Source organism: Pseudomonas sp. WS 5412 (assembly GCF_012985615.1).
GTDB lineage: Bacteria > Pseudomonadota > Gammaproteobacteria > Pseudomonadales > Pseudomonadaceae > Aquipseudomonas > Aquipseudomonas shahriarae.
In genome coordinates this window covers 165,243-222,059 of the sequence record NZ_JAARMB010000009.1, presented here as the reverse complement: position 1 = coordinate 222,059, position 56,817 = coordinate 165,243, and the positions used below count along the sequence as shown (strand labels likewise).

General features: G+C 60.9%; 52 protein-coding genes and 1 pseudogene (2 of these 53 running past the window's edge). 16 read left to right on the top strand and 37 right to left on the bottom strand.

Annotated features, from left to right (window positions below; all coding sequences use genetic code 11):
- Together HBR94_RS14735 and HBR94_RS14730 are read left to right on the top strand one after the other, a co-directional pair.
- Positions 1-368 (top strand): annotated as a pseudogene (locus HBR94_RS14735) (IS3 family transposase) (it extends 1,161 nt beyond the left edge of the window).
- 461 nt (positions 369-829) lie between these two features.
- Positions 830-1,756 carry a GGDEF domain-containing protein gene (locus HBR94_RS14730; protein WP_170045061.1) on the top strand — a complete coding sequence of 309 codons (927 nt, stop codon included), beginning with the start codon at positions 830-832 and terminating at the stop codon, positions 1,754-1,756.
- Positions 1,757-1,778: 22 nt separating this feature from the next.
- Here HBR94_RS14730 and HBR94_RS14725 read toward each other — a convergent pair whose 3' ends face one another.
- The 7 genes from HBR94_RS14725 to HBR94_RS14695 all read right to left on the bottom strand — a co-directional run bounded on the left by HBR94_RS14725 (position 1,779) and on the right by HBR94_RS14695 (position 9,487).
- Positions 1,779-2,570: an iron-containing redox enzyme family protein gene (locus HBR94_RS14725; protein WP_170045060.1), complete on the bottom strand. Its 792-nt coding sequence runs from the start codon at positions 2,568-2,570 to the stop codon at positions 1,779-1,781.
- 46 nt (positions 2,571-2,616) lie between these two features.
- The gene (locus HBR94_RS14720) at positions 2,617-5,076 is read right to left on the bottom strand and encodes an EAL domain-containing protein (protein ID WP_057440784.1); all 2,460 of its coding nucleotides are present in this window, start codon (positions 5,074-5,076) and stop codon (positions 2,617-2,619) included.
- 95 nt (positions 5,077-5,171) lie between these two features.
- On the bottom strand, positions 5,172-6,977 hold the full coding sequence (locus HBR94_RS14715) for an ABC transporter ATP-binding protein (protein ID WP_169961214.1): 1,806 nt from the start codon (positions 6,975-6,977) through the stop codon (positions 5,172-5,174).
- A complete protein-coding gene (locus HBR94_RS14710) occupies positions 6,970-7,572 on the bottom strand; it encodes a DsbA family protein (protein ID WP_169961215.1) in 603 nt (200 codons plus the stop codon). The genes HBR94_RS14715 and HBR94_RS14710 overlap by 8 nt, the downstream gene beginning before the upstream one ends.
- Before the next feature lie 36 nt (positions 7,573-7,608).
- Entirely contained in the window at positions 7,609-8,550 is a 942-nt protein-coding gene (locus tag HBR94_RS14705; RefSeq protein ID WP_170045059.1) for a rhodanese-related sulfurtransferase, read from the bottom strand.
- 118 nt (positions 8,551-8,668) lie between these two features.
- Positions 8,669-8,968, bottom strand: coding sequence for a BolA family protein (locus tag HBR94_RS14700; RefSeq protein WP_115127821.1), 300 nt, complete (start codon positions 8,966-8,968; stop codon positions 8,669-8,671).
- A gap of 3 nt (positions 8,969-8,971) precedes the next feature.
- Positions 8,972-9,487, bottom strand: a complete 516-nt coding sequence (locus HBR94_RS14695; RefSeq protein WP_115127820.1) for a DUF2059 domain-containing protein — start codon at positions 9,485-9,487, stop codon at positions 8,972-8,974.
- 193 nt (positions 9,488-9,680) lie between these two features.
- Here HBR94_RS14695 and HBR94_RS14690 point away from each other — a divergent pair, with 193 nt between their 5' ends.
- Positions 9,681-11,069 (top strand): class II fumarate hydratase, encoded by a 1,389-nt coding sequence (locus HBR94_RS14690; RefSeq protein ID WP_057440775.1) that lies wholly within the window; start codon positions 9,681-9,683, stop codon positions 11,067-11,069.
- A 1-nt stretch (position 11,070) separates the two neighbouring features.
- Here the strand turns inward: HBR94_RS14690 and HBR94_RS14685 are convergent, their stop codons facing one another.
- The 4 genes from HBR94_RS14685 to HBR94_RS14670 form a co-directional block, all read right to left on the bottom strand.
- Entirely contained in the window at positions 11,071-12,030 is a 960-nt protein-coding gene (locus HBR94_RS14685) for a DMT family transporter (RefSeq protein ID WP_057958888.1), read from the bottom strand.
- Positions 12,031-12,589: 559 nt separating this feature from the next.
- Positions 12,590-13,774, bottom strand: coding sequence for a thiolase family protein (locus tag HBR94_RS14680; RefSeq protein WP_170045058.1), 1,185 nt, complete (start codon positions 13,772-13,774; stop codon positions 12,590-12,592).
- A gap of 101 nt (positions 13,775-13,875) precedes the next feature.
- Complete coding sequence (pap, locus tag HBR94_RS14675; RefSeq protein ID WP_057958886.1) at positions 13,876-15,393, bottom strand: polyphosphate:AMP phosphotransferase; 1,518 nt, start codon at positions 15,391-15,393, stop codon at positions 13,876-13,878.
- 29 nt (positions 15,394-15,422) lie between these two features.
- Positions 15,423-16,094, bottom strand: a complete 672-nt coding sequence (locus HBR94_RS14670; protein WP_170045057.1) for a DUF6543 domain-containing protein — start codon at positions 16,092-16,094, stop codon at positions 15,423-15,425.
- Positions 16,095-16,291: 197 nt separating this feature from the next.
- Between HBR94_RS14670 and mnmC the strand changes: the two genes are divergently transcribed.
- Positions 16,292-18,289: a bifunctional tRNA (5-methylaminomethyl-2-thiouridine)(34)-methyltransferase MnmD/FAD-dependent 5-carboxymethylaminomethyl-2-thiouridine(34) oxidoreductase MnmC gene (gene mnmC, locus HBR94_RS14665; RefSeq protein WP_170045056.1), complete on the top strand. Its 1,998-nt coding sequence runs from the start codon at positions 16,292-16,294 to the stop codon at positions 18,287-18,289.
- 8 nt (positions 18,290-18,297) lie between these two features.
- Here the strand turns inward: mnmC and HBR94_RS14660 are convergent, their stop codons facing one another.
- Positions 18,298-23,118, bottom strand: a complete 4,821-nt coding sequence (locus HBR94_RS14660; RefSeq protein ID WP_170045055.1) for an NEL-type E3 ubiquitin ligase domain-containing protein — start codon at positions 23,116-23,118, stop codon at positions 18,298-18,300.
- 309 nt (positions 23,119-23,427) lie between these two features.
- On the opposite strand from HBR94_RS14660, the gene HBR94_RS14655 reads away from it, so the two are divergent.
- The 4 genes from HBR94_RS14655 to HBR94_RS14640 all read left to right on the top strand — a co-directional run bounded on the left by HBR94_RS14655 (position 23,428) and on the right by HBR94_RS14640 (position 28,574).
- Positions 23,428-25,200, top strand: coding sequence for an N-acetylglutaminylglutamine amidotransferase (locus tag HBR94_RS14655; protein WP_115127813.1), 1,773 nt, complete (start codon positions 23,428-23,430; stop codon positions 25,198-25,200).
- 3 nt (positions 25,201-25,203) lie between these two features.
- Positions 25,204-26,949: an N-acetylglutaminylglutamine synthetase gene (gene ngg, locus HBR94_RS14650; RefSeq protein ID WP_169961207.1), complete on the top strand. Its 1,746-nt coding sequence runs from the start codon at positions 25,204-25,206 to the stop codon at positions 26,947-26,949.
- A gap of 153 nt (positions 26,950-27,102) precedes the next feature.
- Positions 27,103-28,287: an osmoprotectant NAGGN system M42 family peptidase gene (locus HBR94_RS14645; RefSeq protein WP_115127811.1), complete on the top strand. Its 1,185-nt coding sequence runs from the start codon at positions 27,103-27,105 to the stop codon at positions 28,285-28,287.
- Between the two features lie 59 nt (positions 28,288-28,346).
- Positions 28,347-28,574, top strand: coding sequence for a YheU family protein (locus HBR94_RS14640; RefSeq protein ID WP_003192759.1), 228 nt, complete (start codon positions 28,347-28,349; stop codon positions 28,572-28,574).
- Here HBR94_RS14640 and csrA read toward each other — a convergent pair.
- Entirely contained in the window at positions 28,571-28,765 is a 195-nt protein-coding gene (gene csrA, locus HBR94_RS14635; RefSeq protein WP_057440758.1) for a carbon storage regulator CsrA, read from the bottom strand. The two genes, HBR94_RS14640 and csrA, sit on opposite strands and share 4 nt — an antisense overlap.
- Positions 28,766-28,939: 174 nt before the next feature.
- Positions 28,940-29,755, bottom strand: coding sequence for an SDR family oxidoreductase (locus tag HBR94_RS14630; RefSeq protein ID WP_057440755.1), 816 nt, complete (start codon positions 29,753-29,755; stop codon positions 28,940-28,942).
- Between the two features lie 330 nt (positions 29,756-30,085).
- On the opposite strand from HBR94_RS14630, the gene HBR94_RS14625 reads away from it, so the two are divergent.
- Positions 30,086-30,238 carry a DUF3309 family protein gene (locus HBR94_RS14625; RefSeq protein ID WP_032863216.1) on the top strand — a complete coding sequence of 51 codons (153 nt, stop codon included), beginning with the start codon at positions 30,086-30,088 and terminating at the stop codon, positions 30,236-30,238.
- Positions 30,239-30,307: 69 nt separating this feature from the next.
- Here the strand turns inward: HBR94_RS14625 and HBR94_RS14620 are convergent, their stop codons facing one another.
- The 5 genes from HBR94_RS14620 to HBR94_RS14600 all read right to left on the bottom strand — a co-directional run bounded on the left by HBR94_RS14620 (position 30,308) and on the right by HBR94_RS14600 (position 36,071).
- Positions 30,308-32,395 (bottom strand): LTA synthase family protein, encoded by a 2,088-nt coding sequence (locus HBR94_RS14620; protein WP_115127810.1) that lies wholly within the window; start codon positions 32,393-32,395, stop codon positions 30,308-30,310.
- A gap of 392 nt (positions 32,396-32,787) precedes the next feature.
- Entirely contained in the window at positions 32,788-32,979 is a 192-nt protein-coding gene (locus HBR94_RS14615) for a PLDc N-terminal domain-containing protein (RefSeq protein ID WP_015885097.1), read from the bottom strand.
- Positions 32,980-33,046: 67 nt separating this feature from the next.
- On the bottom strand, positions 33,047-33,577 hold the full coding sequence (locus tag HBR94_RS14610) for a hypothetical protein (protein WP_057440752.1): 531 nt from the start codon (positions 33,575-33,577) through the stop codon (positions 33,047-33,049).
- 41 nt (positions 33,578-33,618) lie between these two features.
- Complete coding sequence (locus tag HBR94_RS14605; RefSeq protein ID WP_057440749.1) at positions 33,619-34,134, bottom strand: ankyrin repeat domain-containing protein; 516 nt, start codon at positions 34,132-34,134, stop codon at positions 33,619-33,621.
- 110 nt (positions 34,135-34,244) lie between these two features.
- Positions 34,245-36,071 carry a long-chain-acyl-CoA synthetase gene (locus HBR94_RS14600; RefSeq protein WP_057440747.1) on the bottom strand — a complete coding sequence of 609 codons (1,827 nt, stop codon included), beginning with the start codon at positions 36,069-36,071 and terminating at the stop codon, positions 34,245-34,247.
- A gap of 350 nt (positions 36,072-36,421) precedes the next feature.
- On the opposite strand from HBR94_RS14600, the gene HBR94_RS14595 reads away from it, so the two are divergent.
- The gene (locus tag HBR94_RS14595; protein WP_057440744.1) at positions 36,422-36,700 is read left to right on the top strand and encodes a DUF3509 domain-containing protein; all 279 of its coding nucleotides are present in this window, start codon (positions 36,422-36,424) and stop codon (positions 36,698-36,700) included.
- Between the two features lie 52 nt (positions 36,701-36,752).
- Here HBR94_RS14595 and HBR94_RS14590 read toward each other — a convergent pair whose 3' ends face one another.
- The 4 genes from HBR94_RS14590 to aroC all read right to left on the bottom strand — a co-directional run bounded on the left by HBR94_RS14590 (position 36,753) and on the right by aroC (position 40,119).
- The gene (locus HBR94_RS14590; RefSeq protein ID WP_081044200.1) at positions 36,753-37,064 is read right to left on the bottom strand and encodes a helix-turn-helix transcriptional regulator; all 312 of its coding nucleotides are present in this window, start codon (positions 37,062-37,064) and stop codon (positions 36,753-36,755) included.
- Between the two features lie 212 nt (positions 37,065-37,276).
- Positions 37,277-37,822, bottom strand: coding sequence for an acireductone dioxygenase (locus tag HBR94_RS14585; protein ID WP_057440742.1), 546 nt, complete (start codon positions 37,820-37,822; stop codon positions 37,277-37,279).
- A gap of 46 nt (positions 37,823-37,868) precedes the next feature.
- The gene (locus tag HBR94_RS14580) at positions 37,869-39,017 is read right to left on the bottom strand and encodes an MFS transporter (RefSeq protein ID WP_057440740.1); all 1,149 of its coding nucleotides are present in this window, start codon (positions 39,015-39,017) and stop codon (positions 37,869-37,871) included.
- 10 nt (positions 39,018-39,027) lie between these two features.
- A complete protein-coding gene (gene aroC, locus HBR94_RS14575; RefSeq protein WP_057440738.1) occupies positions 39,028-40,119 on the bottom strand; it encodes a chorismate synthase in 1,092 nt (363 codons plus the stop codon).
- Between the two features lie 142 nt (positions 40,120-40,261).
- Here aroC and HBR94_RS14570 point away from each other — a divergent pair, with 142 nt between their 5' ends.
- Together HBR94_RS14570 and HBR94_RS14565 are read left to right on the top strand one after the other, a co-directional pair.
- Positions 40,262-41,224: an alpha/beta fold hydrolase gene (locus tag HBR94_RS14570; protein WP_057440735.1), complete on the top strand. Its 963-nt coding sequence runs from the start codon at positions 40,262-40,264 to the stop codon at positions 41,222-41,224.
- A gap of 100 nt (positions 41,225-41,324) precedes the next feature.
- Positions 41,325-42,128: a hypothetical protein gene (locus HBR94_RS14565; protein ID WP_115127806.1), complete on the top strand. Its 804-nt coding sequence runs from the start codon at positions 41,325-41,327 to the stop codon at positions 42,126-42,128.
- A 137-nt stretch (positions 42,129-42,265) separates the two neighbouring features.
- Here HBR94_RS14565 and prmB read toward each other — a convergent pair whose 3' ends face one another.
- Complete coding sequence (gene prmB, locus HBR94_RS14560) at positions 42,266-43,174, bottom strand: 50S ribosomal protein L3 N(5)-glutamine methyltransferase (protein WP_170045054.1); 909 nt, start codon at positions 43,172-43,174, stop codon at positions 42,266-42,268.
- Between the two features lie 239 nt (positions 43,175-43,413).
- Between prmB and HBR94_RS14555 the strand changes: the two genes are divergently transcribed.
- From HBR94_RS14555 to HBR94_RS14540, 4 genes are all read left to right on the top strand, one after another.
- On the top strand, positions 43,414-44,004 hold the full coding sequence (locus HBR94_RS14555) for a cysteine hydrolase family protein (RefSeq protein WP_057959045.1): 591 nt from the start codon (positions 43,414-43,416) through the stop codon (positions 44,002-44,004).
- A 140-nt stretch (positions 44,005-44,144) separates the two neighbouring features.
- Entirely contained in the window at positions 44,145-44,465 is a 321-nt protein-coding gene (locus HBR94_RS14550) for a hypothetical protein (protein WP_057440727.1), read from the top strand.
- Between the two features lie 76 nt (positions 44,466-44,541).
- Entirely contained in the window at positions 44,542-45,099 is a 558-nt protein-coding gene (locus tag HBR94_RS14545) for a Smr/MutS family protein (RefSeq protein ID WP_057440725.1), read from the top strand.
- 339 nt (positions 45,100-45,438) lie between these two features.
- A complete protein-coding gene (locus tag HBR94_RS14540) occupies positions 45,439-45,795 on the top strand; it encodes a hypothetical protein (protein ID WP_065943780.1) in 357 nt (118 codons plus the stop codon).
- Here the strand turns inward: HBR94_RS14540 and HBR94_RS14535 are convergent.
- The 13 genes in view from HBR94_RS14535 to HBR94_RS14480 are tightly spaced (at most 59 nt apart) and all read right to left on the bottom strand, a layout consistent with a single transcriptional unit that may run on beyond the window.
- Positions 45,737-46,294: a lysis system i-spanin subunit Rz gene (locus tag HBR94_RS14535; protein WP_170045053.1), complete on the bottom strand. Its 558-nt coding sequence runs from the start codon at positions 46,292-46,294 to the stop codon at positions 45,737-45,739. The two genes, HBR94_RS14540 and HBR94_RS14535, sit on opposite strands and share 59 nt — an antisense overlap.
- On the bottom strand, positions 46,294-46,719 hold the full coding sequence (locus tag HBR94_RS14530) for a cell wall hydrolase (protein WP_170045052.1): 426 nt from the start codon (positions 46,717-46,719) through the stop codon (positions 46,294-46,296). Before HBR94_RS14530 ends, HBR94_RS14535 begins: the two co-directional genes overlap by 1 nt.
- A 59-nt stretch (positions 46,720-46,778) precedes the next feature.
- Complete coding sequence (locus HBR94_RS14525; RefSeq protein WP_170045051.1) at positions 46,779-47,033, bottom strand: hypothetical protein; 255 nt, start codon at positions 47,031-47,033, stop codon at positions 46,779-46,781.
- Complete coding sequence (locus HBR94_RS14520) at positions 47,030-47,329, bottom strand: hypothetical protein (RefSeq protein WP_170045050.1); 300 nt, start codon at positions 47,327-47,329, stop codon at positions 47,030-47,032. Before HBR94_RS14520 ends, HBR94_RS14525 begins: the two co-directional genes overlap by 4 nt.
- Positions 47,329-47,868: a hypothetical protein gene (locus HBR94_RS14515; protein WP_170045049.1), complete on the bottom strand. Its 540-nt coding sequence runs from the start codon at positions 47,866-47,868 to the stop codon at positions 47,329-47,331. The genes HBR94_RS14520 and HBR94_RS14515 overlap by 1 nt, the downstream gene beginning before the upstream one ends.
- Before the next feature lie 22 nt (positions 47,869-47,890).
- Positions 47,891-48,544 (bottom strand): hypothetical protein, encoded by a 654-nt coding sequence (locus tag HBR94_RS14510; RefSeq protein ID WP_170045048.1) that lies wholly within the window; start codon positions 48,542-48,544, stop codon positions 47,891-47,893.
- Positions 48,544-48,861, bottom strand: a complete 318-nt coding sequence (locus tag HBR94_RS28960) for a hypothetical protein (RefSeq protein WP_346342844.1) — start codon at positions 48,859-48,861, stop codon at positions 48,544-48,546. The genes HBR94_RS14510 and HBR94_RS28960 overlap by 1 nt, the downstream gene beginning before the upstream one ends.
- Before the next feature lie 8 nt (positions 48,862-48,869).
- A complete protein-coding gene (locus HBR94_RS14505; protein WP_170045047.1) occupies positions 48,870-52,544 on the bottom strand; it encodes a phage tail protein in 3,675 nt (1,224 codons plus the stop codon).
- Positions 52,545-52,601: 57 nt separating this feature from the next.
- Positions 52,602-53,183 (bottom strand): tail assembly protein, encoded by a 582-nt coding sequence (locus HBR94_RS14500; protein ID WP_170045046.1) that lies wholly within the window; start codon positions 53,181-53,183, stop codon positions 52,602-52,604.
- Positions 53,180-53,935 (bottom strand): C40 family peptidase, encoded by a 756-nt coding sequence (locus tag HBR94_RS14495; RefSeq protein WP_170045045.1) that lies wholly within the window; start codon positions 53,933-53,935, stop codon positions 53,180-53,182. The genes HBR94_RS14500 and HBR94_RS14495 overlap by 4 nt, the downstream gene beginning before the upstream one ends.
- Positions 53,936-53,938: 3 nt before the next feature.
- Complete coding sequence (locus HBR94_RS14490; RefSeq protein WP_170045044.1) at positions 53,939-54,688, bottom strand: phage minor tail protein L; 750 nt, start codon at positions 54,686-54,688, stop codon at positions 53,939-53,941.
- A 10-nt stretch (positions 54,689-54,698) separates the two neighbouring features.
- Positions 54,699-55,037 carry a phage tail protein gene (locus HBR94_RS14485; protein ID WP_170045043.1) on the bottom strand — a complete coding sequence of 113 codons (339 nt, stop codon included), beginning with the start codon at positions 55,035-55,037 and terminating at the stop codon, positions 54,699-54,701.
- 2 nt (positions 55,038-55,039) lie between these two features.
- On the bottom strand, positions 55,040-56,817 hold the 3' portion of the coding sequence (locus HBR94_RS14480) for a phage tail tape measure protein (protein ID WP_170045042.1). It continues 1,165 nt past the right edge of the window; the window shows 1,778 of its 2,943 coding nt (coding positions 1,166-2,943); its start codon lies beyond the right edge, outside the window; it ends in the stop codon at positions 55,040-55,042.

Genomic DNA, 56,817 nt, shown 5'->3' with positions numbered 1-56,817 from the left:
AGCCGTCATTTAGCCGACCGCGCGTGAGCAACGACAATGCATACGCCGAAGCACTTTTTCGTACCGCAAAGTACTGCCCACTCTGGCCGGACCAGCCGTTTGATACCCTCACAGAAGCAAGACTTTGGGTACAAAAATTTATCGAGTGGTACAACGAAGATCATCGTCACAGCGCCTTGAAATACGTGACGCCGAACGAGCGCCACGAAGGCAAGGCGACAGCTCTATTACAAGCCCGAGTGGCGCTATATGAAGATGCCAGAGAAGCTAATCCGAGCCGCTGGAGTACCAGGACACGCAACTGGAAGTTGGCAGATGCGGTGTATTTGAACCCAGAACGCCCTGAAGTTAAGGGCGCAATGGGTTAGCCGCAGCAGTACTAAGGCGACAGGTACCTTGACACGTACCGCTCTTTTCCAAAAGTGACCCGCCGTAAGGGCGGAACCAATAGCCGCCATAACCGCAGCAACGGATATGTACACATACCCAAAAAAGAATTGTGTGATACCTATCGCCATCGCAAGCAAGCCCGCCACAATAGGCCTGCGCCAAATTTCCACCACGCCTTTTCCTCAATAAACCCCATCCCCTTGTTTTATAAGCACAAAAAACTAATTGCACTAAATGGCACGCTTTTCGCTCCAATTTGCTTAAGCAGGCAGCGCGACATCAAGACGTGCGGCATGGGATCAGGGGTTATAACCCCCGGCAAAGCGGACTAGACTGTTACCCAAGTTTTACGGAACTGAAGGAACAGTAAGGCGCCCGCCAGTAACCGCTCCCATCGAGCCTGTAAGACAGTATTCTGTGCTTAGAGGCCTGCCCGTTTATGAAAACACCGACCCAGACCAACGCAATTGACTTCGACAGTGCCAAATTGCAACGCCTGGGCTTTGGCCAGCCTTCCATCGTCGCCCGCCGACCCATCAGCCTTGCGCAACTGCGCCAGCAACTGAATCTGCAATTGCAGACCAGCCTGGAAGCGGAGCGGATCCTCAGCCTGTTTTTTCGCGAAGTGCAGCGCCTGGTCCCCCTGGACGCCCTGCAATACCGCCATGAAACCAGCGACCTGCGTCTGGAATATGGCCAGCGCGGTCATCACTCCGTGAGTTACAGCCTCAGCCATCAGGGCGAGCACCTGGGGGAGTTGGTGTTTCGCCGCAACCAGCGCTTCAGCGAAGAGGAACAGGGCAACCTGGAATCACTGCTGGCCAGCCTGCTGTACCCCATGCGCAATGCCTTGCTGTATCGCGCCGCGACCCGCAGCGCCCTGCGCGATCCATTGACCGAGACCGGCAACCGCGTCGCCATGGACCAGACCCTGGGCCGGGAGATCGAGATGGCCAAGCGGCATCTGCATCCGCTGTCCTTGCTGATGCTCGACATCGATCACTTCAAGCGCATCAACGACAGCCACGGCCACGCCACCGGCGACAAAGTGCTCAAGGCCGTCGCAGCCTCGATCAAAAGCCAGTTGCGCAATGTGGATATGGTGTTTCGGTTTGGCGGGGACGAGTTCCTGATCCTGCTTTCCAACACCAGCCGCGATGCCGCCACCATGGTCGGCGAACGCTTGCGCCAGGCAGCACAGGCCCAGGACTACTGGGCGGACACCACGCGTATCGAATTGACGGTGAGCCTGGGTTGCGCGACCTTGCTGGTAGGCGAGTCGGCCGAAAGCTTGCTGCGCCGGGCCGACAGCGCCTTGTACGTGGCCAAGCGCGAAGGCCGCAACCGCCTGGCAATGGCGGGGTAACCCCTACCCCGCCCTGCCGGGGTCAGGCTTCGCTGGCCGCCAGTACCTGGCGTTCGCGGATCACCGGGGTTTTCTCCAACTGCATGCAACGCTCCAGGAACAGGTACATGTAGTCGTAGCTCTTGCACACGGCCTGGCGCAACTCCACTTGCAACGCCTTGCTCGGGTTCATCCCCGCCAGGGTGCAGATGATTTCCAGCGCTTCCCACGGGTGGGCGTCGTCGTACTGGGCATGCATCTTCAGCCACTTCATGGCGCGCTTGCGATCTTCTTCGGGGAACGCTGCGGCATACACGCCCGTCGAACACACCAGCGCAGACCACTCCCCAGTGGCCCCCTCGATGGCGTAGTTGGTAGCGGCAATCGCAACAATCAACGAATCGGCCGAACTGGTGTGCCAGCACCAATGACTCAGTGCGTGCAACTCGGGCGGCACGTTCTGCGCTTGCAGTTCTTCCAGGCCCACGCCATGGGCGCGTGCCCAATGCATCCAATAGTCGGCATGGTTCAGTTCCACGCGAATATTGCGCATCAACCAACGTCGCGCCATATCCTCGCCAGGATGACGGGCAAACTTGGTCTTGGTCAGGTTTTGTGCCATGTACAACGCGAACTGTTCCACCACTGGCCAGCCACCAATCAGGTATTGGCGCATGGTCTTGGCACTGAGCTTGTTATCGCGCATGCGCTGGTACAGTTCGTGTTCGACAACTCGGCGCTTGCTCTCGCTACAGTCCTGGATCAATTGCTGAGCCCAGGCGGGGTAACTTGAGGCTTCCATAAGCGGGCCGGTTCTGCTGAATGTGTCGATCACTGTCGGGCTCCTTTTGATGTGTGATGTGTACAGACCAGCAGATGTTTCAGCGGAACGTGCCGGGCGCCCGGAATAACAGAGGCTGCGGGCGCGCAGGTCGACACTGCAAACTATCGAAGGTAAACAATTGCGGGCGCTCAATCAGGTAGCCCTGAGCGTAGTCCACGCCGATCTCAAGCAATGCCTGCTCGATGTGCGGCGTTTCGACAAACTCGGCAATAGTGCGTTTACCCATGACATGGCCGATGTGGTTGATCACTTCGACCATGGCGCGGTTAATCGGGTCGTCCAGCATATCCTTTACGAAACTTCCATCGATCTTCAGGAAGTCTACAGGTAAATGTTTGAGGTAGGCGAATGAGGACATTCCGGCGCAAAAGTCGTCCAGGGAGAAGAAACAGCCTAAGGCCTTGAGCTCATTGATAAAACGAATCGCACTGCCAAGGTTGGAAATGGCGCTGGTTTCGGTGATTTCAAAACAGATCATGCTCGGCGGAATGCCATAGGCGTTGAATTTCTCCCGCAGGAAGCTCAGGAAGTCGTCATCGCCGATGGTGATGCCCGACAGGTTGATCGCACACATCGCCATGGGCCTGCCCGGTCGCTCGATCATGCAACGGGCAATCAGCTTGAATACGTTCTCCACCACCCAGCGGTCCAGCGAAGTCATCAACCCATAACGCTCGGCAGCCGGGATAAAGCTGTCGGGCAAAATGATCCGCCCCGCTTCGTCGTGCAGGCGCAACAGGATCTCGATATGCCCGGCACCCGCCTCGGTATGGCCCAAGGCCGCGATTTCCTGGGCATACAGGCAGAAGCGGTTCTCCTCCAAAGCCATGTGCAGGCGCTGGATCCAGGCCATCTCGCCAAAGCGCAAGGACAACTCGGAGTCATCGGCGTGATAGACCTGCACCCGGTTACGCCCCTTTTCCTTGGCCATGTAGCAGGCCATATCCGCGGCGCGCAAAGAAGTTTCCAGGGTGGTCGGGATGTGCGAGATATGGACCAGGCCGATACTGACCGTGGTGACAAACGGCCGGCCTTTCCAGACAAAGTGCAGGTTTTGCACGGTGCGACGCAGACTTTCGGCGATTTTCTCGGCCACCAGTGGCGGGCAGTTCTCGAGCAGAATGCCAAACTCATCGCCCCCGAGGCGAGCCAGCGTATCGCCTTCGCGCAGGTCCGATTGCAGCAGCGCGCAGATATGCCGCAACAACTCATCGCCCGCCGCGTGACCACAGGTGTCGTTGACCAGCTTGAACTGGTCCAGGTCGAGGAACATCAAGGCATGCCCCGACTGCTGGCGCCCGATGCCATGCAACACCTGCTCCAGGCGGAATTCAAATTCACGGCGGTTGGCCAGCCCGGTCAAGGCATCATGGGTCGCCTGCCAAGACAGGTTGGCAATGTATTGGCGCTCCTGGGTCATGTCGTGCAACACCAACACTGCCCCGCTGACCTTTCCGGCACTGCGGATCGGGGCACCTACCAGGGTCACGGAGACCGTGCTGCCATCCAGACGCTGGATCAGCTTGGAGTGTTCGCTGCCGCCGGTGAGTTGACCGCCAAGAATATGCTCGATCAGGGCAAACCCTTCGGCCTGGGCGTTTTCATCCAGCAGATTGAACAACGCCGCCAGGGGCAGGCCCTGGGCCTGGGCAGCCTTCCAGTGGGTCAGGGACTCCGCCGCCGGGTTCATATAGGCGATAGCCCCGTCGACATCGGTGGTAATCACTCCGTCGCCGATGGACTCCAGGGTGATCTGCGCCCGCTCCTTCTCCACTTGCAAGGCATCGGCAAACGCATGGCGCTGGGCCAATAGCTTGCGGGTGCGCAACAAGGCCAGGGCAATCAGGCCGAGGGCGGTGGCCAGGTTAGTGATCAGCAGCAGGCGCAGAATCATCCTTGAGCCTTCACCCAGGGCATCGCTGAAAGCCTTGGCCGCCGGCGTCACGCTATCGTTGATGGCGATGATGCGCTCTTTCCAGGCATGGATGTCGGCGCTGGTGGCTTGGTTGGCAAGGATGTCCCGGTGCATTTCCTGCGCCAGGTCGTCGAGTTGCACCAGGTAGCCATCGCCCACGGTCCACAGCTCGATGGCTTTTTCCAGGTAACTGAAATGGCGGAAATTAAGGTACAGCCAGATCACGCTCGACACGTCATCCGGATGGTTGCCACCCTTGAGGATCCCCTGGCGCGCGGCCGCCAGGTCAGGGTTGGGGCGGTCCAGGGCGATGCGCAGCTCGTGCCCGCCCTGGGGCACGGCAATCGCGCTCTGGTATTTGAGAAAGGTCTTCTGGTCGCGGTTATCGGCATACAGGGTCAGGTAATAGATGGCATCTTTCTGGCCCTTGGACCACAGGCTTTCGCCCGCCACATAACCGCGCACGGCCGAGAGCATATAGAGGCTGACGCAGCCCAGTAATGCCTGGAACAGTACAACCGCAATAAAAGGCCAGACAATGCCCAGCAAACGGGGTGTTCCGAGAGTTCGCTTCTGCTTCATGAGATCCCTTGCATCAGCACAGGCGAGTAAAAACTGCTCCTGACAGCACAGCCGAGGCCAAACACGATCCCTCCAGGATCGGTACCGGGATCGTTTCAGCGAACTTGTTGCAAGTGTCCGTAAAGCTTGGCGTACAAACCGCCGTCGGCTATCAGCTGCTGGTGGTCGCCGTCTTCGGCTATATGCCCACCGTCAAACACCAATACCCTATCAGCCTGCTTCACCGCCGACAAACGGTGAGCAACGATCAGTGTAGTACGCCCACTGAGAAACCGCGCCAGTGCCTGGTGCAGGTTGTATTCGGTGGCCGCATCCAGGGCCGAGGTGGCTTCGTCGAGGATCACCACTTTCGGCTCGGCCAGCACCATCCGGGCAATCGCCAGGCGTTGGCGCTGGCCGCCGGACAAACGTACGCCCGAGCGCCCGACAATACTGTCCAGGCCCTGGGGTAACCCCTTGACCGTAGCATCCAACTGGGCAATTTCAAGGGCCTGCCAGCAGGCTTGATCACTGCGCTCGCGGCCCATGGTCAGGTTGGCGCGCACCGTGTCGTTGAACAGTGCCGGATGCTGCAGCACCACCGCGACATGCTCGCGGATGGTTTCCAGGCCAATCGCCTGCTGGGTTGCGCCGCCGAAGCGGATCGTGCCCGCCTGCGGGGTGTAGAGCCCCAGCAGTAATTGCACCAGGGTACTTTTACCGCCGCCACTGGCGCCGACAATCGCCACCTTCTCGCCGGGGGCGATGACCAGGTTCAACTGGTTGAGCACCAGGTCTTCGCCATAGCCAAAGTCCAGGCCCTGCACCTCGATACCCACGGTTTCGCGCCCGGTAAACGGATCTTCGCCCCCTGCGTATTGCGGTTCGTCGGCGCGGGCCAACAGTTCGTTGATCCGCGTCAGCGCGCCACCGGCTGCGTAGTAGGCGTATTGCAGGTTCAGCAGTTGCTCCACCGGGCCGATCATGAACCACAGGTAGCTGAACACCGCGAGCATCTGGCCGATGGACAGGTCGGAAAACAGCACCGTGAGCATCGCCGCCGCGCGGAAGATATCAATGCCGAACTGGAACAGCAGGCCACTGGCGCGGCTGGAGGCGTCGCTTTTCCACTGGGAGTTGATGGCAAAGTCGCGCACTTCCTGGGCACGCTGCCCCAGGCGCCCGAGGAAAAACCCTTGGCGATTGCCGGCGCGCACTTCCTGGATGGCATCCAGGGTTTCCGTCAGGGCCTGGGTAAACCGCGAGGTACTGTCGTTTTCGAGCTTTTTCAGGTGCTTGACCCGCTTGCCCAACTGCACCGTGGCGTAGATCACCAGGGGGTTGAACAGCAGGATCAACAGGGCCAGCTTCCAGTGCATCCACATCAGGATCCCGGAGGTGCCGACCAGGGTCAGGGTGGCCACCAGGAACCGGCTCAAGGTTTCCCCGACAAACTTGTCCACCGTGTCCAGGTCGGTGACCAGGTGTGTGGTCACGGTGCCACCGCCCAGGCTTTCGTATTCACTCAGGGAAATACGCTTGAGCCGCTCGATCAGACGCACGCGGATGCGGTAGACAATGTCCTTGGCCAGCCCCGCAAACAGGCGGGCCTGGACCACGTTGAACACCAACGCCGCGCAGCGCAATACCAGGGTGATCAGCAGCATCAGGCCGATATACCCGGCAGCCTGCTGCCAGGCCGCCGGCAACGCGTGGTTCATCACCTGCAACGCGGCATCGCCATTGCCCAGCAGCACTTCGTCCACCAGCAACGGCAGGAGCAAGGGAATCGGTACGCTGCACAGGGTCGCCAGTACGGCGACACCGTTGGCAATCCACAGGGATTTTTTATGGCGCAGGGCCAGGCGACGGATTTCTGCCCAGGTCAGCCGATCAACCCGTGGTGTTGGCTGATCATGCACAGGCAGCTCGCTCCAGCCAGCGACCGAGCAGCGGCGACAGCTCGGACAGCGGCTGGTAGCCATTGGTCAACAACGCCAACTGGCCATTGCGTTCGGCCAGCAAGGTCGGGAAACCGGCGATGCCCAGGTCCTGGACCCAAGTGAAGTCGGCGGCCGTGGCGGCATGTTGTTCGGCGCGGTCAAAGGCTTCGGCAAACTCGATACGCGGCACCCCGGCGGTCTCGGCCAGCTCCACCAGCACACTGGCGCGGGTCACATCGCGACCCTCGACATAAAAGGCCTGCTGGATCAGCCCGAGCAAGGTCCAGGCGCAATCCGGCGCCAGGCCACGCGCAGTGACCAGGGCCCGGCAGGCCGGCTCGGTGTCATACACAAACCCTTCAGGCAAGGCGCCCTCCAGGCGGAACGGCTGGCCCGTGGCCTCGGTCACCGCCTGCCAGTGCTCCAGGATATAGCGCCGAGTAGTCGGTTCCAGCGCCGCACCACTGCCGGTACGCAAGCCGCCCACCACCAGGTGCAATTCCACGCCAGCCGCCTGGGCCTGCTCAACCAGGGCCTTGGCCACCGGGGCAAAACCCCAGCACCAGGAACACATCGGGTCCATTACATAGAGCAGGCGCGCAGACATGGTTCAAGCCTCGGTGGATGATTGCTTGTAGTTGTAACCAATCGGGTGCGGCATATTGCGGGCCTTGGCCAGCTCGATCTGCTTCTGGCGGTCGATCGCACTGCGACGGGTCTTCTCGGACAGCTTATCCCAGCAGTGCGGGCAACTGATGCCGGCCACGTAGTGCTCGGATGCGCGGTCCTCTACGCTAACCGGTGTACGGCAGGCATGACATTGATCGTAGTCACCTTCGCTCAAGTCGTGGCGCACGGTCACGCGGTTATCGAAGACAAAGCAGTCGCCCTGCCATTTGGTCTCTGCCTGGGGCACCTCTTCGAGGTATTTGAGGATGCCGCCCTTGAGGTGATACACCTCGTCAAAGCCTTCGCTGAGCATGTAGCTCGAGGCCTTTTCACAACGAATCCCGCCGGTGCAGAACATCGCGACTTTCTTGTGCTTGGTCGGATCGAAGTTGGCTTTGATATAGTCGGGAAATTCGCGAAAACTCGTGGTTTTCGGGTCGATTGCGCCCTCAAAGGTGCCGATCGACACTTCATAGTCGTTACGGGTGTCGATCAACAGCACTTCTGGATCGCTGATCAACGCGTTCCAGTCTTGCGGATCAACGTAGGTACCGACTTTCTTGTTCGGGTCGACGCCTTCGACGCCCAGGGTCACGATCTCTTTTTTCAGCTTGACCTTGGTGCGGTAGAACGGCTGCTCATCGCAGTACGACTCTTTGTGGTCGATATCGACCATGCGTGGGTCGTTCTTCAACCAGGCCATCAGGCCATCAATGCCTTCGCGGCTACCGGAAACGGTGCCGTTGATGCCTTCTTCGGCGATCAGCAAGGTGCCCTTGATGCCGTTGTCGACCATGGCCTGCAACAGGGGCTCACGCAGGGCGACGTAATCTTCGAGGGTGACGAACTTATACAGTGCCGCCACGACGATGGGGTGTGTCATGGGTGTTCTCTCCAGGTGGCTACCCTCGTAAAGGGTGAACCGGATGCAAAAAAAACGCGCCGACTGAGCGGCGCGTTGCGGATTCTAGCAAAACATAGGCCCTTGTAGCAGCCGGATATCAGTGTTTGCTACCGCCAGCGCAGGTCGGCGAGGCCGGGGCTGCGTCGGTTTTTGCCCATTCTTCAGGCGTGTAGGTATGCAGCGCCAGCGCATGGAACTCGCTCATCAGGTCGCCCAACGTGGCGTAGACCTTCTGGTGGCGCTTGACGCGGTTGAGCCCCTCGAACTGCTGGCTGACCAGCACGGCCTTGAAATGCGTCTGCAATCCACGGCTGTGCATATGGCTTTCGTCCAGCACACTCAGGTGTTCCGGGCTCAGGGCGGCAAGTGCCGATTCGATACGCTGCTGCATGGTCATTGCTTACTTCTTCTTGGCGGGTGCGGCTTTGGGGGTCAGTTCGTTGGTCATGTCTTCCAACAGCTTGTTCACGACAGGTACCGCGCTTTCCAGCTTGGCCTGGGTCAACTGGGCCGATTGCTGGGTCAGTTGCGGCATTTTCTCCAGGACTTTCTTGCCCAGTGGCGACTTGTAGAAGGCAACCAGGTCTTTGAGTTCGGACTCGCTGAAGTTGCTGGTGTAGAGCTTGACCATGTCCGGCTTGAGCTTGTTCCAGCCAATGGCCTGGTCCAGGGCGGCGTTGGCCTTGGCCTGGTAGGTGTCGAGCACGGTTTGCTTGGCGGCAGGCGCCTTGGTCTGCTCGAAACGCTGGGCGAACATTTGCTGCACTTGCATGTACACCGGGGTGCCCAGCTTGTCCGCGTGAGCCAGGGTCAGGAAGGCTTCGGCACTGGCGTTGTGGCTGGCGGTATCGGCAAGAACCTGGCCGCTGGCACAGACCAGAGCAACCGCGGTACAGATGGCACGAAGACGAGTCATCGAGTTTCCTTTCTAGCAGGCGAGGTAATACCCCAAGGGCGACCATTCTGCGCCTAAAAAACGCTGGCACTCAACCCCACGCCTTACAGCGCCTGGTTTTGCGGGGGTTTGGCCGATGAAATGGCTTTTATGGAACCCAAACGCCCCCCCAGGGCCTAAACTGCGCAAACCGACTACAAGGAGAGTCCCTGCGATGAGCCGTATCGAAACCGACAGCCTGGGCGAAGTACAAGTCCCGGATGACGCTTACTGGGGCGCACAGACCCAGCGTTCACTGGTCAATTTCGCCATCGGCGAACAACGCATGCCACTGGCGGTCCTGCACGCCCTGGTCCTGATCAAGAAAGCGGCGGCGCGGGTCAACGACCGCAATGGCGACCTGCCCGCCGATATTGCCCGGCTGATCGAACAGGCCGCCGACGAAGTGCTCGACGGCCAGCACGACGACCAGTTCCCCTTGGTGGTCTGGCAGACCGGCAGTGGCACCCAGAGCAATATGAACGCCAACGAAGTGCTCGCCGGCCGCGCCAACGAGCTGTCGGGCGGGCCCCGTGGCGGCAAGAGCCCGGTACACCCCAACGATCACGTCAACCGCTCCCAGAGTTCCAACGACTGCTTCCCCACCGCCATGAGCATCGCCACCGTACAGGCGGTGCACGAGCAGTTGCTGCCGGCGTTGCGCGAGCTGTCTGGCGGGCTGGCGGAGTTGTCGGCGCGCCATATGAAGCTGGTCAAGACCGGCCGCACCCATATGATGGACGCCACGCCGATCACTTTCGGCCAGGAAGTCTCCGCGTTCATCGCCCAACTGGACTATGCCGAGCGCGCCATTCGCAGTGCCCTGCCCGCAGTGTGCGAGCTGGCCCAGGGCGGCACGGCGGTAGGCACCGGCCTGAACTCGCCCCACGGCTTTGGCGAGGCGATTGCCGCAGAAATCGCTGCGTTGTCCGGGCTGCCGTTTGTCACCGCGCCCAACAAGTTCGCCGCATTGTCGGGCCATGAGCCGCTGACCACCCTGTCCGGCGCCCTGAAAACCCTGGCTGTGGCCTTGATGAAAATCGCCAACGACCTACGCCTGCTGGGCTCGGGGCCACGCGCTGGGCTGGCCGAAGTGCGCCTGCCGGCCAATGAGCCGGGCAGTTCGATCATGCCCGGCAAGGTCAACCCGACCCAGTGCGAGGCGCTGTCGATGCTGGCGTGCCAGGTGCTGGGCAACGACGTGACCATCGGCATTGCCGCCAGCCAAGGGCATTTGCAGTTGAACGTGTACAAGCCGGTGATTATCCACAACCTGCTGGAGTCGATCCGCTTGCTGGCCGATGGCTGCCGCAACTTCCAGGAACATTGCATCGCGGGCCTTGAGCCCGACGCCGAGCAAATGGCCGCGCACCTGGAACGGGGTTTGATGCTGGTAACCGCGCTGAACCCGCATATCGGCTATGACAAGTCGGCGCAGATTGCCAAGAAAGCCTATGCCGAAGGGCTGACGCTACGTGAAGCAGCGCTGGAGCTGGGCTACCTCACCGATGCCGAATTCGACCAGTGGGTACGCCCGGAGAATATGCTCGAAGCCGGGCATTGACCTAAAGGTGGGCCAACCTTGCGCGCCGGGCCTTGAGCCCGGCGATCAAGGACGGCGCCAACGCCACCGACGCCGACCCCAACACCACCAGCACCGCACCGCCGTAACCCAGGCCATTGATCTGCTCGGCATGCACATAGTCAGGCCACAACCAGGCCGCAATCGCCACCGCCACAAAGGTCACCAGCGGTGTAATCGCCAACGTCGCACTGACCCGCGACGCTTCCCAGTGGGCCAAGGCTTCGGCAAAGGCGCCATAGGCAATCAGCGTATTGAAACAGCACGCCAGCAACAGCCAGCCTTGCAATGGGCTCAGTTGCAGCGCCTCCATGGGATGTACCCAGGGCAACAGGAGAAATGCGCAAGACAGGTAAATCACCATCATCACCTGCAGTGAATTCCACACCGTCAGCAATTGCTTCTGGCCCAGGGCGTAGAACACCCAGATGGTGGTCGCCAGGAGAATCGTCAGCACCCCGGCGGTGTAAGTGCCCAGGGATGTCAGCAGCTCCGCCAGGCGCTGGTTGAAGAACAGTGCAAAGCCGATGATCAGCACCAACAGGCCTACCCCCTGCCCCAGGCTGAAACGCTCCTTGAACAGAAACACACTGGCGATCATCAAAAAGATCGGCCCCATCTGCACCACCAGTTGCGCCGTGCCGGGGCTCAACATCTTCAGCCCCACCAGATAGAGCACGTAGTTGCCCAGCAGCCCACACACCGCCATCGCCACCAGCCAGCCACCGCGCTTGCCCAAGACTTTCGGGCTGGGCAGACGCTTGACGGCGGCCAGATAAACGAACAGGCAACTGCCGGACACCATCAGGCGAAACCAGGTCACGGTGATCGGGTCCATCACCTGCAGCACCTGTTTGAGCTTGATCGGCAGAATGCCCCAGAGCAGCGCGGTCAGCAGGGTCAGGGATAAACCGTAGACCCAGCGGCCGGAAGAGATGTGCATGAGTGCCCCAAGAGCCAGAGGTAGAGGAAGCCGCATTCTAGGGGGATGTGGGTGGACCTTGGCGAAGTTTTTTATCAGGCACGCCGCAAATCAATTGTGGGATCAGGCAAACCAGCTCCCACAGGAGCACGCGCACGCCTCGACGATCAGGTCGGCTGTCAGGCCGCCTCGCTTTGCTTTTGATTTTGATCTGAGGCGCCCCGTTAAACCACGCTGGCCGTCATCCGATATTGATTTGGGGGGTAACCCGGCAGGACGCCGGGTTAGCCGCGCTGGGCCATGGATGGCCCATCGCGGCGGCCCCCCAAATCAATGTCGGATGACGGGCATGCCGAGCCTAGGCGAGGCACCGAGTGGTGGGGCAAGAGCCCTTTTGGTTACTTTTGGGGCTCTTTTCCAAAAGTGACCCGCCGTAAGGGCGGAACCAATAGCCGCCGTGACCGCAGCAATGGATATGTACACAACCCCAGAAAAGAGTTGTGTAGATACCTATACCTATGGCCATCGCGGGCAAGCCCAACAAGCCAGCACCCACAATAATTGGGCCCCCAGGGCCAGATCAGCGCACAGCTTCAAACAGCCCGGTTGCCCCCATCCCGCCGCCCACGCACATGGTGACGATGCCATAACGCAAATTGCGCCGTTGCAGCTCCCGCACCAGGTGCCCGACCTGCCGTGACCCGGTCATGCCGAACGGATGGCCAATGGAGATCGAACCGCCGTTGACGTTGTACCTGGCATTGTCGATCTCCAGACAATTGCGCGCATACAGGCACTGGGACGCAAACGCCTCGTTGAGCTCCCACAGGTCGATGTCCGCCACTTGCAGGCCACGGGCCTTGAGCAATTTGGGCACCGAGAACACCGGGCCGATGCCCATCTCGTCCGGCTCGCAGCCGGCCACGGTAAAGCCACGGAAAAACGCCTTGGGCTTGAGCCCCAGTTCCAGGGCTTTTTCCAGGCTCATCACCAGGGTCATCGACGCGCCGTCGGACAGTTGCGATGAGTTACCTGCCGTCACCGAACCATCCTCGGCAAACACCGGCTTGAGCCCACTCAGGCTGGCCAGGGTGGTGTCCGGGCGGTTGCAGTCGTCGCGATCGACCACGCCGTCGAGGATCTGCACCTCGCCGGAGTGCTTGTCCTCGACCTTGTACTTGACCGCCATGGCCACGATTTCATCGTCGAACAGCCCCTCGGCCTGGGCCTGGGCGGTGCGCTGCTGGCTTTGCAGGGCGTACAGGTCCTGCTCTTCGCGGCTGACGTTATAGCGGCGGGCAACTATTTCGGCGGTCTGGCCCATGGGGAAGTAGATGCCCGGCACCTGCTCCTTGAGCAATGGGTTGATCAGGTTGTCGGTATTCACGCTCTTCATGGTCAGGCTGATGGACTCGACACCACCGGCGACAATGATGTCGCTGCACCCCGAGGCGATCTGGTTGGCCGCGATGGCAATCGCCTGCAGCCCCGATGAACAGAAACGGTTGAGGGTCATGCCGGCGGTGCCGGTGCCCAGGCGCGACAGCACTGCCACGTTGCGGCCGATGTTGTAGCCCTGGGCGCCTTCGTTGGAGCCGGCGCCGACAATGCAATCCTCGACACTGGCCGGGTCGATGCCACTGCGTGCCAGCAAGGCGTTGACGCAATGCGCGGCCATGTCATCAGGACGGGTCTGGTTGAACTTGCCGCGAAAGGACTTGGCCAGGCCGGTTCGCACGCTGTCGACAATCACTACTTCACGCATGGGCTACCTCGATCTTGTCGTTATTGGGAGACAGATCGAGGATAGATCCAGGGTCTGGCGATCGCGACGATCATTCACCTGGCGTATGCAAAAGCATGGCGCTATTTGTGCTTCTTCTTTTTGTCGTGCTTGTCGGACTTGGCGAACGCCTCTTCCAGCGCCAGGTTGATGGTGCGCAATACCTTGACCCGTGCCCAGCGCTTGTCGTTGGCCTCCACCAGGGTCCAGGGCGCGATCTCGGTGCTGGTGCGGTCCACCATGTCGCCCACCGCGGCCCGGTAGACATCCCACTTGTCGCGGTTGCGCCAGTCGTCTTCGGTGATTTTGAAGCGTTTGAACGGGATCTCTTCCCGGGCCTGAAAACGCTCCAGCTGGGTCTGTTTATCAATCGCCAGCCAGAACTTGACCACGATCACCCCGGCGTCGCGCAATTGCTCCTCGAAATCATTGATCTCGGCGTAGGCGCGCATCCAGTCGGCCGTGGTGCAAAAGCCTTCGACCCGCTCCACCAGCACCCGGCCATACCAGGAGCGGTCAAACACGGTAAACATGCCCCGCGCCGGGATCTGCCGCCAGAACCGCCACAAGTACGGCTGGGCGCGCTCGTCTTCGGTGGGCGCGGCAATCGGCACGATGCGGTACTGGCGCGGGTCCAGTGCCGCCGCCACGCGGCGGATCGCCCCGCCCTTGCCCGCCGCGTCGTTACCTTCAAAAACCGTGACCAGCGCGTGTTTGCGCATGCGTTTGTCGCGCATCAGGCCCGAGAGCCGCGCCTGTTCGGTAATCAGTTGCTCTTCGTAGTCGTCCTTTTCCAGGCGCTGGGTCATGTCCAGGCTGTCCAGCAGGCTCATCTGGTCCACCGAGGATGGCAAGGGCGCCGGATGGATGCCGCTGGCCCTGGCCTTGGACAGCTTCAGGGCATTTTGCAGGCCCTCCAGAAGGATCCTGGCCACGGTCAGCCCGCGGTAGTTGGCATCCACGCCTTCGATCACATGCCAGGGTGCATAGTCACGGCTGGTGCGGCGCAGCACGCGCTCGCCGAAATGCACGAACTTGTCGTAGGTCTCGGACTGCTGCCAGTCCAGCGGGCTGATACGCCAGCTGTGCAGCGGGTCGTCCTGCAGGGCCTTGAGCCGCGCCTTCATTTGTTTCTTGGAGAGGTGGAACCAGAACTTGAAGATCAGCGCCCCTTCATCGCACAGCATCTGCTCCAGGCGCTCGGCCCCGGCAATGGCCTGGTCCAGGCGTGCGTCCTTGATCTGGCCATGGACCCGCGCCTGCAGCATCTGGCTGTACCAGTTGCCGAAGAACACGCCCATGCGCCCCTTGGCCGGCAGTTGTCGCCAGTAGCGCCAGGCCGGCGGGCGGGCCAGTTCTTCGTCGGTCTGCTGGTCGAAGGTGCGCACCTCGATCAGGCGCGGATCCATCCATTCATTGAGCAGCTTGACGGTTTCGCCCTTGCCGGCGCCTTCGATGCCATTGATCAGCACGATCACCGGGAAGCGTCCCTGCTGGTGCAACTCGAACTGCGCTTCCAGCAAGGCCTCACGCAAGGCCGGGACTTCTGCGTCGTAAGTGTCCTTATCGACGGCGTGACCAATTTCGGCGGATTCAAACATGGGCGACTCCCTTCCAAGATGGATCAAGACTAGCGGATTGGGCAGCACGGCGGGCAAGCAATTCCACGCCACTTGCCGTGGATCAATTGACCGGCCTGCTCGTCGGTGTCGAGCTGGAACACCTCGCTGATGTGCCGCTGGTACAAGCGGCCAAGGTCCAGGGCCCTGCAGCCTTGGGCGAAGTCATGGGGAGCAACGGCGATCATTCCCCGCGCAGCGCCCGCCGACTGCAGCCGTGATTCGCCGGGATAGTGTTGCGCACGCGCTTCATCCGCAGAAAAGTTCTGCAGCGCCATGTGCAACAAGCTCTGTTGTTCCAGCGTGACCGACCTCACGTACTCCAACGGCAACACATCTGTCTCATAGGCATAGACTGCGCGCACAAACAGATCCTTTTTCGGCTCCACCGTAACCTGCCACTGTGCCTGGCAGTAAGCCTTCAACTGCTCATTGCAGAACTCATCCAGCGGGCGCAACGACCGCAAGCGATCCGCGACCGCCGCGCGCGCCTCTTCAGCCCTCGCGCCATCAGCTTCCAATGCCTCCAGCACACCTTGCGGGGCATTGATCATCCAGCCCGGCAGGCGCTTTTGCAGGACCTCGGCCTTGGCCAGATCGCCGGTCATTTCGAGCAAGGCGGCTTGCAACTGGTGCTGCGTCAACTGCGTGAACGTGTGGGTTAAATCGTCCTGTACCGACATCAGCAATGTCCCTTATTGCCTAGGGTTGAACGCCTAACGATACCCTGTGCCAACCCGCCGGATTAACGCTGATTGTTGATCGAATCGGGGGCTATCGCCGGGAGTTTTTCCATGTATGAAGTAGCCGGCTAACACCCGTTTCAACCCTGCCCCCCGTGATCGACTAGAATGGCCGCCTTGTCTTTGCCGAGTTGCCCATGAACCCCGTACAGCCCAATGCCCAGCTCGACTGGGACGACCAGGGACGCCCACGCTCGCGGGTGTTCGACGACGTGTATTTCTCCGACAAGTCGGGCCTGGATGAAACCCGCTACGTGTTCCTCGAGCAGAACCGCCTGCAGGAGCGGTTTGCCGCGCTGCCCGTGGGCGGGCGCCTGGTAATCGGGGAAACGGGGTTTGGCACCGGGCTGAACTTCCTGTGTGCCTGGCAGCTGTTTGAGCAGCACGCGGTACCGGGCGCGCGCCTGCATTTTGTCAGCGTGGAAAAGTACCCGCTGCGCCACGCCGACCTGCAACGCGCCCTCGCCCTCTGGCCCGCGCTCAAGCCATTGGCTGACCAATTGCTGGCGCAGTACGTCGCCATTCATCAGGGCTTCCAGCGCCTGATCCTGGCGAACGGGCGCGTGACGCTGACCCTGCTGATCGGCGATGCCCTGGAGCAACTGCCGCAACTGGATGCGCAGATCGACGCCTGGTTTCTCGACGGTTTTGCCCCGGCGAAAAACCCCGACATGTGGACCGCCGAACTGTTCGCCGAGCTGGCACGGCTGGCGGCCCCGGGCTCGACCATCAGCACCTTTACCAGCACCGGCTGGGTACGGCGCCTGCTCAACAGTGCCGGGTTCAAGATGAAGCGCACACCGGGCATCGGTCACAAGTGGGAAATCCTGCGCGGCGAGTTTCTCGGTTGGCCGGCCGACGCGCCACTACCGGCCCCGATCAAGCCCTGGTTCGCCAGGCCGACGGCCCTCAAGGGTGAGCGCCGAGCCCTGGTGATCGGCGGCGGCATGGCCGGCTGTACCAGTGCTGCGAGCCTGGCCGCACGGGGCTGGCAGGTGAGCCTGCTGGAGCGCCATGAAGGCCTGGCCCAGGAGGCCTCGGGTAATCCGCAAGGGGTGCTCTACCTCAAGCTGTCAGCCCACGGCACCGCCTTGTCGCAGATGATTGTCAGCGGCTTCGGGCATACCCGGCGCCTGCTGGAACACCTGCAACGAGGGGTGGATTGGGACGCTTGTGGCGTGCTGCAACTGGCGTTCAACGCCAAGGAGGCCGAACGCCAGGCCCAATTGGCCCAGGCATTTGCTCCGGACTTGCTGCACCTGCTGGACAGGGATCAGGCCCAGGCCCGGGCCGGGGTCGGCCTGGCGTATGGCGGGCTGTTTTTCCCCGAGGGTGGCTGGGTGCATCCGCCCGCCCTCTGCCAGTGGCAGGCACGCCAGCCGGGCATCACCGTGCACGTGCTGCATGAAGCCCTGGAACTGCGCAAGGTAGACGAGCAATGGCAGGCCTGGGACGGTGACAGGTTGCTGGCCAGCGCTCCCGTGGTGGTGCTGGCCGGGGCGGCCGAGGTCAAGCGTTTTGCCGCCAGTGCCGAGCTGCCCCTTAAACGTATTCGCGGGCAAATCACCCGGTTGCCGCAGACCACCGACAGCCAGGCGCTGGCCACGGTGGTCTGTGCCGAAGGGTATGTCGCGCCGGTCCGCCTGGGCGAACACACCCTGGGCGCCAGCTTTGATTTCAAGAGTGATGACCTGGCGCCGACCGCTGCCGAGCATGCCGGTAACCTGGCGCTGCTGCAGGAGATTTCCCCGGACCTGGCCCAGCGCCTGCGCGCCGACAGCCTGTCCCCACATACCCTGGAGGGGCGCGCCGCGTTTCGTTGCACCAGCCCGGACTATCTGCCGATTGTCGGGCCGCTGGTCGATCCCCAGGCGTTTGCCCAGGCCTATGACACCCTGCGCAAGGACGCCCGGCATACGCCGGACATCGCCTGCCCATGGCTGGACGGCCTGTACGTCAACAGCGGCCACGGCTCACGGGGCCTGATCACCGCTCCCCTGTGCGCCGAACTGTTGGCCGCGTGGCTGGACAACGAACCGCTGCCCCTGCCCCGCAGTGTCGCCGAGGCCTGTCATCCGAGTCGCTTCGCCCTACGCGCGTTAATTCGCAGCAACGTGACGAAAAAACCTCAGTGAGCACTCCCTCAAACGGCCGGCGTTAACTCGCAGGAGCCCAGGTCGTCGAGTTTCAACGCCTCATGGGTCAGGCGTTCAAGCTCGGCGAGCTCCGCCTTTTCCTGCTCATCCTGTATCTGGCTCATCTGACTCCGGTAGTCGGCGTCAGCCAGCGTCTCTCGCTGCGCCCACACCGCCTCGACGCGCTCACCGAAGGGCCGGTTCAGGGTGTCGAATGAACCGCTATGGATGCGCCGCAGATAACTGCTCCAAAACGGCAGCTTTACCACATACTTCAACAACTGCGGAGAAAGCTCAGCCATCTTCAACTGCATTTCAGCGAGCGTCAGCATATGCTCGGTCACCCCACCGAGACTGGCATAGCGCATATGGCGGGGTTGCCCGGGCAGATGAAAGCGCCCGGCCAACCCGGTGCGATAAGCCAGGCTGACCTCCAGCGGATCCAGCATCGGGTGCTCGGCGCTATGGCTGCGGGCCATATGCTCCAGTCGGTCGAGGCGAAACAACCCCTTGGCCAGCCTCAAGAGCGGCTTGGCCGTGACCTGACCGCCCGCCACCTGCTGCGAAGCCTGGTGGATTTCAACCAGCACTTCCAGATTACTGAAACTCACTGCAGCAGCATCATCACAGTTCAGGGGCGTGGCCGCCCGTTCAAAGATCTCTTCGCGCAGCCGGGTATCCATCGCCGCGGCGTCCAGCACGCGCCAGACCCGGCGGCCCATGTCCTCCTGCACGTGGGAGGTATCTGCGACACTGCCCAGGCCGGCCAGCAGCTTGAACAGAGCGTCGGAGCCCAGCTCATCCTTGAGTCCCGTCCAGGTCTCGACCCGCTCGGCGTAGCGCGCCATGCGCTCATCCCCCAACCATAAGTCCCGGGCGGTCTGCTCATTGAGCCGGGCGATATCGTCCTCCATGAAGCCCATGCCCACGCCAAGGGTGTCCCGGTAGTTCTGCAACAGCAGGCGGCTGGGGGAGTCCAGCGGGTTATGGCGCAGGTTGATGATTTCAGCATGCTGGCGTGGCACCTCGAACAACCACTGCGGCAAGGTGGCGAGATCATTTTCCCGCAGGTCCAGGTGCTCCAGATAAGGCAGACGCATAAAGCCGGAGGGCAAGCGCTGAAGCCGGCAATTGCGCAAGACCAGGTGACGCAACTCAAACATGTTGCTGACCAGCGGCGGGTCTACCAGGGGGTTGTTGCTCAGGTCCAATACCGTCAACCCTCGCAGGTCACCGAGTTTGGTACGCGTATATTCCGTCAGTTGCAGTTGGTTATTGGCCAGGTACAGCCGACGAAGGTGCTTCATCTGCTGCAGCACTTCCGGCAGTCGTGTCACCTGGTTGTCCGTCAACTCCAGAGTGTTCAAGCCTTTGAAATGTTTGAGGAAGTAACCAACATCATCGTTGAGCCCCATGTTCCTTAACGACAACTGGCGAACATGCTCGAACTGGACTTCGGGCGGCAGGGTGGGCAATGCCCCGATCACCATGCCATCGAGGGAAAGATTCGGGACTTGCCGATGGGACTCATCCGGGATCAGCGAGGCATATTGCCAACTGCGCTCGATGAGCTGGACGGCCTGGTGACGGGCCAGGCGGTAGTCCCGCAGGGCAACGTCTGAGCGCCCCTGCCCGCCCCCCTCCCTGGCCCACACCTTGAGCGTTCGATGCAGTGCTTCATATTGTTGCTCAAGAGCACGCACGGCTTTGGCCCGGGACAGCGGATCGTGACCCAAGTCCTGCAAAAAGGTCGCTATGCGCCGCTCATCGAACAAGGGGTAGAGCTTGCGGACTTTGCGCACCAGGCCGGCGGGCTGTCGCGGCGGCTCCACGGGCATTGCTTGCACGCACGACACAGGAGGATCTTCGGGCACCGGCCGTTCCGGCCATAGATAACGGCTAATCCGGCGCCGCTCATCCTGGGCCTTGCCAATCAGGCTATTGCGCAAATGGCTGGCCCTGCCGCTCGCGGGCAACTGCAGCTGGTCGAGCTCAGCGGGGGGCAAACTGTTAAGCAACGCCTCATAGAACCCCTCCGGGCCCTCGGCCATCGGCCCCAGCGGCGCACCTTGTCCGTTGTAGGCGCGCCACCCCAGGTTCGACTGGACCAGCGTGCGAGTGGTGGCGACAGATGCGTTGCCCACCTGCCCCATGACACTACCGTCCAAGCTCTCCTGGCGTATTTGCAGCAACACATCTTCGGGCCAGCCCGGAACCCGCGGCAGTAACCCCAGCGCTATACGCCGAGTGGCGTCGGTGGCCAGTTCCGGCAGGTACAGACCGCTCAGGGCATCGTCTTCGTTAAGTATTTCCAGGGTCTCCCGCACCCATTGGGCGATCCGCAAAGGCACCCGCCCGGTATCGCGCAGCCGCCAACGCTCGGCCGTGGAGGCCTGGGTCATGATTTCCCAGGCAAGCCGAATGGGCAGTTGCGGATAGCGATGCTTGAGCACGCCGTGATCGGTCTGGTCGGGGAAGTCGACATCGGCACGCAACCTTTCGTAAACCGCCTGGTGATTGTTCTTGAGTGAAGCGGTCAGCCGCCGTGCCAGCACCTCTTGCGCCTCTTCTGGAGGGAAGGTGCCGCCGAGCAGGCGCGCGGTCTCCTGGGGGTCGAGGGCCTCCAGTAGGCTGGACAGGACTTGCCCGTGTTTCAGATGCCCCGTGGTGATGTGGATGCTCAGGTCTTCGTAGTCGAAAGGCGCGGTGTCGGGGTGACGCTCCAGCAGGTACCCCTGCTCGTCCAGCAGTTCGAAAAACCGCCCCTGGGGCCAGCCTTCCATCAGCGGCAGGGCCAGCATCTGCACACGCGTGGTCGCCGCGTCGAGCGGTGCCTGATGCTCCATCTGCCAGATCAGGTCGCGAACCTCCTGATTCTGCCTGAAGCGCAGCGCACGTTCGCGCAAGCGCTCCGGCAATGGCAGGTTTTGCCTGGCTATTTGCTGCAGGCGGGGCAAGGTCGCGTCAGTGATGGCGGCGATATCCCGTAGATGCCCGGCTGGAAGGGTACCGAGGCTGGGGTCCAGTCGGCCCAGGACATAGTCCGGGTTCTGCCATTCTTGCGGTTGTTCGAACGAGAACTGCCAACCGCCCTGGTAGTTGTGGACCAGGGGCGGTCGATACGCTGAATCACGCAGCGGATGTCGGGCCCGCCAGCGGCCGGTACCGGAGTCAAAGACAACCGAGTAGGTCGAACCGTCGACATTGACGTAGGACTGGCCGTGAGCCTGGTAGACCCCACGGGGACTGGCAACCGTCCCTTCGAGCGAAACGGTGTGGCGGTACGGCTCAGTGCGGCTGCGCCACAAGCGCGTGGTTCTATCCGGCATGCGCACCGCCTCGAACCGTTCGTAAAACCCCGAAGCCGGCGGCGTGGTTCTCCAGAGCCGGCCGGCCACTTTTGCACCCGCCGCAAACAACGCCATGGCCGCGAGGTTCTCAGCAATGTTCGTCAGGTGCCGAAGGGCACCGAGTTTGTCCTGGTGTACCCAGTCATCCACCCCTTCGAACACTTCCCCAAGCAGTTGCCCGACCGCCACGCCCGTCATCAACTGGCCCAGTACCGGCACCACAAACGCGGCGACGTTGAGTACCGTCAAGCCCGCATCCAGGTAATCCTGGGTGCGCTGGCGGCGTGCGTCGTCATCGGCCTGGGCATTGGGAACGGCGAGCACACGGGCATCAAGCTGGATTTTGCCGACACCGGCATTAAAAAAGAACGTCGAAAAATTATCCGTTACAGGTAACGGCTCCACGCGCACCAGGAGGTTGTACTGCTCAAACCGCTGAAAAAAACCGAAACGCTCGGACTCGTCCAGGTAGCCCATGAAGAAGTGTCGATAACGACTCACGTGGAGCTTGAGGCTGAGGTAAAGCTTGAACTGCTCCAGGGACACGTAGCGGTACCACGGCCGCACGGGCTCATTGGGCATGTACACCACGATCGGGCCGTTGGAAAACCCATCGGGGGAGGCGCCGGAAAACACCAGCACGCCCCACAGGCACGCCCCGTCGATGTTCAAGCCTTGCCAGGTCAGCGGTTGGTTGTTGAACCACAGTTGCCGGGTGCTGCTGGCGGGCATGTCCGCCTTGACCAGGCCCAGCAACAGCTCACGGGTCGGTTGATCAATATCGCCTTTGGCATAGGCGATCTGCAGGTCGATCAGCATATCCATGCACCGGGACTGACCCATCGTCCTCACCGCCGGGCTATAGCCGCCGTCCGGGTCCGTCAGGTTGAACACCTCGCGCACATGGGTTTGATAGGCCTCCCCCAGATTCAGCTCGCGGCAGTAGCCGATAAATGTCTGGGCGCTGATATCTTGCGCAACCCTGCGCTTTGCCCCAACGCGGACCACGGCATTGATCGGTATGCCTCCCGGTTCGGCCCCGGCCTGGGAAAAATTCTGCATCGCCGCTTGCAGCAGGCTGTGTTTCTCCAGAGTAACGGTCTGCACCAGCATGCCGCCCAGGTCCGGATTGACTCCCCTGAAGGTACGCCTGGGGAGCTCCAGCGAGTCGTTCTCGATATCCAGCTGGGTGTGGCCTTTGGCGGCCAGAAACGCCGTGAGGCGTTCGGCACAGAACGTGCCCAGGGGGGTCAGACGGCTCAGCAGCCGTTGCAGGTTTGCCTTGGGCCGCTCGCTGTCGGCATACGCCTGCTCTATGGCCTGGAGTGCCTGGGGGTCGGCCTTGACCAGCCAGGCGGGCAACGTGTCATGCAAGACCTGCGCTTTATCCAGGTCGCCGGTGCTGTCCAGCAGCGCCTTCATCAATTCGTCCGAGGTCACAGGCTGCACAGCCTGGCTCAGCTTTGCTGTTTGCGTCATTCGCAACGGTCCTTAATCGCGTTGAACATGACGCATCACCATAAGCTCCCCTGCACCGCAGAAGGGTTCAAATAGCTGGGGGGTTGCCCTTGGAAACGCGCCACTATTTGCATCAGAGCCAGACCTAATTACCTCCACTTTGCCCCGCGCCCCACGGGCCGCAGAACGGCGTGCGCGGGGGAGCGGCCGTTTGCCATATAACTTATTGATCTAAAACTCCAGGTATAGCCTCGGGTCAGTCCTTGGGTACCCGCCGTTTTGGCGCGTGCCTTTTACCCCCTCCCCAACGGAAAAACCGGTAAGGACTTTATGTGCGGATTAGCTGGAGAACTGCGTTTCGATCATCAACCTGCCGACCTGGCAGCGGTGGAGCGAATCACCCATCACCTGGCACCACGCGGACCTGACGCGTGGGGCTTCCATGCCCAAGGGCCGATTGCCCTGGGCCATCGTCGCCTGAAAATCATGGACCTGTCGGACGGCTCGGCCCAACCGATGGTCGACGCGCAACTGGGCCTGTCCCTGGCGTTCAACGGCGCGATCTACAACTTCCCGGAACTGCGCACCGAGCTTGAAGCCCTGGGCTACGCCTTCTATTCCGGCGGCGACACCGAAGTGCTGCTCAAGGGCTACCACGCCTGGGGCGAAGCCTTGCTGCCCAAGCTCAACGGCATGTTTGCCTTTGCCATCTGGGAGCGCGACAGCCAGCGCCTGTTCATCGCCCGCGACCGCCTGGGCGTCAAGCCGTTGTACCTGTCGCGCACCGGCCAGCGCTTGCGCTTTGCCTCGGCGTTGCCGGCGTTGCTCAAGGGCGGCGATATCAACCCGATCCTCGACCCGGTGGCGCTCAATCACTACCTGAATTTCCACGCCGTGGTGCCGGCACCGCGCACCTTGTTGGCGGGCATCGAAAAGCTGCCGCCGGCCACCTGGATGCGGATCGAGGCCAACGGCAAGACCGAGCAGAAAACCTGGTGGACCCTGCCCTACGGCCCCCATGACGATGAAAAACACCTGACCCTGGAAGACTGGACCGACCGCGTGCTCGACAGCACCCGCGAAGCCGTGGCGATTCGCCAACGCGCGGCGGTGGATGTCGGCGTGCTGCTGTCGGGCGGTGTGGATTCGAGCATGCTGGTGGGCCTGTTGCGCGAAGTCGGCGTACAGGATCTGTCGACCTTCTCCATCGGCTTTGAAGATGCCGGCGGCGAGCGTGGCGATGAGTTCCAGTACTCCGACCTGATCGCCAAGCACTACGGCACGCGGCACCACCAACTGCGTATCGCCGAAAGCGAAATCATCGAGCAACTGCCGGCCGCGTTCCGCGCCATGAGCGAGCCGATGGTCAGCCATGACTGCATTGCCTTCTATTTGCTGTCGCGGGAAGTGGCCAAGCATTGCAAGGTGGTGCAAAGCGGCCAGGGCGCCGATGAGCTGTTCGCCGGTTACCACTGGTACCCGCAAGTGGACGGCGCCAGCGACCCGTATGCGGCCTATCGCGAGGCCTTCTTCGACCGCAGCTACGACGACTACGCGGCCACCGTCGCCCCGCAATGGCTGACCGCCAATGACGCCGCCGGCGACTTTGTGCGCGAGCATTTCGCCCAGCCCGGCGCCGAGGCGGCTGTGGATAAGGCCCTGCGCCTGGACAGCACGGTGATGCTGGTGGACGACCCGGTCAAGCGTGTGGATAACATGACCATGGCCTGGGGCCTGGAAGCGCGCACGCCGTTTCTCGACTACCGCCTGGTGGAGTTGTCGGCGCGGGTGCCGGGCCAATTCAAGCTGCCGGACGGTGGCAAGCAAGTGCTCAAGGAAGCTGCGCGCCGGGTGATCCCCAGTGCGGTGATCGACCGTAAGAAAGGCTACTTCCCGGTGCCCGGCCTCAAGCATTTGCAGGGCGACACCCTGAACTGGGTGCGTGACCTGTTGCTGGACCCGAGCCAGGATCGTGGCCTGTTCAACCCGGCGATGCTCGACCGTCTGCTCACTGACCCACAAGGGCAATTGACCCCGCTGCGCGGCTCCAAGCTGTGGCAATTGGCGGCGCTGAACCTGTGGCTCAGCGAACAAGGAATCTGATTGATGAAACCTCACGCCACGGCCTACAGCCAACGCCTGCTGCGCGGCCAGGCGCCGTCCTACGAGCGCCTGCAAGCGCGCCTGGCCGAAGACGGCAGCGAACCCAGCGCCCAGCCCATCGCCGTGCATTGCGGATGGGGCCGCTTATTGATTGGCCATACCTTCCCCGACCCGGCGAGCCTGGCCCTGGAGCTGCTCAACGAGCAGCCCGGGGAACGGGATATCGCCCTGTATGTGGCCGCGCCCCAGCAGATCCTCGGGATTGATCCGCAGCAGTTGTTCCTCGACCCCTCCGATACCTTGCGCCTGTGGTTCACCGACTACCGGCCGGCCACCCGGGTGTTCCGTGGCTTTCGCATTCGCCGGGTACAGAGCGAAGCCGACTGGCAGGCAGTCAATCGCCTGTACCAGGGGCGCGGCATGTTGCCGGTGGATGCCAACCTGTTGACCCCGCGCCATCAAGGCGGCCCGGTGTACTGGCTGGCCGAGGATGAAGACAGCGGCGCGATAATCGGCAGCGTCATGGGCCTCAACCACCATAAAGCCTTCCATGACCCGGAACACGGCAGCAGCCTCTGGTGCCTGGCCGTCGACCCGCAATGCTCGCGGCCCGGCGTCGGCGAAGTGCTGGTGCGCCACCTGATCGAGCACTTTATGAGCCGGGGCCTGAGTTACCTGGACCTGTCGGTGCTGCACGACAATCGCCAGGCCAAGAGCCTGTACGCCAAGCTCGGTTTTCGCGCCCTCACCACCTTTGCCATCAAGCGCAAGAACGGTATCAACCAGCCGCTGTTCCTTGGGCCGGGGCCGCAGGCGGGGTTCAATCCCTATGCACGAATCATTGTCGAAGAGGCGCACCGGCGCGGTATTGATGTGCAGGTGGACGATGCCGCAGCCGGGCTGTTCACCCTCAGCCATGGCGGGCGCCGGGTGCGCTGCCGGGAGTCATTGAGCGACCTGACCAGTGCGATCAGCATGAGCCTGTGCCAGGACAAGAGCCTGACCCACAAGGTCTTGAGCGCCGCCGGCTTGAAATTGCCAGCGCAACAACTGGCAGCCAGCGCCGACGACAACCTGGAGTTTCTCGACGAACACCAGCGCATCGTGGTCAAGCCGCTGGACGGAGAACAGGGCCAGGGCGTGGCCGTGGATTTGCAGACCATCGAAGAAGTGCAAGGCGCCATCGAAGCGGCGCGCCAGTTCGACTCTCGGGTTTTGCTGGAGAGTTTCCACGAGGGCCTGGACCTGCGCATCCTGGTGATTGGTTTTGAAGTAGTAGCTGCCGCGATCCGGCGCCCGGCGCAGGTGATCGGCGACGGCAAGCACAGCGTCGGCGCCTTGATCGAAGTGCAGAGCCGACGCCGCCAGGCGGCCACAGACGGCGAGAGCAAGATCCCGATGGATGACGAAACCCTGCGCACCCTGAAGGCGGCAGGATATGACTACGACAGCATCCTGCCTTCGGGTGAAGTGCTGGCGGTACGGCGCACTGCCAACCTGCACACTGGGGGCTGCCTGGAAGATGTCACGGCGATTCTGCATCCGACGCTGGTGGATGCTGCCGTGCGTGCGGCACGTGCCCTGGATATTCCGGTGGTCGGCCTCGACTTGATGGTGCCGGCCGCTGACCAGCCGGAGTACGTATTTATCGAAGCCAATGAACGGGCCGGCCTGGCCAACCATGAACCACAGCCCACGGCAGAACGGTTTGTGGATTTGTTGTTCCCCCACAGTCAAACCACGGCTTGAGACATGAGCTGACTGGACGGGCCTCATCGCGGGCAAGCCCGCTCCCACAGGTTGCTGTGTGAGCTGCCTTGCCTGCGATGAGGCCAGCCCGGCCAACAAATCCCCAAGCCCCTCATCGAAACCATCGATGCCCTCAACTCATCAGGAGTTTCCATGACCCGAACCATCCCCGAACCGGATCTCAACTACCTGCAAAAAGTGCTGCTGGAAATGCTCGCCATCCCCAGCCCCACCGGTTTTACCGACACCATCGTGCGCTACGTCGCCGAACGCCTGGAAGAACTGGGCATCCCGTTTGAAATGACCCGGCGCGGTACGATCCGCGCCACCCTCAAGGGCCAGAAAAACAGCCCGGACCGTGCGGTTTCCGCGCACCTGGACACCATTGGCGCTGCCGTACGGGCGATCAAGGACAATGGCCGCCTGACCCTGGCCCCAGTGGGCTGCTGGTCCAGCCGCTTTGCCGAAGGCAGCCGCGTCAGCCTGTTCACCGACAATGGCGTGATCCGTGGCAGCGTGCTGCCGCTGATGGCCTCCGGGCATGCCTTCAACACCGCCGTGGATGAAATGCCGATCAGTTGGGACCATATCGAACTGCGCCTGGACGCCTACTGCGCCACCCGCGCCGATTGCGACTCCCTGGGGATCAGCGTCGGTGACTTCGTGGCGTTCGACCCGCTGCCGGAATTCACCGAAAGCGGCCATATCAGCGCCCGCCACCTGGACGACAAAGCCGGGGTCGCGGCCTTGCTGGCGGCGCTCAAGGCCATCGTCGACAGCGGCGAACCGTTGCTGATCGACTGTCATCCGCTGTTCACTATCACTGAAGAAACCGGCAGCGGCGCGGCGGCGGCCCTACCCTGGGATGTCAGCGAATTCGTCGGCATCGACATTGCCCCGGTCGCCCCCGGCCAGCACTCCAGCGAACATGCAGTGAGCGTGGCGATGCAGGACTCCGGCGGCCCTTACGACTATCACCTGTCCCGGCACCTGCTGCACCTGGCGGCGGAAAACGACCTGCCAGTACGCCGTGACCTGTTTCGCTATTACTTCAGCGACGCGCACTCGGCGGTCACCGCCGGCCACGATATCCGCACCGCGTTGCTCGCATTTGGCTGCGATGCGACCCATGGTTACGAGCGCACCCATATCGACAGCCTGGCGGCCTTGAGCCGCCTGCTGGGCGCCTACATCCTCAGCCCGCCGGTATTTGCCAGCGATGCGCAACCGGCCCAGGGCTCCCTGGACCGCTTCAGTCATCAACTGGAACATGAAACACAAATGGAGAGCGACACCCGCGTGCCCTCGGTGGACAGCCTGGTCGGACAGAAATCCTGAGGCTGGCAACTATGATCCCGGCACAGTAGGATCGCCGGGATCCACCATTTGAGGCTTGTATGCTGATTCCCTACGATGCACTTGAAGTCGACACCCTGACCCGCCTCATTGAAGACTTCGTGACCCGCGACGGCACCGACAACGGCGACGACACGCCCCTGGAAACCCGGGTACTGCGCGTGCGCCAGGCGTTGACCAAGGGTCAGGCGCTGATTGTTTTCGACCCTGAAAGCGAGCAGTGCCAGTTGATGCTCAAGCACGACGTGCCCAAGCACCTGTTCGACTAAGGGTTGGGCACCGCCACCGCCTGCCCCTGCAGGCGGCGGATCTTTTCGTAGACCTCCGCCCGGTGCACATTGACCCCTGCGGGCGCTTGCACACCGAGTTTCACCTGGAGGCTGTTGACCTCCAGGATCCGCAGGGTGATGTGATCGCCGATGGAAATGATTTCGCCTACCGCGCGGCTAAGTACCAGCATGGCGTGTGTCCTTTGGAAAGTTACCGGACCGCGACCATGCGCCCTCCCCTACGAGCCATCAATGACCTGCCAGATAAACAGATCCGCCCTACAACCCAGAGTTGGATTTACTGACAGACGAATATCAAACAGCCCAGTAGGAGCGCAAAAATATAAACGTATTGTTTATATCCCTCAGCCTTTGACCGACTGTGCCTTGGCGCGCATTTTTTCCGACATGCTGGTCATCTCGTCATACAGCAATTGCGGGTTTTTCTGTTTCAGCGCCCAGGCCATGCGTCCCTGTTCGTGGGGCAGGATCATGAACTCACCGGCGGCCACACGCTGGTAGATGTAATCGGCAATGTCTGCCGCACTGATCGGCGAGCTTTCCAGCAGTTTGCCGACCTGGGCCTTCATCGCCGGGGTGGGGCCGCGGAACGAGTCCAGCAGGTTGGTCTGGAAGAACGACGGGCACACCACGTGCACCCCGACTTCCTGCTGCTTGAGCTCCACCAGCAGGCTTTCCGAAAGCGCCACCACACCGGCCTTGGCCACGTTGTAGTTACTCATGGCCGGGCCTTGCATCAGGGCCGCCATGGAGGCGATGTTGATGATCCGGCCCTTGCTCTTTTCCAGCAGCGGCAGGAAGGCCTTGCAGCCCTTGACCACCCCCATCAGGTTGATTGCGATCTGCCAGTCCCAATCCTCCAGGGACAGCTCGCTGAAGAACCCACCAGAGGCAACCCCGGCGTTGTTGACGATCACGTCGATGCCGCCCAGCTTGACCTCGCAGGCCTGGGCAAAGGCGGTGAGCTGGCTGTAGTCACGCACGTCACAGCGCTGGATAAACCCGTCGCCACCGGCCTGGCGCACCCGCGCGAGGGTTTCCTGCAAGCCCGGCTCGCTGACATCCGACAAGGCCAGCTGCCAGCCCTCGCGGGCCCAGCGCAGAGCGATTTCGCGACCCAGGCCGGATCCGGCGCCAGTGATCATCATGCGATTTTGCATAGGAAGTAGCCTTGTGATTCAGGGAAGAAGTACGCGCCAGTGTAGCGAAGGTTATTCACCGCCCCATGCACCATCAAGTTGCTGAATGCCCGGGGCAAACCAAAGGCCCGGTCGGATGCCGGGGCGTGGGGTAAGTTCAATCTTTTTAAACTAAGTGTGCAACAACACAACAATTAAAAACGAAATAAGCCAGCGGCCAAATCGGATTAAAAAAACAGGGAATTTTCTGCAAAGTGCAGGAGTCGGATTGATTAAGGCGGCCGTTTTAAAGGTGCGGCTCTGACAATTAACAATCAGGTCTTTTCAGAAGACGAATAAGGAAAACAAACTATGAGCCTCATTCTTATCATTGTTCTGATCCTCCTGCTGGTCGGCGGCCTGCCGGTATTCCCGCACTCGCGTAACTGGGGTTATGGGCCATCGGGTATTCTCGGTACGGTGCTGGTGGTGCTGTTGATTCTGTTGTTGCTGGGCAAGATATAACCCCCCAGCGTTAAAAAAGATGCAAAAAAAAGAGGCCTTGAAGAAGGCCTCTTTTTTATTGCCGGGCGATTAGTCCGGCTTGCCGTCTACCACGCCTGCGGTGTTATCCAGCAGGCTCTTGGTCGCGGTTTGCAGGAACGACTCAAGTTTCTGCTTGAGTTGCGCCTCATCCGCCGACTCGGGAATTACCTTGCCGGTCGGGTTGGCGCCCAGTTCGTATTGCCACAGTTTCGGTGGCATTTCCTTGGGCAGTACCAACACACGGTCGGCAGTGAGCAACGCCACGGTCTGGTCGCTGCCCGAGGGCTTGATCACGCCAAAGCCCTTGTCGCCTTCCGGCAAGTTGAGCAGGTCGCGGCCCCAGCACTGGTGGCGGGTTTCACCGCCCAGGCGGCCCATGATGGTCGGCACGATGTCGATCTGCGTGCCCACGGTGTGGTCACGCACGCCGAACTTGTCCTGCACGCCCGGTGCGATCAGCAGCAGCGGCACGTTGAAGCGCCCAAGGTCCATTTCGGTGATCTGTTGCTCGTTACCGAAACCATGGTCGCCAACGATCACAAACAGGGTGTCCTTGAAGTACGGCTCCTTACGGGCCTTCTCGAAGAACTGGCCCAGGGCCCAGTCGGAGTAGCGCATGGCCGTCAAATGCTCGTTGAGACGGCCACGATCAGTCACCGGCTCGACCGGCAACGGCGTCGGCAAGGCGTACGGCGTGTGGTTGGACAGGGTTTGCAGCAGGGCGTAGAACGGCTTGCCGCCTTCGCGCGCCTTCAGCTCCTGCAGGCCCCGGTCGAACATGTCCTGGTCGGACACGCCCCAGGTAGGATCGGAGAACACCGGGTCGACGAAGTCATTGCGGCCAATGAAGTTGGTCATGCCCTGGTTGCTGAAGAAGCCCGACTGGTTGTCCCAGGCGAAGTCGCCGTTGTAGACATACACGTCGTCAAAATCACGGGCGCTGAGCAACTGCGGCAAGCCCGACAGCTTGTGGCTGCCTTCCGGGGTCTGCATCAGGTATTCGAAGCCTGGCAGGTTCGGGAAGCAGGCCATGGTGGCGAACATGCCCTGGTGGGTATGGGTACCATTGGAGAAGAAACGGTCGAACAGCAGGCCTTCCTTGGTCAACTCGTCGAAGTACGGCGTGATTTTGCCGCCACTGCCCAGGGCGCCCACCGAGTGACCGGCGAAGCTTTCCATCAGGATCACCACGACGTTCTTGATCGGCAGGGTCTTCTCGGCCGGCGGCGTGAAGTCACGGCGCACGGCGGCAGTGTCGGTATCCACCAGTTTTTCGTCAGGCAGCACCAGCATGTCACGCACGGTCTGGGTCGCCAGTGGCTGCTCCAGGGTGGCTTTCCAGACGTTCTCACGGTGCTCGGAGAAGCGCGCCTTGGCTGCACCGATCAGCGACAACGTACCGTTGAGGCCCAGGTGGTTGGCGAAGTTCGAGTCGGTGGTGTACACGTCACCCCAACGCAGTGGCGGACCCTGGCGCAGGGTGCCACGCGCGGCGACCACGGCAATCAGCAGGCACACCACGAACACCGCGATGCGGCTGTACCACGGCGCGACTTGGCGGGTGCCGACGGTGCCACCGCTGAACGGGCCACGGGGGCGCGTCGCACGGTCGGCGCCCTTGAAGGCGATGCTCAGGATAAAGGTACCGACGGCCCAGCCCAGCAGGTAGCGCACCACCGGGAAACCGTACCAGAGCATGCTCATCACGGTTTTCGGGTCTTCCTTGACGTACTGGAAGACCAGGCCGTTAAGGCGCTGGTGGAACTCGCGGTAGAAGTCCATCTCCATCAGGCCAAGGAACAGCGCGATGCTGGAGACCACGGTCAGCCACAACCGGAAGAACCCACGGGCGGCCATGGCGCGCACGCTGAACAGGGCCAGTATCAGCGGGATGCTCAGGTACACCACCAGGCGCAAGTCCAGGCGCAGGCCATTGACGAACGCTTCAAGGAAGGTCGAGGCCGGGGTGTCGAGCATCATGTCGCTGTTGTATACCAACAGTCCCAGGCGCAGCAGGGAGAGCATCACCATCATGACCAGGGCGCAAAGCAGCGTGTAGGCCAGGTGGGACTTGACGGTCGGTTGCAGCAGACGAGTAGAAGCTCGCTGCTGATTCAGGGCGTCCGGGTTTGCCATGTTGTTTGAGGACCCATTGGAAGTTTAAGTGGCGAAAGAATGCAGCGGCGTCCTGCCCCGGCCAATAAAGGCTCAGGGTCCAGGGTATTACGCGGTGGGCAGATGGTGCCCGATCAACGTCGGCAACGCTATTGATTACTCATTGCACAGCGCTCCTGGCGGCACAGACGGGCCTTGGCAGGAAAATAAGCGAGGGAATTGTCTTGGATGAAGTGTGAAAATTTTGTGCAGCGAATATCTAGACACAAAAATCTACAGAACACGCCGCAAACAAATGTGGGAGCGAGCTTGCTCGCGATAGCGGTGTGTCAGCCAATCAATCTGGTACTGATACACCGCTGTCGCGGGTAAGCGCGCTCCCACATTATTTATATGCTTGTGCCCGCAGAGGATCAGAGCCGCACGTTGCCCCGTGGCCCGGCGATGGCCCAGATAATCAGGCCCAATACCGGCAACAGCAGGATCAACAGGATCCACAACACTTTGGCCCCGGTGCTGGCGCCGCTTTTGAACACGTTGATGATCGCCCAGATATCCAGTGCCAGGATGATCAACCCGATCAGACCATTAAATGTGGAACCCATGGTGTCGCTCCTAAGTGAGGGCTTGCCTGTTTAGGATAGCCAGCCCTGGCCAGGGTTCCGTTTTATTTCAGACGTGGACGGCAATGCGCAGGGCTTCCAGGGACGGTTCGCCCTTGATCCCGACTTCGGCACACAATTCCAGCACCCGTGGCACGTCATTGCCATAGACCAGCACGGCCTGGATTTCGTCATCGAGCAACTGGCTGAAATTCATCAGGGTGTAGCCGCCGTTTTCCGGGTTCATGGCGCCGAGCTGGATCTGGATGCGATTAAGGGCCGTCAGCGCCTCGGTCTTGGCCAACTGCTTGGGCTTGAGGTTGAACGCAACGTCGGGACCAAAGGAGGCGACGATCTGGGCGAACAGGTCCTGGTAGGTGTCGGCCTGGAACAGCACCGTTTCCGGCAGGCTGCCGACCACAATCCACTCGCCCAGCGGGATGGGGAAGGTGTCGTCGTAGTTGATATCAGGGTTGGCCGCCAGGAACCCATCGGCATCGGCGTAGGCCTGGCTGGCCTCATCGGCGATCCGCACGATCTCGGCGTCGCCCAGGCAACCGGAACTGATTTTAGTGATGAGTTCGACGAGCGCGGTGTTCATGGGCGAATCCTGTGGCGAGGCTGATTTTGAGGGCGCAAAGCCTACACCAGTTTTTGCAACTGCGCCGTCGTATCCGCTGCCCCCATGGTCTGGGCCGCCACCAGGGCCGTTACCCCCTGGGCATCCGTGGCCTTGGGGTTGGCCCCCACACTGATCAGGTACTCGACCATTTCGGTGCGGTTGAACATCGCCGCCATCATCAGCGCCGTGCGGCCATCGGCAGAGGCGCCGTCAACCGGGGTGCCGCCTTCAATCAACGCCTTGACCACCGCCAGGTTGCCCTTGAACGCGGCACCAGCAATCGGCAGTTGGTTCTTGTCGTTGGCGATCTGCGGATCGGCCTTGAATTCCAGCAGCACTTTCACCGCCTCGGCGTGCCCGTGATAAGCGGACAACATCAACAAGGTATCGCCATTGTGATTGCGCAGATTCACCGGCAAGCCCTTGGCCAGCAGCGCAGCCAGCATGGCGGCATCACCGCGGCGGGCCACGTCGAAGACCTGCTCGGCAAATTCGGCGGCTTCTTCTTCGGTCATTTGTTTGGCTTGATCAGACATCTGCGGCTCCCTGTGGGGTGTGGCGTAAGGCCGTCAGTTTCCCGAGCAGCGCCGCGCCTGTCACCCCTTTTTTGCCGAAAGCCACAATAGCCAGGTTCTATCGAGCCGCCCTAGTAGCGATATTTTCCACTCTGGATATCCGCCAGCACCTGCACGGTCACGGGCACATAGGTATCGCTGCCCGGTAACCAGGCGTAGAGCGGATCGTCCCCCACCTTGTGCGGGTCGAAGGCCTCTTCCTTAAGGCGGACCTTCTGGTACTTAAAGGTGCCGGTGGTTTCCATCTTCACCTTGACCCGCAGGAACAGCGGCACCGCATAGGCCGGCATCTGGCTCTGGGCGAATTGCAGCAACGCCTGCATATCCAGGGTGGCCAGGGATTCGGACGGGGTAATCGCCGCCATCCCGGCGCGGCCATTGGTGTTGGCGATTTCCACGCCGTAGGCCACCGCCTCGGTGATCTGCGGGTGCTGCATAAAGATGTTTTCCACCTCGGTGGTGGAGACGTTCTCGCCCTTCCAGCGATAGGTGTCGCCCAGACGGTCCACGAACTGCGCATGGCCAAAGCCAATGCTGCGCAACAGATCGCCGGTGTTGAAGTAGCGGTCGCCCTTTTCGAACACGTCGCTCAAGACCACCTTGCGGTTTTTTTCCGGGTCGGTGTAGCCATCGAACGGCGCCTTGTCGTCGATCCTGGCCAGCAGCAGGCCCTGGCCGCCCTTCTGCACTTCACGCATAAAACCATTGCTGCCACGGATCGGCTCGCAAGTGTCGTGGGCGTAGTCCACCAGCGCCCAGTGCATCAGGGAAAAGCCGATGGTGTTGTCGAAATTCAGCACGTTGGTGAAGCCGATATTGCCGTCACTGGCGGCGTACAACTCGCAGATATGCCCCACACCAAAACGCTCCTTGAACGGCCCCCACACTCCCGGACGCAAGCCGTTGCCGATCATCTTCACCACTCGGTTGTCGCGGTCGCGTTCGCTGGGCGGCTGGTCCATCAGGTAGCGGCATAATTCGCCGACATAGCCCAGGGTGGTCGCGTTGAATTTGCGCACATCGTCCCAGAACTGGCTGGCGCTGAACTTGCGGCGGATGGCAAACCCCGACGCGCCGGCAATCGCCGAACCCCAACACACACAGAGCCCGGTGGCGTGGTACAGCGGCAGAGTGCAATAGACGACGTCCTCCGGCCCCATATCCAGAGCGATGGTGCCGAAGCTGGCCGAGGATTTCATCCAGCGCCCATGCTTGAAGATACCGGCCTTGGGCAAACCGGTGGTGCCGGAGGTGTAGATATAGAAGCACGGGTCGTTGAAGTAGATCTGTTGGCTGCTGGCCGGGTTATCCGTGGAACAGTCTGCGCTGGCGGCCATCAGGTCGATATAGCCCTGGGGCACAGGCGCCACCTGTTGATCGGCGACATACCAGGTGCGCTGCGGATCAATCGCCACCTGCTCACGTACCGCGTCGTAGGCGTCGACCAGTTCGGCGCCGACCACAATTGCCACCGGGTTGACCAGGGTCAGGCTATGCACCAGCACCGCCTGGGTCTGCGCGGTATTGAGCATGGCGCAGATGCCGCCGACCTTGGCCACCGCCAGCACGGTCAACAGCAGTTCGGGACGGTTTTCAATAAACAGCGCGACCACATCACCCTTGCCAATGCCTTGGGCCTGCAGGTGATGGGCGATGCGATTGGCGTGCTGGTTGGCCTGGCGGTAGCTGAGCACCTGGTCGCCAAACAACAGCGCGGCGCCTTCGGGGTTGCGCTGGGTGGCCTGTTCGAAGGTCCAGCCCAGGCCGCACGGCTGGTCGGGGTCCGTGATATTGGCGACACGGATACCGCGCACCAACCGTGGCAGGGCCCGGACAATGGTCGGCACCTTACGCAACATCATGCCGAGGGTAATCATCTCGCTATGGGAATTGCTCATGCACAGAAGTCCTTTTTCTTATTATTCGTAGGGTCCACGGGCCTTCATGCGGTGTAGGACCATTCCTGAATGCCTTGCAGGAAAATACGCCAGCCATTCCTTGGCTGTACACGCGGGATTTGCAATGTTTTGTATCCCAGGCACCGGTGACGCACGATACCGTTCGTCATCGCCCAATAGCGCAAAATGCAGGATGCACGATGGCCATTCATGCATATTGCACGAAAGTGAAAAGTTCGATTTTTCTCAAGCTATTGATTTATATCGTTTTTATATAAATCGCGATACTGGCACAATCACTGCACCTATCACTCCATGCCGCACAACACGAGCCAATGGAGCCGATAGACATGAGCCTGATCCAAGATAAATTCGCTTCTGTATTCTCCGCCTACGACGTCACCACCCAGGCGCGCCCTGACGGTGGGATCCTGCTGACCCTGCGCAACACCGAGGGCAAGCAGATCAAACGCTCGATCTCGTACCAGCAGCTGCACACTGCCGACCAACTGACCTGGGTCATCAGCGCTATCCGCCGCGACCTGGCAGAACAAGCCAGCGAGTTGCCGCAGATTTCGATGTTGCAAAGCCAGCACCGCTTTGCCCTGCCGACCTACCATTCGGCATAAGTACCACTGCGTTTCCCAGGGCCGTGAAGCCGTTGCGCTTCACGGCCCTTTTTTATCCGCACAACCCGCGCCTGATCGCTTCACTCACCGCCTGGACCCGGTTATTGACGTGCAACTTGCCGTAGATATTGCGCAGGTGAAACTTCACCGTGGCCTGTGAGACACAGCGAATCCGGCTGATCTCCCACACTGTCTTGCCCTCCGTGGCCCAGCGCAGTATTTCCAACTCCTTGGCCGTCAGTGGCTTATCCGGCAACGACTGTGCGTCGCCTGCCCTGTCGTCGCATGCCTGCTCACAAACATCTGTTGCCACACTGACCGCCGGCCCAGGTACGGATGGGGTGGGCTCCTCTGGACTGCTCATGCTGCCTCTCCCTTTCGTAGTGGTTTGCACTGTCAATATTCGGACAACTCCTATTGACAGATAGGTACACAGCGACGGGAGAGTTACATAAAGCCAAGGGTTAACACATCGACCCTCAGACAAATAGCTGGAACTTACAAACTATAGAGTCCATTCCCACAAACTTATCCAACTTGAGCATATTGAATAAGTTTGCAGATAGTGAACTAAGGTCAATCATCCAGCCCCGGGAAACCTTGGGCGATCCCGCTGCCGGTCACTTGCGCCTCAGCCCCGGACGCCGTCTGGAACAGACTGATAGCAACCACACGCGGCTCCTCCCCCAGGTCAAACCAGCGTGGCATGCCGGCCGGTATGCGCAGCAGGTCGTGTTTTTCGCAGAGCACCGTGTAGACATAGTCGCCGATATGCAGGCCGAGCAAACCACGGCCGGCGGCGAACAAGCGGATCTCATCAGCCCCGTGGTAATGCTCATCGCGCAAACCTGCGGCAAGGGCAACCTTTTGCGGGTGCTCGCGGTTCACGCTCAACACTTGCACCTGCGCGTAGCCCTGTGCCGTCATCCAGCTGTCAATTTGCTCCTGGTACGCCGCCGTCACTTCGGCAGCACTGGCGCCGGCCTCGACACGGGTGCTGGCCTGCCAGCGTTCGAAGCCCACGCCCTGCTCGGCCAGGGTCGAGGCAATATCGTCAGCGTGGGTCAAGACCTTGTTCGGGGTGTCCGGGGTAGAAAGGTGATAAACGCAAAGAATGCTCATAAAAGGGGTCCTCGGGCGGTAAGAGTCTGCAGATGATGGGCCGGGCTCACGGCTGCTCCTCGGGCAAGCGCAGCGCCATGATCAACGCGGCGGCCAGGGCCGCGAGGCTGGCGATACTGAAGGTCAGGGTCGGCCCCAACTGGTTCCAGCTGTACCCGGAATACAAGGCGCCGAGCGCGCCGCCGGTGCCGGCCAGCGCCGCATACAAGGCCTGGCCCTGGCCTTGCTGGCGCGCACCGAAGCTGCGCTGCACAAATTGAATGGCCGCCGCATGAAAGCTGCCAAAGGTCGCGGCATGCAGCACCTGGGCGAGCAACAGCACCCACAGGAATTCGGCGAATGACCCCAGCAACAGCCAGCGTAACGCGGCCAACAGGAAACTGGCCACCAGCACCCGGCGCACCGAGAAGCGCGTGAGAATCCGGCTCATGGCCATGAACATCAACACTTCCGCCACCACACCCAAGGCCCACAGCAAGCCGATCACACCGCGGCTGTAACCGAGGTTTTCCAGGTGCAGGGTGAGGAAGGTGTAGTACGGGCCGTGGCTCATTTGCATCAACGCGACACAGGCGTAAAACGCCAGCACGCCAGGGCTGCGCAGTTGCCGCAGGAAGCCGTCGCCGGCACCGCGACCACCGGTGGCAGCCGGCTGGGCATTGGGCACCCACCAACTCGCACCGATGATGCCGGCCATGATCAACACGATCGCCACCGGGTAGATGTCCAGGCTCAGGGCCTCGAACAGGCGCCCCAGGGCGACGACGGCAAGGATAAACCCGACGGAGCCCCATAAGCGGACCTGGCTGTAGCGCGAGGTCTGACCTTGCAGGTGCGCCAGGGTGATGACCTCGAACTGCGGCAGCACCGCATGCCAGAAGAACGCGTGCAGGGCCATCACCAACGCCAGCCAGGCATAGCTCTGGCTGACAAAGATCAGCGAAAAACTGAGCAGCGTGCACACCGCGCCAAACCGCACAATGGCCAGGCGCCGCCCGGTGTAGTCACCCAGCCAGCCCCAGATATTGGGGGCCACGCAGCGCATCAGCATCGGGATTGCGACCAACTCGCCAATGCGCGCGCTGGAGAACCCCAGATGATGGAAGTACAGCGCCAGGAACGGCGCCGTCGCCCCCAGCAGGGCGAAATAGAACAGATAGAAGCTGGAAAGTCGCCAGTACGGGAGCGCTGTCACGGTCAGACCGTCACAGTTGGCCCAGCACCGGAGTAGTCACGCGCACATCGGCATTCTGCCCACGGTGCCGCAGCAGATGGTCCATCAGCACAATGGCCATCATTGCTTCGGCAATCGGCGTGGCGCGGATGCCGACGCAAGGGTCATGGCGGCCCTTGGTAATCACATCCACCGGGTTGCCATGCACATCAATCGAACGCCCCGGCGTGGTGATGCTCGAGGTCGGCTTGAGTGCCAGGTGCGCCACAATCGGCTGGCCGGACGAGATACCGCCGAGAATGCCACCCGCATTGTTGCTGACAAAACCTTCGGGGGTCAGCTCATCGCGGTGCTCGGTGCCGCGCTGGGCGACACAGGCGAAGCCGGCGCCGATTTCCACGCCCTTGACCGCGTTGATGCTCATCAGCGCGTGGGCCAGTTCGGCGTCCAGGCGGTCGAAAATCGGCTCGCCCAGGCCCGGCATCACCCCTTCGGCGACCACCGTGATTTTCGCGCCCACCGAATCCTGGTCGCGGCGCAACTGGTCCATATAGGCTTCCAGTTCCGGCACCTTGTCCGGGTCGGGGCTGAAGAAAGCGTTGTCTTGCACGCTGTCCCAGGTCTTGAACGGGATTTCGATCGGGCCCAGTTGGCTCATGTAGCCACGAATCAGGATGCCCTGGGTTGCCAGGTACTTCTTGGCAATGGCTCCGGCGGCCACGCGCATCGCGGTTTCCCGCGCCGAACTGCGGCCACCGCCACGGTAGTCGCGCTCGCCGTATTTATGGTGGTAGGTGTAGTCGGCGTGGGCCGGGCGGAACAGATCCTTGATCGCCGAGTAGTCCTTGGACTTCTGGTCAGTGTTGCGGATCAGCAGGCCGATGGCGCAACCGGTAGTGCGACCCTCGAACACGCCGGAGAGGATCTCGACTTCGTCGGGCTCCTGGCGCTGGGTGGTGTGGCGGCTGGTGCCGGGCTTGCGGCGGTCGAGGTCGCGCTGCAGGTCGTCCAGGGACAGCTCAAGGCCGGGCGGGCAGCCGTCGACAATGGCGACCAACGCCGGACCATGGCTTTCGCCCGCGGTGGTGACAGTGAACAGCTTGCCGTAGGTATTGCCGGACATGCAGAGCGCTCCGTGAAATCAGTTGAATCAACTCAACCGTGATAACTAAGCGCGCCAGTATACGCAGGCTCACCCAGTAGTTCATCCTCGAAACCTTCCCGGTAGACGTTGGTCCAACCGGCACCTTCCTCATGATGGCGCGATGATGCTGCGAGTTTTGCTGTTTACCCTCACCCTGTTCTGTAGCGTCGCCCACGCCGCCAGCCCTGTCGTACTGCAACGACCCATCAGCCTGGACACCGGCAGCGGCGAGCTGTTTGGCTCTTTACTGCTGCCCCAATCCGACAAACCCGTGCCTGTAGTGCTGATCATTGCAGGCTCCGGCCCCACCGACCGCAACGGCAACAGTGCCGAAGGCGCGCGCAATGACAGCCTCAAGCGCCTGGCCTGGGTGCTGGCGCGCCATAACATTGCCAGCGTGCGCTACGACAAACGCGGCGTGGCCGCCAGCCTCAAGGCCACGCCAGACGAGCGCAACCTGACGCTGGACGCCTATGTGGCCGACGCCGTGGCCTGGGGCAAATCGCTCAAGGCCGATCCGCGCTTCGGGCCCCTGGTGGTGCTGGGGCACAGTGAAGGCGCGTTGGTGGCTGCCCTCGCCGCCCCTGAACTCAACCCCGACGGGGTGATTTCCCTGTCCGGCAGCGCCCGCCCGGTGGACCAGGTGATTCGCCAGCAATTGGCGGATCACCTGCCGCCGGCCCTGCTGCTGCGCAGCAACCAGATCCTCGACCGGCTCAAGGCCGGCCAGGTGGATGCCGATGTGCCGGGCCCGCTGCAGGGTATTTTCCGTCCCAGCGTGCAGCCGTACCTGATCAGCCTGTTTCGTGCGGACCCCGCAGCGGCGTTCGCCCGCCTGACGATGCCAGCCCTGATTGTCCAGGGCACCACCGACCTGCAAGTAGGGGTCGCCGATGCCCAGAAGCTCAAGCAGGCCAAACCTGACGCCGAACTGGCGGTGATTCCCGGCATGAACCACGTCATGCGCATCGTGCCCAACGAGGTGAAGCAGCAGTTGAGCTCCTACAACAATCCACAATTGCCCCTCGCCGATGCGCTGGGTAGGCGTCTGGTTGGCTTTATCGACGGACTTCGCCACCGATAACCCACTATTTACCCTCCAGTCCTGGAAAGAACGGCCGATAAGCACAAGGTCGACAGCAAAAAGCCTGTCGACTAGCTGGGCTTGGACAGGATCGCGCCGAATGACGAACACCGAAGCAGTACCACAACCTCCCGCCGAAACCACCGCCGACACCGAAGCGGCGGCTGCAGCTGCGCTGCCGTGGGCAGAGGTTGAGGCCGAACACTTCAAAATGCTGCGCCTGGCGCCCTTGGCCACCGACCGCGCAACCGGCGCCCGCCCCTTGCGCTTTGTGCAGTTTGGCTACGCCGAGCGCAACAACAAGGACCACAGCCTGCTGCGCATGGTCATCCAGTTGCCTGCCCAACGGGTGCGGCGCGAACAGAATCACCTGGATGTGTGGGTCGATCATGCCACCCACCGCGTGCACTTCGGCCCAAGCAACAGCCTGGAAATCGAACCCGCGAACCGAGGCCTTGGCCGCTTCCTGGTAGCCCAGGGCGCTGCGTGGGCAAAAAAGAAGTGGTCGCACTATCGCGTCGACGGCGTCGACCTGGCGAACAAGGACGCGCTGAACGAAGCCACGCGCCTGCGTCGCGACCACTTTTTGCGGATCCAGGGTTTTGATGTGGCCTATGCCGATGTCCAGCACCTGAAAGGCCATGTGCAGCCGGGCAAGGTCAGCGAAGTGCTGGACAGCTGGAACACCGAGAAGGTGCAGTTCGTGGAAATCCTCGAAGCGGCGCAAATGCTGCAACAGGCCGAACAAAACCTGGCCGAGCAGGAAGTGAAGCTGCGCCACGAGGAAGAAAAGGTCATCAAGTTCAAGCGCGAGGACAGCGGCTTGCGCTTCACCATCACCTGCCTGGTGGCGTTTACCGTGTTCCAGGCGGGATTATTGATCTGGATTGCGACGCATCGCTGACCACTCGGTTTCACTGAACAATACAAATCAAATGTGGGAGCGGGCTTGCTCGCGAAAGCAGCGGATCAGTCGGTACATGTATTGACTGATCCATCGCTTTCGCGAGCAAGCCCGCTCCCACATTCAGTTCCGCCTGATCAGACGCGAGAGGCAAACACCGCCTGATGGGCCCGGCACTGCTCCGCCGTCAGCATGAATACGCCATGCCCGCCGTTCTGGAACTCCAGCCAGGCAAAATCCACTTCCGGGTACAGCGCTTCAACGTGCAACTGGCTGTTGCCCACCTCGACAATCAGCAAGCCCTTCTCGGTCAGATGATCGGCCGCCTCGGCCAACATCCGGCGCACCAGGTTCAAGCCATCGTCACCGCAGGCCAGGCCCAATTCGGGTTCGTGCTGGTATTCATCGGGCATGTCGGCAAAGTCTTCGGCATCGACATACGGCGGGTTGGACACAATCAGGTCAAAACGCTGGCCGGGCAAACCGTCGAAGCCGTCACCCTGCACGGTGTACACGCGCTCGTCGGCGCCATGGCGCTCGATGTTCTGGTTGGCCACTTCCAGTGCTTCGAAGGACAAGTCCCCCAGCACCACTTCGGCTTCCTGGAACTCGTAGGCGCAGGCGATGCCGATGCAACCGGAGCCGGTGCACAGGTCAAGGATGCGCGCCGGTGGCTGGGCCAGCCAGGGTTCAAAGCGGTTTTCGATCAACTCGCCAATCGGTGAACGCGGGATCAGCACGCGCTCGTCGACGATAAACGACATGCCGCAGAACCAGGCTTCTTTCAACAGGTAGGCCGTGGGCACGCGCTCGTGGATACGGCGATGCAGCAGACGCTGTACGTGGGAAATCTCTTCTTCTTCGAGGTTGCAGTCCAGGTAGCTGTCGGCAATTTCCCAAGGCAGGTGCAGTGCACCCAGTACCAATTGCCGGGCTTCGTCCCAGGCATTGTCCGTACCATGGCCAAAAAACAGGTCTTCCCCATGGAAACGGCTGACAGCCCAACGGATATGGTCGCGCAAGGTGCGCAGGCGGGAAGTGATCACGGGGGCAAGCTCCAGGAAAAAACGACTGGCAATTCTAACAGCCTTAAGCTGTACGGACGATGTATGAAAAACTGCGACGGCGGGTCAGACTCAACCTGATTCAAGGTTTTTCTGCTATACCGCTGTCCCTCTTGACATGGCTGTAGGCCAACAACGGCGCACCTTACGTTAGTAGCGATTCACAGAACCGCTCAGCCAGAGGACAATGTCGCAAAAGCCCCACTCACAGGAGCCCCAGAATGTCCGTTCCAAAGACGATGTTTCAACTCAGCGGTCGCGGTTACGCACCGGCCAATTTGAGCCACGCGACCCTTGTGATCATCGATGCCCAGAAAGAATATTTGAGCGGCCCGCTCGCCCTGTCGGGCATGGACGCCGCCGTGGAAAACATCAAGCAACTGAGTGCTGCCGCCCGCAAGGCCGGGCGCCCGATCGTGCATGTCCGTCACCTGGGCACCGTCGGCGGCCTGTTCGACCCTCAGGGCGAGCGCGGCGAATTCATCCCCGGCCTGGAGCCGCACGATGACGAAACCATCATCGGCAAGCTGCTGCCCAGCGCTTTCCACGGCACGCCGCTGGAAAAAACCCTGCAGGAGCTGGGCTCCCTGGACTTGATCGTCTGTGGTTTCATGAGCCACTCCAGCGTCAGCACCACGGTGCGCGCAGCGAAGAACCTGGGCTTTCGTTGCACCCTGGTGGAAGACGCCTGCGCCACCCGCGACCTGCCTTACAAGGGCGGCATCCTCAGCGCCGAACATGTGCAGCAAACGGAAATGGCCATCATGGCCGACAACTTCGCCACCCTCGCCTTGACCCAAGATCTGATCTGATCGCCCTGTTGATGAGCGGCGCGGCCACCTCAGGCCCCGCTCATCCGCTAAAGCCTGTCATTTACCGCAATTGCCTCCCAGCCCGGAACAAGTTGTTTATCTTCCGGTCGAAGGGCCGATACCCTGGAGGAAAGGTCGGAATGAAGATATCCGATGGTTTTGACGCTCGTCGCTTGCGCCCCAAGGGCCCGAGCAACTGGCGTCTGCGCCTGGGCGTAGCGTTTGCTGCGTTGCTCGCGCTGTTTGGCTTGCTGCTTTCGTTGGCGGGTGCAGCCGCGCTGCTGGGCCATTCGCCCGCGCTCGGCGAGCTCAATACCAGCCCCGGCGGCGCGGCGCTGCTGTTGGCCGGCGGGCTGTTGATCCTGTGGCTGGGAATTTGGTGGTGGCGCCGTTGCCGGCGCCGTATGCACCAGCCGCTGTCGCTGAACATCGCCTCGCACCTGATGAAAAAGCACGATTGAGGGAACACTGATAGCGTTTTGTCCCGCATCAACCGCCTCGATTTGGGTAAACTGCCCGCCCTTCGCGGAGGCTGACATGCAAGACGACGATTTTTCCCTGTTCAAAAACGAGCTGCGCGGTGTCAAGCCGATCAAGCACGACCGTGCCGACACCGGCAAACCCAAGACCGACCGCGCACAGATCGCCAAGCTGCGCCAGGCGGCCACGGTGCGTACGGATGCCACCACGGTGGACGGTCTGTCGGACCAGTTCGTGATTGACGTCGGCCCCGAGGACGAGTTGATGTGGTCCCGCGACGGGGTCCAGGAAAGCCAGGTGCGCAAGCTCAAGGCCGGACAGATTCCCTTCGAAGGCAGCCTCGACCTGCACGGCATGACTGTGGAAAAGGCCCGGGAAACCCTCTGGGCCTTCCTGGCCGAAGCCACCAAGTTCGAAATCCGCTGCGTGCGCGTGACCCACGGCAAGGCCGTGCGCCTGGACGGCAAGCGCCCGATGATCAAAAGCCACGTCAACACCTGGTTGCGCCAGCACACCCAAGTGCTCGGTTTCACCTCCTGCCAACCGCGCCATGGCGGTGCCGGGGCGGTGTATGTGATGCTCAAGCGCACGATGCTCGAAGGGCGTGACGAGTAACCCACGCTTGCAGCGATCTGCCGGCCACCGTACCCTTGCACTTTGCGAAAATCCCACAGGTAGTTTCATGTCCCTGGAACAGAATTACACAGCGATTTTCAATGGGTAGTGGTAAGTAGTAAAAGCCAATGAATCCGGGGGTTTGCTCCCTCAGAAACACCCGGATTTACCCTGGCAAACACGGTCATTGGTACAAAAAGTGGTACAAGATTAATCCCCTCCCCCGGCGTCCTGCCGACCGAACACCAAACCAAAATCCCCTACAGCTCGTCGCCTCACATCGCACAACCCGCAAACCTCGATTACTGTATGCACATACAGCATTTGGATCACCCCACAATGAATATCGACGAAGACACCTCGACGTGGCTTGGGTGCCCTACGCCCCTGGAAATGTACAAGCACCAGTGCGCGCTACTCGAGGACGAGCTCACAACCGCCTATCGCCTGCTGAGCAAGGCACGGGCGAACGTTGCGGGGCTGGTCCAGATGAATGACCTGCTCGCCACCGGAAAAGCGTCGGCAGAGACGGCGCTGAGGGACGCCCTTGAGCGCATATCGGCGATGGGCAATGACCAGACTGACAAGAGAAGCTTTCGAAGCGTCGACCTGGTGACCGATCAACGCGACCACCTCTTCAGGGAGAATCAGCGGCTGCTGCTGGAGTTGAAAGTATTGAGGGGGCCACAGCCCTGACATACGCCTGGCACGCCCGCAGCGCGATCAATCCTTGGTCGCCGGCATCGGTGATGGCGATAATTCGTTGAGCATGCGCTGGGTTAAGTTGGGCTCTCTGGGCTCCATGAACCACGCCGACGGCGCCGGAGGTGGCAGGCACGTTGCAGCCACTGGCTGAATCCGTGGCGTCGAGAAGGACTGACAGCCGCAAATCAGCAGTAGCAAGGCGGTCACGCAGCAAAACCTGGTTGCGTTGAGCATAGGAAAGCTCCTGGGTGTGTTGTTGATCGGAGGCGGCCAGCCTTTGCTCCAGGGTCAGGCGCTTACCCTGCTCGGCGCTCACCTGCTTGGCAGCCGCCGCGCTGACTTCGGCAAGTTGTCCCTGGTGCTGGCCGGCCTGCTCGGCCAGCCTCTTGCCCATGCGCCATTCCTGAACCTGCCAGGTAACGCCGGCGGCGCCGGCCATCAGCACCAGGATCAGCACCACCAGACCGGCAAGCTTCTGGACGGGAGTCATCACGGCACATCCTTGAAGAAGACGTGATGCCCCATGCGCAACGTCTGCTTGGCCTTCGCCGCCCAGGCCGGGGCCTTGGGCATCGTGGTTGCGTAGTAGTGCGTGGCCCCGCCGGTTGGGTCCGGTACCGCGCCAGCCATCACCTGGTCAGCAGCACGCTGTGCCTGTGAGAACTGCGCGGCCGGGATCGGCTTGGCGCCGCTGAGGTAGGCGTAGTTCGGGTCGTTCTGGTTCCAGCAGCTGAACTGCCACGGCTTCAGGCACACGCCGGCGTAGCCCTCGCCCCACCAGGACTTGGCCTTGCCATCGAACACGCGGTTGCGGATAGTCCAGGCCACGGCGATCTGGCCGGCCAGCCCCTCGCCACGGGCTTCACCCCAGAGCGTGCGCGCCAGGATGTCCCGGTCTTTATCGGAAGTGGTCATGCTTTTCTCCAGGCAAAAATAAACCCGCTCGATGGCGGGTGGCGGTGTATTGCTAAAGATCAGTCGCTCACGGTCTCGGTGGCGGCTGGCAGCGGGAAGCGTTGCTTGATCGCCGCTACGGATGCCAGCCACTCGGCGTAGTCGGGCTCCAGCCCCTGGCTTAAGGCGTCGTAATCAGCTTCCAGGCGCAGCGGATCCGACTCGGAGAGGTACGCCGCCCGCCGCGAAGCCAGGGCAGCCTCCAACGCTTCGCGCTCACGCTCTTGCTGCAGCTGCTCGGCCGTCTTCATCATGCTGTAATCGATATTGCTCACTGGGGAAGCCTCACATTGCCATCAGGCGGATTGATGATGTCGGCCGGGTAAAGCGCCGCTGCCGTTGCCTCGGGCCCAACCGGAAAACGAATGGTGATAATCAGCTCACCATCTACGCGGCGAACAGGTTGAGAGATCCACGTCCCGGAAATAGCCTCCATCGGAAGCGTAGCCCCTTCCGGAAGGGGCCTGAAGTCGTAACGCTCACCGTTGATTGTGAGTACGTCGCTGCGCTTTTTTATTTCAAGCGTTGCAGATGGATCAATCGGAGAGTATGGAGACAGAGTAATAATCATTACTTCCACCTTCCCATTGCGATGTACCCGACCATGTAAGTGTTGTTTTCTCCGGAAGTAATCTGCAATAAGGCTTGAGTACCGCCTATGGCCGTCCCGGTGAACCGCTTAACAGTAGTGCCATTACCGTCAGAAACAGATGGATACTCAAGCGTCGGCACAAGCGTCGGAGTCTGGATAAAATCAGCCGGAAAGGTTGGGTAAAAATCCGCCCTGACATTTGCAACAACAGAAACAGACATCCTTGTCCCAGTACAAAACATCGTGCCATCGGGAAACTTGACGAACGTACCGTTGGCATTACTACCCCACACAATGGGATCAGAAATACCAAGTGCAGCTTTGGCCCCTGCAAGACTGTTAGCCCCCGTGCCGCCCTTCGATAATGGGAGAGCTCCAGGAAGGGCGCCGCTGCCGTCAGCACCAAGCGCAACGTAAAGCTCTTGCGTCATATCGTTAATTTTTATGTTCGCAGAGCGCGTAGTATCGCCCCCTGCACCGTTCGGCAATGCGCCGAGGTTAATTGCCTGTCTGGCCATGAGTGGGTTCTCTTGATCTAATTTAAGAAGTTGGCTTCGCAAAGACTACCGAGATGTACTGCGCGGTCGGCAGGTCTACTCCCGTAGCTTGAATCACTAGCCTATTCCCGCCGTAATCCCAGACCGCTTGGACTACGCCCTGTCTTGATACAGTGCCCGCCATGTCCATGGCGATATTGTTTAAAAGCATGTAGTCGCCAGTGTTTATCGGTGAAAAAGCGGACCAGCTATATCTGTAAACTCCTGGCTGTGTTTGCTCTGCCCCGAGGTAGCTCCAAGCGGATATGGTGCGCGTGAATTGCGCGCAAGGCGTCCCGCTATCAAAAATAATCTTGGAGGTCGCATCCCATAGCCTTAGACCGTAATCAGCAATTGGCGAGGACTTGAATGCAGCGATAAACCACTTCCCGCTGGAATGACTTCCCTTCAGGGTGTTGAACCTAAAAGCGTGCCAGTTCCCTGGCTCGCCTTGCACCAGGCAGAATGCAAAGTAGTCATCTTGATCTGGCCTGACAAAAACTAAAGGGGGCTCATCGGTTGTAATTACACTTGAAAATGCAATCCCTATCCCGCCGCTTCCGCCCCATGTGCCGCTATCAAGAATTACAAGTCTTGCGAATTCAGAGTCAAGCGTTACTACGTTGTCGTTGTTTGTGAATGTAAGGCCGTACGTCATTACCTATACCTCATGACTATGAGTCTCTGGGTAGTTGTTCCGGTCGGCCCCGTAGTTGCTGCTGGGCTTCCGAAAAAAACCCTTACATATCCCTCGTAGACGTACGGAGTGAAAGCTATTGCACTTACCTGCTGCCCAGTAGTTAGGTAAGGGACCACAGGGATACACACGCAAGAATCCTTACTTGGCGTAACCCCGGATATGGGTATATCAACAAAGCGCCCAGCTGTTTTTGGTACGAGCGCCGAATAAATAACCCTGACAGTAAAGGATGTTTCATCCAGCTGGAGGGCTCCGTCAGCCCCCCATATCCGCATACCGAAACTCATTCCGATAGGTCTCCTAGCTGTACCCTTTTTTGTCCAGCTGCGTCGTATACGCGCAAAGATCTGTTGGTCATGGTCATCCGTCCTTGCCCTGGAACAGATCCGTTGATTTCAAAAACACCGGTCTTGCTCAGTCGCCATCCAGTCGAACCCGCAACGTAGTCATCAGACTGAATGTAAGCCCCGATTTTTGCATTGGTGATCGTGCCATCCTGGATAAACGCGGCTTTAATGAACGTCTGACCGCCCGTTACAGCAAACGGAATTGTGCCGCCCTGCCCAATGGCGAACATGTCCGCGTCGATAATGAACTTGGACTGTAAGCCGCCAGGGCCGTTTTCTAGGCCGAGCCCCACACCGGCATATTTGTATTCACCTGTAGCCGAGGTGTACTGCAGGCGCACCGACCATGTAGCAGAAACCTTGCCGTCGACATCCTGAATAGCTTGGGCGTTCTGTGCGATCGACAGGTTGGCCCCATTGAGATTGGTTTCTACGGTCGTAATCTGCTGGCCAAGCACCCCATCTGCCGCTACCCGAGCGGCCGTTTCCGTTTGTATAGCGGTAGAGTTGCCTCCAACTTGCGCGCCAAGAGTAGTGATTTGCTGAGCCAGGGCAGTGTCGGCAGAGACTCGCGCCGTGGTCTCGGTTGATATCGCGGCAGTGTTGGCGTTTACCGAGGCTTCAACCAAGTCAGTGCGCTTGCTTTGAGCGTAATCACCCTCGGCAATCGCAGACCATACGGACCACACGCCCGCGCTGACAGTGTTGTCACCTGCATTGGTCGCCGTGTCGCCTGCATAGGTTGGATTGACCTGAGCGTAAACCCCATCAACCTTTTCAGATGTTGCAACCAGCTTGCCATCCACCTCGGCGATATCCAGGGTGTTCTGGTGAACCTCGCCCGCAAGCGCATTGGCCTCTTCAAGAGTTGAACCGATGTCCTTCCACGGGGCTGTCGGAGGAGCGATCCCCACAGCTACAGGCCCTTCTGCCTGATAAATCCGCTGTCCTTGGCGGACCATATCGCCTTTAACGTAGGGCTTCTCAGGGTCGTATGCCAGAGCGTCGGCGAAGTCTTGAACAGCCTGATCGATCCTCGCGTTGACGGATCCGGGGCCACTACCGTCGATCAAGTCGATTCGGTCGTTGAGCTCTTTGCTGATCGCGCTCTCGTCAACTTTCCCTTTGATCTGCTCAAGAATCGGCCCAGCATCAGAACTGGCCTGGCCCATCACGCCATTACCGATCGGATAGAACGGCCCCACGTTGCCGGTACGATCCACCAGGCGCGCCCAGAAGAACAGGGTTGCACCAGCCAGCAGCGATTGCATGCGGTAGTCAGCCTGCGGATATGCCAGGTCGGCCAGCTTGGTCGATGCGCCCAGGTCGTTCGCAGGGCCATACCAGACCTCGGTACGCTGGGTGTCTTCTGCACCTGGTGGGAAACCCCACTTGATGCTGATCCCGAACAGCTCGCTGGTTGTGGTCAGGAACGCCACTGCCGGCGGCAGGCCAACCTTGCCTTCCAGGTTGGTCAGGTTTGAACTTTTCCAGATCGACGAGATTTCGAAGGCGCTCACCGAGCGCACGCGGGCGATGTACGCGCCCGAATAAATTCCGGTGATATCGACGCTGGTCGAACCGGTGCGCTGCACTTTGATCCAGTTGCCGCTGTCCTTGCGCCACTCCACGTCATAGGCGACCGCGCCAGCAACGGCGGGCCAGGAGATGTTCATTGTGCTGATGGCCAGGCCCTGGTCGATCGCGACGTTTGACGTGATGTCGACGCTCGCTGGCGCCGGTACCACTGTTATCGGCACAACACTGATTGGGCGTTCTTCAAGTCGTGCGCCAGTGTCGATACTTGGAAACTTGCTCGGCTCGTACTGCAGCGCACTGATGTCGTAGTCTCCCTCTGGGGTACGGGCAGTCCTCATAACCCTATACAGAGGAATAGCCAGATCATCGGCGTCGATTGCCCACTGAAGCTGCGCGGCCGGCGCCTCGCTGTAGGCGACAGTCACAGTTACCTTGCGGCCGTTCACGCTTTCCACTGTGCGCCCTTCCGCCCGCCCGCCGGGAAGGTTAATCACCAGTCGGTCACCGGCCTTGGCCAGGGTATCGCGGTCCAAGGTGACGACCTTCCCCCCCGCGGCTGCAATGCGCCCGCCTATCTCCCGGCCCGCCAACAGCGAGTCGGCCACGGGGATAATGAACCCAGGCAGCGGGATACGGCCTTCCATGCCGGTCCTGAAGCTGATGGTGCGGTCCTGGTTGTTGCTCAGCACCAGCCACTTAGCGCGGCGCTGGGCCTCAGATGCTCGAGTGCAGCCGATGGCACTGATCTCCGTCGGCTTGTCGCCCAGGCGGCGCTGCAGCGGTAAATCGGAATAGACCGTGACATCGGTGTCGTAGTTGTTCAGCGGGTTGTCGTAGCTGACAAGGCAACGCGTAAAGCGAGTCTTCGCCGATGCGCTGCCATAGGAGATCTTGCCTTCGATGACATTCGACCGGGTGAAGACGTAGTCCATGTCCTGTGCCCGAGGCATGTCAGCCTGCATCACCAGTTGGCCCTGAGCCCAGTACGTCATGCCGCGATAGATGCCGGCGATGTCCCGCAGCAATGACCATGCATCGGCCTTTCCCTGCAGGTTCATGTCACACAGGAAGCGCGGCTCAACGCCGCCGGCACCATCGGACACCAACTGATCGCAATATTGTGAGATGCGGTATAGCTCCCACTTGTCCACCATCCACGGCTTGATTCGGCGACCCAGTCCGAAGCGATCCTGGGTGCAGATGCCGTAGGTGACCCAAGCCGGGTTATTGGTCCAGGCCTCTTTCATGGTGCCGTCCCAGGCGCCAGAGTACGTGCGGGCCACGGGGTCGTAGTTGCTCGGCACCTGCCAGCGGCGGGCTTTGCACTTCACGGTCACGGCCGGGATATTGGTGAATTGCTCAGCGTCGAATTCAACGAACAGCAATGCAGTGTTCGGATAGCGCAGCTTTGCGTCGATAACCTGGGTGTAGCCGGCGATGAATAGGCTGTCCGCGACTTTGTCGGTGTTCTGAGAGTTTGGCGTGAGGCGGCGAACGCGGATCAGCCAGCCGCTGGCAGCCGGTGGCAGATCAATGCGCAGGGACCGCTCGTAGCGGGTGGTGGTCTTGCCGTCCATGGCACCCAGCAGAACCTGCTGATATGCACCGCCATCGGTGGCCACGTCGACCGCATACTCGATACGGTAACCGTTGATGTTATTTTCGGCGTCCTGGCTAGCCAGTCGCGGCGTGGCCAGGCGGATACGTGCTGCCGAAAGCTGAAGATTTGTCAGCGACTGAACCCACGGCGCCCCGCTACGCAGTTCGATATTCAGTGAGGTTTCGTTGTCTACAGACGGGATACCTGGAATGTAGGTCTGATCAACCGAGCCTGGGCGCCAGTCCCACTTCACGTTAGTGAAGTTGAAGTTGCCGCTGGCATCCTGGATCGGGGTATTGTCGAGGAAGATGTCGCGCGCGGTTGGTGTTCCGTCGAATTCGCCCTCGCCCACGGCGATCAGGATCTTGGCCACGTTGGTCGAGCGTAGGCTGTCGGGCGCCTCTACTGGTGCCTTTGGCTTGCTCTCGCCACCTTTAGCACCGTGAATATCCAGCTTTTGTGCTGCGCCCATACTTTCCTCCAGGCAATAAAAAACCGCCTCTTGGGCGGCTTGCTCGACGTGTCGAGGTTATGTCTTGTCTTCGGCGTAGATCGATGCCGAGATAATCGCCCCGCCCCACCGTCGCTCGCCGATGCAGATAGGGACGGGGTTGCCGCTGGCCGTGGTGTTCTTGGCGCTGCCGAATGCGTAGCTGGGCATGTTTTCCGGTGAGGCGCTCTGCTTGAGGCCTGATGCTTGCGGGCTCAGCATCTGAATAACACCACCAGCGGTCAATGCAATGCCAGGAGCCAGCGTGGCGCCGTTGGTGAAGGGGCTCAACACGATCAGAATGACGCCAAGGACCGTCTGCAAGAGTCCAGCGCGCTTGCTACCTTCAACTACCGGGACAATCCTTATTTCTTTCGCACCACCGCGGCCGAACTCATCCAGCCCAACGTTTTTCCGGTTGCGGAAAATGGCGAATCGCAACCCGAGCCGGTCAAGGTGCTTGATCTCATCTTCGAAGCCTTCAATTGTTACGTTAAGTGCGCGGAACACCTCCCAGGTATCACCAGATCCCACCTGGCGGCGGTGGATTCTGCCGAATTTTTGGGCCAGCGAGCCCGACAGCTTGATTACGGTCATCGGCGAATAAACGATGGCGCTCATCGGGCCTCCTTGTGTCGAAGAATTAAGCGGGTGCGCTGCAGCCATGGGCCGCCGTAGACGATCACCTCAGAGGGGCGCCCATATAAGTGATGCAGAACGAACGGGCCGGGGCCAAACACGCCCGAGTCTTCGCCGGGTAGCGATGCGTCAGCGCCGAGGTAAATTCCCGCATGATTCGGGTGTGCGGTGCGGCCAACTTCCATCACGATCATGTCGCCGCGCTGTGGGCTGTCGACTTGCTCAAAGCCAGCGGCGGCGTAGTTCGCTTCATACAGGCTGGGGCTGTCTGCACTCTCCCACCAGCCATCGGTGCGATTGAAGGCTTCGAACTCAAGGCCCCACTCACGCTGGTACCACTGGGCGCATACTGACCAACAGTCCCACACTCCATGTACAAACGGGCGCTTCAGCAGCGGCGTGTTGCCGCTCGGGGTGACAGTGCGCAGGTCGCCCTCGGGCCAACTTAAGATATGCCAGGGCAAGGCCGTGGCCTCGCACATGGCCAGGTCGCGCGATGACGGGCGGCTGGTGGCGTCCGGATGCGAGTGCACAATGCCGATCACCAGGCCCTGGTCTTCCGCCGCGGCGTAGTCCTCTGGCTCAAGCCGGAACTCTTCGTTTGGCTCTGTGGCAATGTTCCGGCACGGGAAGTACTTCTGCGCACGGCCAACCGCCAGCACCAGCCCGCAGCATTCTTTCGGGTACTCGGCGGCCGCATGCGCCTGGATGGCCGCAATTATGTGTTTGCGCATTCGTCAGCTCCGGGCGATAAGTGAGACAGCAGGGAATCCACCGAAGGACGCGGGATTGCCTACGCCAAAGCGCGGGTCGCACCCTTTGCCGAGCGTGCCATCGCACTCGTCGAGTTCGGGGTCATCCGTGACAACACCGTCTTTGGTGACGTAGGGGCCGGTGTAGCCACAGTTGGGGCCTCTGTAACCCCCCGTTAGGCACCAGTGACATAGCGTTGTCATCTGCCGGCCAATCGTCTCGCCGCCGACATCGCCCGGGCTGGCCAAGTCCCAACTGACCGTCTCGCCGTCCTCGTTGGTTTTCTGGTCGACATACCAGACCTCGATCGATTCCTGGGTGGGGTCCGCCGTGGGGTTGCCGCCTTCGAAGTTCACGGCGTCGAGAAACTCGGCCAGCGTATTGCGAATGGTCAGCTTGAACTCGAGCAGATCCTCGAAGGCCAGGCATAGAGCGGTGATCCGCCCATTGACGTTGCCAACCGATAGCTTTGGCCGTACTGCAGTGCCGTCGCCGTTCGCCTCGCTGCCCTCGTACTGCATTGGCCAGGCGCCATACTCTTCGCCCTTCCACCAGATCGACTTGGCCGGCAGCTGGTCAGCGTTGCTGCCGGCGGCCAGCAGTTCGGCAGCCGTATGCGGTATCGCATGGCCGTGGAAGCGCAGTACATCGGCGCCGTAATCGCTGCCATCCAGTTCAAACAGCAGGATTTCGTTCCCAGGCTCAAGGGTCTGGATAGCATTGATCAGCGACATGGATTGACCTTTACGGGTGGAAGGCGCGCTCAAATGTCGCCGTCACTTTGAATACGCCCCCACCCATAGGGGTCGGGGTTGGGTTCTTGCATGTGAATAAGCCCAACTCCCCCAGCGGTGTAGTCCAGAGAAAGGCCTTTGCGCCCTTGTGGCGGTCAAAGAAGGCCATCATGGCCTTTGCTGCCGAGGTGGTGCCGGTGTGGGTTATCGGGTATGCATCTTCTTTATTGTTTGGACCATCGCCGACAACTTGCTTATAGCCCCCGCCAAAGCGTGATTCCCTGGTCCTATATTCAAATGTCGGCGCCTCCCCGTGCTGGGTGTCCCAGGTGAAAGTTTCAATCGCCATGGTTACCTCCCATTGATCAGGCGCCAGATTGAGCCACCAGGCTGCAACCCCTTGGCAATTGCAGTTTCAGCCTCGGTTTTAGCCGCCTGCTGTATGCCCTTGCCCAGCTGAGTGGTGTCTTCCTGCGTTGCGTTTCCGCCGTCGCCTGCCGTTTGCACGGATACCGAGACGGGGAAGTTGTAGGTGTTGCCACCGCCTCCACCGCCACCGCCACCTCCGAGCGCGCGCACACCCAGCTCGCCACCGGCCGTCCTGGTCAGCGGCATGATTGCCTCCGGCCCGGCTTCAGCGAAGATGCCCGCTCCCTTGGCGAACGCGAACATCTGGGGTTTGTCGTGCACCTGGTTGCTGAAGCTGGACAAGCTCGGCGAGTCGTACACGCCGCCCTTGGCGTTTGCCGTGATAGCACCACCAATGTCAGACCCGAAGCTGGTGGAGCCAGCAGCCGCTCCGCCACCGAAGTACGCGCCCAGCGCACTACCGGCCAGGCTCGACAGCAATCCGGACGCCGCCTGCCGAGTAGCGATCCGCGCCATATCGGCGATGATCGACTTGGTAAAGTCAGCAAACGAGAACTTACCGTTTGTGGCGAAGCTGGCCACCGCGTCTTCCATGGAACTGAAGGCGTTGGTGAACAGGCTGCGGGTTTGTCCTGCTACGTCGCGAGCCGAGTCCAGATAGTTGCTGAAGGCCGAAGTGGCCCCATTGCGCCAGTCACTTTGAGCCACGGACATCTGCTCATAGTTGCTGAGCGTGGTCTGAGTCAGGTCCCGCTCGCTGCGGTTGATCGCCTCAAGCTTTGACTGGTATTCCTCGGCGCTCATGTTGCGAGACGCGTCGGCCTTATCACGTGCCAGATCCAGGCGCTGCTGGTTGGCACGGTCTGAAATACCGTTCAGGTCGCCGTTGATGGCGTTCTGACGGTCTCCCTGGCCCACGCCTTGTGCCGCCCTGCTCCCTGCCCGCTGTAATGCAGCGTTCTGCTGGTCCAGCGCATCGGTGTATGACTTGATGGCCAGTTCCTGCTTCTTGAGCCGTCCCTGCTCATTGGTCGCGATCACCGCCAGCTCGCTGTCCGACTCCTGCTGAGCCTTGACCATATTGGCCCGGGCATCGGAAATCTTCTGGTCAAGCTGGATGCGCTGGGCTGCCGAAGTGCCGGCCTTTCCTTTCGCAGCCTCAAGCGCCGATATCTCGGCCTCATACGAGGTCTTGACCTCTGACGCCTGCTGCTGGAGCAGTGCCACGCGCTGGGCCGTGTAGCTCTCCTGAGAGATGATCCCGGCTTTCTGCGCTGCCTCCAGTTCCTTATCGGCGCTCTTGTAGTAGCTGAGCACCGCGTTGAGCTGGTTCTTCGAGTCGTTGAACGAGGTGAGGTCGACCGGGCTACTCGAACCCTTCGGATCCTTGAACTTTTCGTTTACGTCCTTGATTTGCTGGGCAACATACTTCGGGTCTGCCCTCTTATCATCGGGGTTTGCCGCACGGATCTTCGCCGTGTCCTCGTTGATCTTTTTGATTTCCAGCGCGCGTTTTTCTGCGTTGGACATGGTCGCAAGATGACGAGCATCGGCCCGTTCTGTCGCCGCGATACCGTCGTCTTGAATCTTCTGCCGGTCACCGACGTACTTGTTCTGCCTCTTTTCTATCTCGATGTAGATTTCTTTTAGGCGTATGGATTCCTGAAGCTGCTCTCGCTCTTTGGTAACCGCCGCACTGCTCGAAACAATGCTGTTGCCGCCGGATTTCTTTTCCAGGTCCGCTAACTTGGCGCGCTCAT

What these genes read in the sequence shown, in the direction of transcription:
- HBR94_RS14655 (WP_115127813.1), top strand. Translation starts at nt 23,428, where the DNA reads ATGTGCGGATTAGCTGGAGAACTGCGTTTCGATCATCAACCTGCCGAC.
- HBR94_RS14680 (WP_170045058.1), bottom strand. Translation starts at nt 13,774, where the DNA reads ATGCGTGAAGTAGTGATTGTCGACAGCGTGCGAACCGGCCTGGCCAAG.
- HBR94_RS14505 (WP_170045047.1), bottom strand. Translation starts at nt 52,544, where the DNA reads ATGGGCGCAGCACAAAAGCTGGATATTCACGGTGCTAAAGGTGGCGAG.
- HBR94_RS14720 (WP_057440784.1), bottom strand. Translation starts at nt 5,076, where the DNA reads ATGAAGCAGAAGCGAACTCTCGGAACACCCCGTTTGCTGGGCATTGTC.
- HBR94_RS14545 (WP_057440725.1), top strand. Translation starts at nt 44,542, where the DNA reads ATGCAAGACGACGATTTTTCCCTGTTCAAAAACGAGCTGCGCGGTGTC.
- HBR94_RS14535 (WP_170045053.1), bottom strand. Translation starts at nt 46,294, where the DNA reads ATGACTCCCGTCCAGAAGCTTGCCGGTCTGGTGGTGCTGATCCTGGTG.
- HBR94_RS14530 (WP_170045052.1), bottom strand. Translation starts at nt 46,719, where the DNA reads ATGACCACTTCCGATAAAGACCGGGACATCCTGGCGCGCACGCTCTGG.
- HBR94_RS14690 (WP_057440775.1), top strand. Translation starts at nt 9,681, where the DNA reads ATGAGCCGTATCGAAACCGACAGCCTGGGCGAAGTACAAGTCCCGGAT.
- HBR94_RS14620 (WP_115127810.1), bottom strand. Translation starts at nt 32,395, where the DNA reads ATGGCAAACCCGGACGCCCTGAATCAGCAGCGAGCTTCTACTCGTCTG.
- HBR94_RS14590 (WP_081044200.1), bottom strand. Translation starts at nt 37,064, where the DNA reads ATGAGCAGTCCAGAGGAGCCCACCCCATCCGTACCTGGGCCGGCGGTC.
- HBR94_RS14550 (WP_057440727.1), top strand. Translation starts at nt 44,145, where the DNA reads ATGAAGATATCCGATGGTTTTGACGCTCGTCGCTTGCGCCCCAAGGGC.
- HBR94_RS14615 (WP_015885097.1), bottom strand. Translation starts at nt 32,979, where the DNA reads ATGGGTTCCACATTTAATGGTCTGATCGGGTTGATCATCCTGGCACTG.
- HBR94_RS14730 (WP_170045061.1), top strand. Translation starts at nt 830, where the DNA reads ATGAAAACACCGACCCAGACCAACGCAATTGACTTCGACAGTGCCAAA.
- HBR94_RS14570 (WP_057440735.1), top strand. Translation starts at nt 40,262, where the DNA reads ATGATGCTGCGAGTTTTGCTGTTTACCCTCACCCTGTTCTGTAGCGTC.
- HBR94_RS14565 (WP_115127806.1), top strand. Translation starts at nt 41,325, where the DNA reads ATGACGAACACCGAAGCAGTACCACAACCTCCCGCCGAAACCACCGCC.
- HBR94_RS14555 (WP_057959045.1), top strand. Translation starts at nt 43,414, where the DNA reads ATGTCCGTTCCAAAGACGATGTTTCAACTCAGCGGTCGCGGTTACGCA.
- ngg (WP_169961207.1), top strand. Translation starts at nt 25,204, where the DNA reads ATGAAACCTCACGCCACGGCCTACAGCCAACGCCTGCTGCGCGGCCAG.
- HBR94_RS14630 (WP_057440755.1), bottom strand. Translation starts at nt 29,755, where the DNA reads ATGCAAAATCGCATGATGATCACTGGCGCCGGATCCGGCCTGGGTCGC.
- HBR94_RS14540 (WP_065943780.1), top strand. Translation starts at nt 45,439, where the DNA reads ATGAATATCGACGAAGACACCTCGACGTGGCTTGGGTGCCCTACGCCC.
- csrA (WP_057440758.1), bottom strand. Translation starts at nt 28,765, where the DNA reads ATGCTGGTACTTAGCCGCGCGGTAGGCGAAATCATTTCCATCGGCGAT.
- HBR94_RS14595 (WP_057440744.1), top strand. Translation starts at nt 36,422, where the DNA reads ATGAGCCTGATCCAAGATAAATTCGCTTCTGTATTCTCCGCCTACGAC.
- HBR94_RS14510 (WP_170045048.1), bottom strand. Translation starts at nt 48,544, where the DNA reads ATGACGTACGGCCTTACATTCACAAACAACGACAACGTAGTAACGCTT.
- HBR94_RS14605 (WP_057440749.1), bottom strand. Translation starts at nt 34,134, where the DNA reads ATGTCTGATCAAGCCAAACAAATGACCGAAGAAGAAGCCGCCGAATTT.
- HBR94_RS14520 (WP_170045050.1), bottom strand. Translation starts at nt 47,329, where the DNA reads ATGATTATTACTCTGTCTCCATACTCTCCGATTGATCCATCTGCAACG.
- HBR94_RS14700 (WP_115127821.1), bottom strand. Translation starts at nt 8,968, where the DNA reads ATGACCATGCAGCAGCGTATCGAATCGGCACTTGCCGCCCTGAGCCCG.
- HBR94_RS14495 (WP_170045045.1), bottom strand. Translation starts at nt 53,935, where the DNA reads ATGCGCAAACACATAATTGCGGCCATCCAGGCGCATGCGGCCGCCGAG.
- mnmC (WP_170045056.1), top strand. Translation starts at nt 16,292, where the DNA reads ATGAACCCCGTACAGCCCAATGCCCAGCTCGACTGGGACGACCAGGGA.
- HBR94_RS14710 (WP_169961215.1), bottom strand. Translation starts at nt 7,572, where the DNA reads ATGTGTTCCTGGTGCTGGGGTTTTGCCCCGGTGGCCAAGGCCCTGGTT.
- HBR94_RS14500 (WP_170045046.1), bottom strand. Translation starts at nt 53,183, where the DNA reads ATGAGCGCCATCGTTTATTCGCCGATGACCGTAATCAAGCTGTCGGGC.
- HBR94_RS14490 (WP_170045044.1), bottom strand. Translation starts at nt 54,688, where the DNA reads ATGTCGCTGATCAATGCTATCCAGACCCTTGAGCCTGGGAACGAAATC.
- HBR94_RS28960 (WP_346342844.1), bottom strand. Translation starts at nt 48,861, where the DNA reads ATGCGGATATGGGGGGCTGACGGAGCCCTCCAGCTGGATGAAACATCC.
- HBR94_RS14600 (WP_057440747.1), bottom strand. Translation starts at nt 36,071, where the DNA reads ATGAGCAATTCCCATAGCGAGATGATTACCCTCGGCATGATGTTGCGT.
- HBR94_RS14610 (WP_057440752.1), bottom strand. Translation starts at nt 33,577, where the DNA reads ATGAACACCGCGCTCGTCGAACTCATCACTAAAATCAGTTCCGGTTGC.
- aroC (WP_057440738.1), bottom strand. Translation starts at nt 40,119, where the DNA reads ATGTCCGGCAATACCTACGGCAAGCTGTTCACTGTCACCACCGCGGGC.
- pap (WP_057958886.1), bottom strand. Translation starts at nt 15,393, where the DNA reads ATGTTTGAATCCGCCGAAATTGGTCACGCCGTCGATAAGGACACTTAC.
- HBR94_RS14640 (WP_003192759.1), top strand. Translation starts at nt 28,347, where the DNA reads ATGCTGATTCCCTACGATGCACTTGAAGTCGACACCCTGACCCGCCTC.
- HBR94_RS14705 (WP_170045059.1), bottom strand. Translation starts at nt 8,550, where the DNA reads ATGACACACCCCATCGTCGTGGCGGCACTGTATAAGTTCGTCACCCTC.
- HBR94_RS14685 (WP_057958888.1), bottom strand. Translation starts at nt 12,030, where the DNA reads ATGCACATCTCTTCCGGCCGCTGGGTCTACGGTTTATCCCTGACCCTG.
- HBR94_RS14660 (WP_170045055.1), bottom strand. Translation starts at nt 23,118, where the DNA reads ATGACGCAAACAGCAAAGCTGAGCCAGGCTGTGCAGCCTGTGACCTCG.
- HBR94_RS14695 (WP_115127820.1), bottom strand. Translation starts at nt 9,487, where the DNA reads ATGACTCGTCTTCGTGCCATCTGTACCGCGGTTGCTCTGGTCTGTGCC.
- HBR94_RS14625 (WP_032863216.1), top strand. Translation starts at nt 30,086, where the DNA reads ATGAGCCTCATTCTTATCATTGTTCTGATCCTCCTGCTGGTCGGCGGC.
- HBR94_RS14645 (WP_115127811.1), top strand. Translation starts at nt 27,103, where the DNA reads ATGACCCGAACCATCCCCGAACCGGATCTCAACTACCTGCAAAAAGTG.
- HBR94_RS14670 (WP_170045057.1), bottom strand. Translation starts at nt 16,094, where the DNA reads ATGTCGGTACAGGACGATTTAACCCACACGTTCACGCAGTTGACGCAG.
- HBR94_RS14515 (WP_170045049.1), bottom strand. Translation starts at nt 47,868, where the DNA reads ATGGCCAGACAGGCAATTAACCTCGGCGCATTGCCGAACGGTGCAGGG.
- HBR94_RS14485 (WP_170045043.1), bottom strand. Translation starts at nt 55,037, where the DNA reads ATGGCGATTGAAACTTTCACCTGGGACACCCAGCACGGGGAGGCGCCG.
- HBR94_RS14585 (WP_057440742.1), bottom strand. Translation starts at nt 37,822, where the DNA reads ATGAGCATTCTTTGCGTTTATCACCTTTCTACCCCGGACACCCCGAAC.